This is a genomic window from Micromonospora sp. WMMD1102 (genome assembly GCF_029626265.1).
Classification (GTDB): domain Bacteria; phylum Actinomycetota; class Actinomycetes; order Mycobacteriales; family Micromonosporaceae; genus Plantactinospora.
The window spans coordinates 1,259,709-1,317,379 of the sequence record NZ_JARUBN010000001.1 but is presented as its reverse complement, the minus strand read 5'-3'; the positions used below and the strand labels follow the sequence as shown (position 1 = coordinate 1,317,379).

Sequence of the window (57,671 nt, the reverse complement as noted above, 5' to 3'; positions counted from 1 at the left end):
ACCGCTCATCGTGCTGACCTCCAGAGAAGTGACCCGGCGCCCGGAGAAGGGGACGGGCCGGAACATGGGAGTTGTGTCTGAAACTTACCCGAACGGTCGTTCATCCTCGACCCTCGGTGTGGACCGGCGAGCCGCACCACCCGCGCCTTCGCCCAGATCCGGCGGCCCGCCAGGGCCACCGGAGGCGGCTCGGACGAGCGGTCGGACGGGTCGGGCGAACGCCCAGGAGGTGCTCGGCGGCGCCCGGCAGGCCGTGTGGTCGGCGCTCAGGCGGCCGCGTGGGCGGCGAGCCGGTCCCCGATGTCGGCGGTGCGCCGCGGCGAGCCGGTGCCCCGGGAGGCCAGCTCGGCGGCGACCGCCTCGGTTACTCGGCGGGCCGCGTCGGGGTGGCCGAGGTGGTCGAGGAGGAGCGCGGTGGAGAGCACCGCGGCGGCCGGGTCGGCGATCCCCTGGCCGGCAATGTCCGGCGCCGAGCCGTGCACCGGCTCGAACATTGACGGGTATGCCCGCTCGGGGTTGATGCTGCCGCTGGCGGCCAGCCCGATCCCGCCGGTGACCGCGGCGGCGATGTCGGTGAGGATGTCCCCGAAGAGGTTGTCGGTGACCACCACGTCGTAGCGCTGCGGCTGGGTGACCAGGAACATCGCGGCGGCGTCGACGTGCTGGTATTCGGTCTCGACATCCGGGTGCTCGGCGGCGACGGCGGCGAACGCCCGGGCCCAGAGCGAACCGGCGTGGGTCAGCACGTTGGTCTTGTGCACCAGGGTGACCTTGCGGCGCTCGCGGCGGCCGGCGCGGGCGAAGGCGTCCCGGATCACCCGCTCGACGCCGTGCCGGGTGTTCAGGCTCTCCTCGGTCGCGATCTCGGCCGGGCTGTCCCGGTGCAGCGTGCCGCCGGCTCCGGCGTACAGCCCCTCGGTGCCCTCCCGGACGACGACCAGGTCGATCTCGTTCGGCTTGACGCTGGCCAGCGGGCCGGTGGTGCCCGGCCAGAGCCGCGACGGCCGGAGGTTGACGTACTGGTCGAACTCGAAGCGGAGCTTGAGCAGCAGGCCGCGCTCCAGCACCCCCGGCGGGACGCTCGGGTCGCCGACCGCGCCGAGCAGGATCGCGTCGTGCCCGGCCAGCTCGGCGAGCACCGAGTCGGGCAGCACCTCGCCGGTCCGGTGGTAGCGGGCGGCACCAAGGTCGTATTCGGTGGCCTCGACCCCGGGCAGTACGGCGTCGAGGACCTTGCGGGCCTGTCCGAGCACCTCCGGCCCGATGCCGTCGCCAGCCACCACCGCGATCCGCGCCACCGCCACGTCCAGCTCCCTTGCCTCCGTCGTGTCTAGGGAACGTTAAGGGACCGTCCCGGCTCCCGGTACGCCGCTCCCAACATCTGGAAAGTCGACCGCACAGGAGCTTCTCAGCCAGTACTCATGCTCCGGCCATCTTCGCTTCCTATGGTGAGCGCGGAGAACGGTTCGCGGGCCGGGGGGAACGGGCCGCGGGCCAGGTGCAGGAGCGGATCCAGGGGGTCGACGTGCGGATCCAGGGGGCGAACATGCGGATACCGGGCAGCCGGGGCCGGGGACAGCGTAGCCGGGGCCTGCCGCCGGCGCCCGCCGTGGGCCGGGGACGGCCGGACCTGCGGCTGGGCGCCGGCCGGCGCAACGTCCGGCCCGGTGCGACCCTGGCCGACCGGGTGGTCGCCCGGCACACCGTGCAGACCTCGATCGCCGAGTACACCCTGGTGCTCAACGGCGTGGGTGCGCTCGGCTGGCGCGGGGTCGGCGACGCACTGCGGGACGCGGTCGCCGAACTGCGGGCGATCGACCTCACCTACAGCCCGGCCCGGCCGACCAGCCTGGTGTCGCGGCTGCGCCGGGGCGAGATCGCCGCCGACGCGTACCCGCCGCTGGCCGACATCGTGGCCCGGTGCGCCGCGATGCGGGCCGCCACCGACGGCTGGTTCGACGCCTGGGCGGTCCCCGGCGGCTTCGACCCCGGCGGCCTGCTGGTCGGCTGGGCGGTGGAGCGGGCCGCCGCCCGACTGCGCGCCGCCGGCATCGAGGACTACGCCGTGGTCAGCGGCGCCGACCTGGTGGTACGCGGCCACGCGCCGCACGGCGGCCCCTGGCGGATCGCGGTGCACCACCCGACCCAGGCCGACCGGCAGCCGACGATGCTGGAACTGACCTCCGGGGCCGTCGGCACCTCCGGTGTCGCCGGGCGGCGCGACCACGTGGTCGACCCGCACACCGGGCAGCCGGCCGACAAGCTGGTCGCGGCCACGGTCACCGGCCCGGACCTGACGATCGCCGACGGCTACGCCACCGCGCTGTTCGCCGCCGGCCACGCCGGCCTGGACTGGTTTCCCACCCGGGACGGCTACCGGGTCCTCTTCGCCACCTCCCGCTGAGCACCCTCCCGACAGGACACCCGCCGGGATCCGCTGGAGCGCGGTGCAACCGGCTGTCCGGCCGGGAAACGCGATCGGCCCCCGCGATCTCGGCAACGATCGCGGGGGCCGATCAGCGACGAGTGCGCGTGGCTCGCGCACACGGGGGTGCTGGCTACCCGGCCGGCGCGCGCCTCATCACCCGAAGACGAGTCCACGCCTAGGAACTCGCCGGGTATCCGCGTCAATACGCTATCGACCCGGCGCGAGTCCCCGCAAGAGCGTCCGTCCCGCGTGTCGCCGGGGTATCCGAGAAAAGGTCACCGGGTCAGTGGCACCCTGTACCCCCGTGAGTTCTGATCTGTCAACCCTGATGGGACACGGGAGCCCGGTGTGAGTTTCGATCTGATCGTCTGGGCGCTCGGGCCCGGCGCCGCCGCCGAGGACGTACGCGCGGCCCATGCCCGCTGCCGACAGGGTGCCCACCGCGAGGGAAACCCGGACCCGCGAGTCGTCGCGTTCTACCGGGCCATCACCGCCGGCTATCCCGACCGGCCGGGTCCGGACACGCCGTGGGCGGTGAGCCCGCTGCACGCCGCCGCCGACCACATCGAGATGAACCTCGACGAGTCCTGTCCGGACCAGGTGCTGCTCGACATCGAACGGCTGGCCGCGCAACACGGCCTGATGCTGCTCGACCCGCAGGACGGCTCGGTCTATCCGCCGCCGGCCCCGGTGCGCGGCTGACCCGGGCGGGGCGGCGGGCAGCGCCCCGCCCCGTCCGGGCAACCGGGTCAGATCCCGGTCACGCCTCCTCGTCGCGCAGGTCGGCGGCGCTCGCCGCGACCGCACCGATCGAGTCGGCCGCCGAGCTGAGCAGTTCCGCCGCGGTCGCCGAGTCCACGGTCAGGGTCATCAGCGCCTCGCCGCCGGCTTCCCGCCGGGCCACCTGCATCGCCGCGATGTTGACCCCGGCCTCGCCGAGGATCGACCCGATGGTGCCGACCACGCCGGGCTTGTCGACGTAGCGGAAGAAGAGCAGGATGCCGTCCGCGCCGAGCTCCAGGTCGAAACCGTCCACTTCGGTCAGCTTGAGCACGTCGCGGGTGCCGGCGTGCACGGCCGTGCCGGAGACCGAGACGGTACGCCCGTCCGGCAGCGCACCGCGCACGGTGACCAGGTTCGGGTGGTCGATGGTCTCGGCGTGCGTGGTCAGGGCGACCGTGACGCCCCGGTCGGCGGCGAGCAGCGGCGCGTTGACGTAGCTCACCTGCTCCTCGACGACCGAGGTGAACAGGCCCTTGGTGGCGGCCAGCTTCAGCACCGAGACGTCGTTGGCGGCGATCTCGCCGCGTACCTCGACGGTGACGCTGGCGGCGACCCCGCCGGCCACCGCGGTGAAGACCTTGCCGAGCTTCTCGGCGAGCGGCAGCAGCGGCCGGACGTCCTCGGCGACCACGCCGCCGGCCTGCACGTTCACCGCGTCCGGCACGAACTCGCCCTGCAGGGCCAGCTTGACGCTGCGGGCCACCGCCAGCCCCGCCTTGTCCTGCGCCTCGGCGGTGGAGGCGCCCAGGTGCGGGGTGGCCACCACGTTGTCGAAGGCGAACAGCGGCGAGGCGGTGCAGGGCTCCTTCGAGTACACGTCGATGCCGGCCCCGCCGACCCGGCCCTCGGCGATCGCGTCGGCCAGCGCCTGCTCGTCGATCAGACCGCCCCGGGCCGCGTTGACGATCCGGACGCCCGGCTTGACCAGGGCGAGTTCCTTCTCGCCGATCAGGCCGACCGTCTCCGGGGTCTTCGGCAGGTGGATCGAGATGAAGTCGCTCTCCCGGAGCAGCTCCTCCAGCCCCACCAGGCGTACGCCGAGCTGCGCCGCCCGGGCCGGCTGCACGTACGGGTCGTACGCGATCAGCCGGGTGCCGAAGGCGGCGATCCGCTGCGCGAAGAGCACCCCGATCCGGCCGAGCCCGACCACCCCGACGGTCTTGCCCTGCACCTCGACGCCGGTGTACTTGGACCGCTTCCACTCCCCCGCCTTCAGCGCCGAGCTGGCGCTGGCGGTGTTCCGGGCGACGGCCAGCAGCAGCGCGACCGCCTGCTCGGCGGCGGAGACGATGTTCGAGGTCGGCGCGTTGACCACCATCACACCCCGGGCCGTCGCGGCGGGCACCTCGACGTTGTCCAGCCCGACACCCGCCCGGGCCACCACCTTCAGCCGGGGTGCGGCGGCGATCGCCTCGGCGTCGATCTGGGTGGCGCTGCGTACGATGACCGCGTCGGCCTCGGCGAGCGCGCCGAGCAGGGCAGGACGGTCGGTGCCGTCGACGTGGCGTACGTCGAAGTCGTGCGCGAGCACGTCGATTGCGGCGGGAGCGAGCTCTTCTGCGATCAGTACGACGGGAGTCATTGGTCCTCGTATATGTCGGCCGGGCGAGGTCTGTGGCCACGTGGGCGCCGCACTGCGTCCCGCGCTTGCGCCAAAACCGGTGCTTCCCTCCGGTGCGGACGCACCTGTTCTGCCGATGGTAGGCGTCCTGCTGCGCACGGTGCGCCGCCGAACCGCGTGAGTGCCCTCACAGGCCCCACCGACCTGCGTCGGCACGCGCGTCGGCCGGATGCCAGACCGGCCGGATGCCGGATCGGCGGCGGCTCAGGCGGAGGTGAAGACCCCGGGCTCGGGCAGCGCGGGCCGGGGCCGCACCTGGCTGGCCAGCGACCGGGTGCCGAGCTGCCGGAAGGTCCCCGCCTCGGTCTCCAGTACGTCGCGCAGCAGGTCCAGGTCGAGCGAACCGACCGGCGGGTAGATCCGCTCCCGGGGCGGCTCCTCGCCCGGCGCGAGCGCCCCCTGGGCGATCATGAAGTCGAGGATCGCCTGCCGGACGGCGGGCAGCGCGACGGGTGAGTGGTAGAGCACGTTCAGCGCCTGCATCCGCATGCCCTGCACGTGGTCCTCGCCCTTGTTGTCGTGGAAGTGCGGGTTACGGGTCTCGATCTGGAGCACCGGCACGGAACTCGCCATCACGTCCGGATGCGCGGTGTCGAGTAGCCCGCCGAACTGCTCGAAGAGCTCGACGAACTCGAACGGCTCCACGGCGAAACCGCCGGCCAGCCGCATCCGCAGCCCGAGGTCGAGACTGAGCGCGTGTTCGCCGGCATTGCCGGTGGCGATCACCTCGGTGCCGAACCCGGAATACTCGGCGACCAGCCGGTTCAGGAAGTCGTTGGTGATCTCGGAACTGCGGCCGCGGCGGCTGAAGAAGAGCCGGCCGTCGCGCAGTTTCGGCTTCGAGTGCCAGGAGATCCGCACCATCGCGTACGGGTTGGCGGCCAGGTGCAGGCCGGCGGCGTAGACCTTGACGTACTCGTGCACGGCACCCGGCACGTAGTTGTCGGCGTCGATATAGCCGAGGTATTTCCGTCCGGTCAGCGCGGCGACGGCCATGCCGATCAGCATCGCCTCGCCCTTGCCGCCCCGGACCAGCCCGTCGGAGTCGATCAGCTCGGGCATCCCGGCGGCCTTGACCGCGGCGGCCAGCCCGGGATCCCGCTGGTGCACCATGATCGCCGGCCGTTCGGCCGCCCGACAGTGCTGCTCCAGGGTCTGCGCTTCCATCTCGTAGCGGTCCACCGGCTGTCGGGCGCTGTTCGAGACCAGCACGATCAGACAGTCGTGCGGAATCCCCGAGAGCACGCCTTCGATTACTCTGCGTGTTTCATTCATGCAGGGAATGACGATGACCATCTGCCGCTCGATCGCGCGCAACGCCGCATGCGGAACGATCCCCTCGCCGGTGGTCCCCGTGGCGTCTCCCGAGTCCAGCTGTATGACACGCTGGAGTTCGTGGATACGGACGGCGCCGAAACGCTCGGTGCGGTGCGATTGCTCCAGACGCATGCGGCGACAGTACCCGAGCCGACGCATTAACCGCCCGTAACCGCCGACCATTTCCTGCCGCCGCCGGCCGGGGTACCGACCGGACGTCGAATGGCAATGATCCGGTAACTCGCCGGTGGAAGATCCGGTAACGAGGAGGATCTCCAGCGGAGGAGACGACGACGCCCCGGGCCGGAGCGCGAGGCACCGGCCCGGGGCGGGAAACAGCGTCAGGCGGTCTCGGTGATCGACCGGTCGATCAAGCGGTCTCGGTGATCGACCGGTCGATCAAGCGGTCTCGGTGATCGGCCGGTCGATCAAGCGGTCTCGGTGATCGGCCGGTCGACCCAGCTCATCATGCCGCGCAGCTTCTTGCCGGTCTCCTCGATCGGGTGCGCCGCGCCCTCGGCCCGCCACTTGGTGAAGTTCGGCCGCCCCGCGTCGTCCTCGGCGATCCACTCCCGGGCGAACTCGCCGGACTGCACCTCGGCGAGGATCTTCCGCATCTCGTCCTTGACCCGGGCGTCGACCACCCGCGGGCCCCGCGAGTAGTCGCCGTACTCGGCGGTGTCGGAGACGCTGTAGCGCATCCGGGCGACGCCGCCCTCGTACATCAGGTCGACGATCAGCTTCAGCTCGTGCAGGCACTCGAAGTACGCCACCTCGGGGGCGTACCCGGCCTCGGTGAGCACCTCGAAACCGGTCTGCACCAGCGCGGAGGCGCCGCCGCAGAGCACCGCCTGCTCGCCGAAGAGGTCGGTCTCGGTCTCCTCCTTGAAGGTGGTGCGGATCGCACCGGCCCGGGTGCCACCGATCGCCTTGCAGTACGCCAGGGCGAGCGGGAAGGCGGTGCCGGTGGCGTCCTGCTCCACCGCGACCAGGCAGGGCACGCCCTTGCCGTCGACGTACTGCCGGCGGACCAGGTGACCCGGGCCCTTCGGGGCGACCATCGCCACGTCGACGTCGGCCGGCGGCGTGATGAAGCCGTACCGGATGTTCAGGCCGTGGCCGAACAGCAGCGCCTTGCCGGCGGTCAGGTGCGGCGCGATGGCGTCGGCGTAGAGCGACCGCTGCGCGGTGTCCGGCGCCAGCACCATGATCACGTCGGCCTCGGCCGACGCCTCGGCCGGGGTCAGTACCCGAAGGCCCTGCTCCTGGGCCTTGGCCCGGCTCTTCGAGCCCTCCGGCAGACCGATCACCACGTCGACGCCGGAGTCGCGCAGCGACAGCGCGTGGGCGTGGCCCTGGCTGCCGTAGCCGAGCACCGCGACCTTCTTGCTCTGGATGAGCCCCAGGTCGGCGTCGTCGTCGTAGAACACCTCAGCGGTCATGACTTTCCTCTCCTGCGGCGCGACCCGGCCGGGCCCGCCGTTGCCAATCGTTGTGCGGGAACGCCGTGCTCAGGCGGCCCGCAGCGCGGAACCGGTGGTGATCGAACGGGAGCCCCGCCCGATGGCCACCAGGCCCGACTGCACCATTTCCTTGATTCCGAACGGTTCGAGATCGCGCAGCAGCGCGTCCAGCTTGTCAGCGGTGCCGGTCGCCTCGATCGTGAGGGTGTCCGGCGCGACGTCCACCACCCTGGCCCGGAACAGGTTCACCGTCTCCAGCACCTGGGCCCGCTGCGAGCGGTCGGCCCGGACCTTGACCAGGACCAGCTCCCGGGCCACCGAGACGCCCGGATCCAGCTCCACGATCTTGAGTACGTTCACCAGCTTGTTGAGCTGCTTGGTGACCTGCTCCAGCGGCGAGGTCTCGGCGTTGACCACGATCGTGATCCGGGAGACGTCCGGGTTCTCCGTCTCGCCGACGGCCAGCGAGTCGATGTTGAAGCCCCGCCGGGAGAAGAGCCCGCTCACCCGGGCCAGGACACCGGGCTTGTTCTCCACGAGAACGGACAGCGTGTGCTTGCTCATGCCGGCACTCCACTTCGCTCCGTGCCGCCATGAGGCACAACCGCACTGAGTTGACTGATTCGCTCACTACGCTCGCTCATCTTCCCCGCCTCACAGGTCGTCGTCGTCGAAGGCGGGGCGGACCCCACGGGCGAACATGATCTCGTCGTTGCTGGTCCCGGCGGGCACCATCGGCCAGACCATCGCGTCCTTGCCGACCACGAAGTCGACGACCACCGGCACGTCGTTGATCTCCATCGCGGCCTTGATGGTCTTGTCCACGTCGGCCTTGCTCTCGCAGCGCAGCCCGACGCAGCCCAGCGCCTCGGCCAGCTTCACGAAATCCGGGATGCGGTGCTTGTGGGTGCCCAGCTCGGTGTTGGAGTAGCGCTCGCCGTAGAAGAGCGTCTGCCACTGCCGGACCATGCCCAGGTTGCCGTTGTTGATCACGGCGATCTTGACCGGGATCCCCTCCAGGGCGCAGGTCGCCAGCTCCTGGTTGGTCATCTGGAAGCAGCCGTCGCCGTCGATCCCCCAGACCACCGTGTCCGGCTTGCCGACCTTGGCGCCCATCGCCGCCGGCACCGCGTACCCCATGGTGCCGAGGCCACCGGAGTTCAGCCAGGTGTACGGCTTCTCGTACGAGACGAACTGCGCCGCCCACATCTGGTGCTGCCCCACCCCGGCCACGTAGACCGCCTCCGGGCCGGCGATCGCGCCCAGCCGCTCGATCACGTACTGCGGGGCCAGGGTGCCGTCGGTCGGCTCGTCGTAGCCGAGCGGGTAACGGTCGCGCAGGTCGTCGAGCTGCGCCCACCACTCGGTCCGGTCGACCGGTGTGGTCTGCCCGGCGGCCGCCGCCCGGACCGCCTCGATCAACTCGTCGATGACGTACTTCGCGTCGCCGACGATCGGCACGTCGGCGGCACGGTTCTTGCCGATCTCCGCCGGGTCGATGTCGGCGTGCACGATCGCCGCCCCGGGGGCGAACGAGTCCAGCTTGCCGGTGACCCGGTCGTCGAACCTGGCCCCCAGCGCCACGATCAGGTCGGACTTCTGCAACGCGTAGACGGCGGCGACCGTACCGTGCATGCCCGGCATGCCCAGCTGCTGCTGGTGCGAGTCCGGGAAGGCGCCCCGGGCCATCAGCGTGGTCACCACCGGAATGCCGGTCAGCTCGGCCAGCCGGAGCAGCCCCTCGGTGGCACCGGCCTTGAGCACCCCGCCGCCGACGTAGAGCACCGGGCGGCGGGCCGTGGTCATCAGCCGGGCCGCCTCGCGGATCTGCTTGCCGTGCGGGTGCAGGGTGGGCCGGTAGCCCGGCAGGTCCAGGGTGGGTGGCCAGGAGAAGGTGGTCTGCGCCTGGAGGACGTCCTTGGGGATGTCGACGAGCACCGGGCCGGGCCGGCCGGTGGCGGCCAGGTGGAACGCCTCGGCCAGGATCCGCGGGATCTCCTCGGCGGTCTGGATCAGGTAGTTGTGCTTGGTGATCGGCAGGGTGATGCCCTGGATGTCCGCCTCCTGGAAGGCGTCGGTGCCGATCGCCGGCTTGGCCACCTGACCGGTGATCGCCACCATCGGCACCGAGTCCATGTAGGCGTCCGCGATCGGGGTGACGAGGTTGGTCGCGCCGGGCCCCGAGGTGGCGACGCAGACCCCGACCCGGCCGGTGGCCTGGGCGTACCCGGTGGCGGCGTGCCCGGCGCCCTGCTCGTGCCGGACCAGGATGTGCCGGACGGTCGAGTCGTAGAGCGGGTCGTACGCCGGCAGGATCGCCCCGCCCGGGATGCCGAACGCGACCTCGACGCCGAGCGCCTCCAGCGACTTCACCAGCGAACCGGCCCCGGAGACCTGTACCGGCGCCACCACCTGGCCACCGGCCGGCCGGGCCGGCTCGGCGAGCGGACCGGGCTGCTCGCCGGCTGGCTGGGCTCCCGGGCGGAGTCGGCGGGGGAACTGGTCCGCGGGGCTGTTGGCCCCCTCGGCGGCGGGGCGGTGCCGGCGCGCGCTGTTGGCCAGCGTCTCGGGCGTGGGTCTCGTCATGGCTATTCAGGCCTTCGCTCGGAGCAGTTGATCTGTCGAGGTGTGCGGGACGGTGCGGACGGGCCGCCCCGGCCGGACGTCGTGCCGGGCGGGGACCGATCCGCACGAACCGGCAGGGACCGGTACGCCGACGACGGTGACCGCCCTGCCAACACGGATACGTGGCCAATAAAAACGGCCCTCGTGCTGATGCACGGGGCCTGCGCACTCTCGGGGGTCGAGAGTGCGCTCAGATAAGTACTCGGAAGGACCTGGTCGCAGACATGCGGCTAAGCCTGACGCATCTCACGCGATGAGTCAACTGATCCCGCATTTTGGGCACTGTCGGTTTTCTGGTCCGTCGACGCCTCGGCCGGCCGGCGCTGCCGGGGCGCACTCCGGCCGCCGCCACTGCCGCCGCTGTTGCCACTGCCGCCGCTGTTGCCGCCGCCGGGGCTGCCGAGGCTGCCTTGGCTTCCGGGACTTCCGGGACTTCCGGGGCTGCCGGCGGCGGCCGGGTTGCCGGTGGTTCGGGAGGCGGACCTGCCCCGGCTGCCGGCCGGCGGGCGGGACTCCGCACCGCTTCCCTCCGGCGGGCTGGCCGCCTCCAGCATCGCCTCCAGGTGCTCGGCCGGCACCCCCCAGCCGAAGAGCTGGCCCTGCCCGAACCGGCAGCCCGCCTCCACCACGGCGGCGAGTTCGGTCGGGTTCGTCACCCCCTCGGCGATCACCTCCAGCCCCAGCTGGTGGCCGAGCCGCATCACCACGTCCACCATCGGGGCGAAGGCGCGGCCCTGCGGCGGCCGGACCGGCTCGGGGCCGGCGACCAGACTGTGATCGATCTTGAGGATGTCGATCGGCAGCCGGCGGAGCTGGCCCAGCGAGGAGTAGCCGGCGCCGAAGTCGTCCAGCGCGATGCGTACCCCGGTCAGCCGGAGCGCCCGCAGCCGGCGGATCAGCTCGTCCAGGTCGGTCGCCACGGCGTGCTCGGTCACCTCCAGCACCAGCCGCTGCGGCGGCACCCGGTGCGCGCGCAGCGCCTCGGTGACCTGGCCGACGTACTCCGGGGCGTGCAGCTCCCGGGGCGAGACGTTCACCGAGACCCAGACGTCGTGCCCGGCGGCCAGCCAGAGGGAGAGCTGGTGGCAGGCCCGGTGCAGCACCCAGACGCCGAGCTTGGCGATCATCCCGCACTCCTCGGCGAGCGGGATGAACTCGTCCGGGCCGACGTTGCCCAGCTCGGGGTGGTGCCACCGGAGCAGCGCCTCCGCGCCGACCGGCCGGACCGACGGGACCGCCACCACCGGCTGGAAGGCGAGGTGCAGCTCGTCCCGCTCGATCGCCCCGCGCAGCTCGTGCTCCAGGGTGGTGCGCCGGCGCAGCAGGTTGTCGTAGGCGGCGTCGTACCGCTCGATCCGGTTCTTGCCGCGCTGCTTGGCGTAGCGCAGGGCCAGGTCGGCGTTGCGCAGCAGCGTCTCCACGTCGCCCGCGTCGGCGCTGTCCGCCACGCCGATGCTCACCGAGAGGAAGACCGACCCCGCCTCGTGCCGGTACGCCGAACCGACCACCCCGAGCAGCCGCTGGGCGATCCGCTGCGCCTCGGCGGGCCGGGCCCGCATCAGTACGGCGAACTCGTCGCCGCCGAGCCGCGCGGCCAGGTCGCCGGGGCGCAGGTTGGTCTTCAGCCGCCGGCCGACCTCGATCAGCACCGCGTCGCCGACGTCGTGCCCGCGCATGTCGTTGACGTTCTTGAAGCCGTCCAGGTCGAGCCCGAGCAGCACCCAGGGGGTCTCCGGGTCGGCCTGCTGCTGCACCGCCCGGAGCAGCCCGCGGCGGTTGGCCAGCCCGGTCAGCGGGTCGGTGTGCGCCAGCTCCCGGAAGTGCGCCTCCCGCTCGGCCAGCCGAGCCGCATAGGCCCGTACGTCGCCGAGCGCGAGGTACTGCCGGGCGACCAGGCCGAAGCCCTCGACGATGCCGGCCACCACCGCGAAGATCCGGAAGTCGCCGCCGACGAGCAGGTGGTAGACGGCGGAGACGGCCATCGCCACCATCGGCAGCACGGCGTAGGTGCCGCGCCGGATGACGTCGCCGTCCGGCCCGTTGGCCGGGCCGGGCGCCCGGCCGCCCAGCGCGACCGTCAGCAGGCCGACCGGCAGCAGCAGCGCGCCGACCAGCGCGACCAGCGGGCCGGCCTGGCAGATGCCGGCGGAGATGACCAGCCCGGACCCGGTCACCAGGTTGACCCCGACACCGGCCAGCAGCAGTCCGCGCCGGGGCGCCCGGGCCCGGGCCCGGGCCCCGACGATGAAGGTCACCCCGACCGCCACCGCCGCCGTGACGGTGGTCACCAGGATGGCCAGGCAGCCGTTCGGGGTGAGGTCGCCGAGCACCCGGGTCGGCTCGGCGAGCAGCACCCAGCCGACGAACCAGAGCGCCGCCCCGATCACCAGCCCGTCCAGGACCAGCCGGAGCGCGGCGGCACCGGTCTCGGCGACGCCCGGCAGCCGGAGCAGGCCGGCGCAGAGCAGCGCGCCGCTGACCGCCATCCCGACCGCGATCGCGGTGGCCAGGCCGATCCGCTGGGCCTGCTCGTGCTGCCAGTGCTCGACCATGGTGGCCAGGGCGAACAGCCCGAGTCCGGCGCTGGCCGCCGCGAGCGCGCCGCCGACGGCCAGCAGCCAGTGCCCGACCCGGCGGGCACCGCTGTGCCGGTGCGCCGACAGCGCCAGCATGACCGGCCCGCAGCAGGAGGCGAGGCCGGTCGCGACGGCGAGAACCGGCGTACCGGAGGCGAGTTGCACGGAATCACTCTGCCGGATCGACCGCACTCCATGGGGTAGCCCGCGCCGGTTCCTCGATCAGAGGCACAACCCGCCCATTCGGGCATCCGGGTGTAAGGAAGGGCCCCCGCATATCGTTTTCTGTTGTAGCGGGGGCCCTTCCTTACACCCCTCGCGTCTCGGTGGCTGGGCGGGGTGGGAGTCGGGCGCGCGGGGGGCGGGGTGCGGGTGCCACACTTGTCGAATGCCTGACCTGCGGTCGAAGACCTCCACGCACGGCCGGACGATGGCCGGCGCCCGCGCCCTGTGGCGGGCCACCGGGATGACGGACGACGACTTCGGCAAGCCGATCGTCGCCATCGCGAACAGTTTCACCCAGTTCGTACCCGGGCACGTCCACCTCAAGGACCTCGGCGGCCTGGTCGCGGACGCGGTGGCCGACGCCGGCGGGGTCGGCCGGGAGTTCAACACCATCGCCGTCGACGACGGCATCGCGATGGGGCACGGCGGGATGCTCTACTCGCTGCCCAGCCGGGAGCTGATCGCCGACGCCGTCGAATACATGGTCAACGCGCACTGCGCCGACGCCCTGGTCTGCATCTCCAACTGCGACAAGATCACTCCGGGGATGCTGCTCGCCGCGCTCCGGCTGGACATCCCGACCGTCTTCGTCTCCGGCGGCCCGATGGAGGCCGGCAAGACGGTGGCGATCGAGGGGATCGTGCACGACAAGATCGACCTGATCGACGCGATGATCGCCTCATCGAACGACGCGGTCACCGACGACCAGCTCGGCGCGATCGAACGCTCCGCCTGCCCCACCTGCGGCTCCTGCTCCGGCATGTTCACCGCCAACTCGATGAACTGCCTCACCGAGGCGATCGGGCTGGCGCTGCCGGGCAACGGCTCGGTGCTGGCCACCCACGCCGCCCGCAAGGCGCTCTTCGAGCGGGCCGGCCGGCTCGTCGTGGAGATCGCCAACCGCTGGTACTCCGGGAACGACGCCTCGGTGCTGCCCCGCGCGATCGCCTCCCGGGCCGCGTTCGAGAACGCGGTCGCCCTCGACGTGGCGATGGGCGGCTCCACGAACACCGTGCTGCACCTGCTCGCCGCGGCCCGCGAGGCGGAACTCGACTTCGGTGTCGCCGACATCGACGAGATCTCCCGCCGGGTGCCCTGCCTGGCCAAGGTCGCCCCGAACTCCCCGAAATACCACATGGAGGACGTGCACCGGGCCGGCGGCATCCCGGCGATCCTCGGCGAACTGGACCGGGCCGGCCTGCTGCGCCGGGACGTGCACGCGGTGCACTCGACCGACCTGGACGGCTGGCTGGCCGACTGGGACATCCGGGGCGGCAAGGCCAGCCCGGAGGCGATCGAGCTGTTCCACGCCGCCCCGGGCGGGGTACGCACCACCGAGCCGTTCTCCACCGACAACCGCTGGTCCAAACTGGACACCGACGCGGCCGAGGGGTGCATCCGGGACCGGGAGCACGCGTACACCGCAGATGGCGGGCTGGCGATCCTGCACGGCAACCTCGCCCCGGACGGCGCGGTGGTGAAGACCGCCGGGGTGCCGGCCGAGTGCCTCACCTTCCGGGGCCCGGCCAAGGTCTTCGAGTCGCAGGAGGCCGCCGTCGACGCCATCCTCGGCAAGCAGGTCGTCGCCGGTGACGTGGTGGTGATCCGCTACGAGGGCCCGAAGGGCGGGCCCGGGATGCAGGAGATGCTCTATCCCACCTCGTTCCTCAAGGGACGCGGCCTGGGCCGGGAGTGTGCCCTGATCACCGACGGCCGGTTCTCCGGCGGCACCTCCGGGCTCTCCATCGGGCACGTCTCCCCCGAGGCGGCCGGCGGCGGGCTGATCGCGCTCGTCGAGCCCGGCGACGAGATCGTCATCGACATCCCGAACCGGAACATCGAGCTGGCGGTGTCGGCCGAGGTGCTCCAAGCCCGCCGGATCGCGCAGGAGAAGCGGGAACGGCCCTACACGCCGATCGACCGGGAGCGGCCGGTCTCCGCGGCGCTGCGCGCGTACGCCTTGATGGCGACCTCGGCCAGCGACGGCGCCTACCGGCGCGTTCCGGAGTGAGCGACGCGGTGCGCGCGGGTCGCCCCGGTCGTCGGGTGACCCGCGCGCACCGTTCCGTCAGGCGCGCCGGGCCCGCAGGGTGTTCACCATCGCCACCGCGGTCGGCACGTCCCGGCAGGTGACCAGCCGGTGGCTGCCGTCGGTCAGCCGCAGTGCCAGCGCCGGGCCCGGCAGCAGCGGCAACTCCGGGGCGGAAGCGCCCTGCAACATCCCCCGGAGCAGCCAGTCCTCCGTCGCCAGGTGCCCGGGCTCGGCGGCGGCGATCGCGGCGATCGGCACCCGCCGTCGCAGCGGGCCGATCGCCACCCGGACCGCCTCACCGTCGATGACCAGCCGGTAGCGGGTGAAGGGCAGCACGGCCAGGGCGGACACCGCCGGGGCCAGCCCGGACCAGCCGACGACCCCGACCAGCGGCACCAGCACGGCGACCATCAGCGCACCGGTCAGCGCGAGCGCACCGGCCAGCCAGAACATCGGGCGCAGCTCCCGCTGCTCCCACCAGAGCAGCCGCTCCTCATCGGCTGCGGCCGACATCGCGGCGGCCGGCATCGCGGCGGCCGGCATCGCGGCGGCCGGCATCGCGGCGGCCGGCATCGCGGCGGCCGGCATCGCGACGTTCGAATCGCTGGGCGCGACCGCCGGGTGCGCCGGCTCCCGGCCGGCCACGGTGCGGACCCGGGTCGCGGATCCGCTGCCGGTCGCGGTCGGGGGCGCACCGGCCAGCAGGTACGCCAGCAGCCCGGCGGCCGCCGCCGCCACCATCGGCAGCGCCAGCAGCGCGGCGAAGTAGCCCCAGCCGAGGCGTACGTCGGCGGCGGTCGGCGCGTCCAGTGCGGCGCCGAGCATCATCAGCAGTACCGTGCCGGCCGCCGCGGCGGTGCCGTTCACCGCGACCTGGGCGCCGAGCCGCAGCCAGTAGCCGCCGATGCCGGAGATCCGGCGACTCAGCGCCAGCGCCAGCAGCCCGGCCATCCAGACGGTGAGCGCGGCGCCGAGCAGCAGCCCGGCCAGGGCGCCGACCCCGATCGTCGACTCCATCGGCCGGTCACCGACACCGCCGGAGTTGGGCAGGCTTGCCGGAAGCCGGTCCCACCAGGCCAGGGTCACCGCCACCGGGCCGCCGACCAGGGCAGCGGGCAGCAGTGCGCTGCCGACCGCCCACCGGACACCGCTCCTCATGCGCTCACCTCTCTCGAATACTGCTGTCGCACCAGGCCGAGGGCCTCGTCCAGCCCCACTCCGGCCCGGCGGGCAACGGTCACCAGCTCCCGTACCGACTCGATCACCCGGGCCCGCTCGTGCGGGACCGTACCGGTCACCACCGCGCCCCGGCCCCGACGCAGCTCGATCAGCCCCTCCTCGCGGAGCGCCGCGTACGCCCGGAGCACGGTGTGCATGTTCACGTCGAGCGTGCCGGCGAGCTCCCGTGCCGCCGGTAGCCGGTCTCCCCGGCTCAGTGCGCCGTCCGCCAGCGCCCGGCGCACACTGCCGGCAATCTGCTCGGCCAGCGGTACGCCGCTGGCTGGCACCACCCGAAACAACATGTTCGTATTCTACTAGAACAAGTGGCACTCAGCGCAAGGGGGCGGTCGGGTGGGACGGGACGTCCTACCCGGACGGGAGCGTCCTAGCTGGACGGCGCGGTCCTCCTGGACAGGAACGTCCGGATCAGCTCGGCCAGCTCGCGCGGGCGCTCGACCACCATGGCGTGGCTGGCGCCGTCGAGTGGGACCACGTCCAACCACGGGTTGTCCCGTACCGTCGCCAACCGCTCCAGGTTCCGGCGCCGGTGTGCGGCGTAGAGGTCGTGGAACGGGCGCTGTTCCGGCAGGTCCTCGGTGGCCAGCACCAGCAGCAGCGGGCAGCGGACGTCCCGGTAGACCGGGATCAGGTCCACCGACGCGATGGTCGCGCGCAGCTCCCCGACCAGCGCCGGCAGCAGACGCGACCGGCTCGTCCCGGCCTCGGCCGGCACCATGTTACGCCGGAAGCCCTCCTCCCAGAGCTCCTCGTCGGCGCCGTACCGCCGGGCCTCGGCGCGCTGTCCGGCGACCGCCGCCGCCACCTGTTCCGGGGTCAGCGGCTGGGCCATCCCGGCGGACATCCGGTCGAAGACCTGGGCCAGCCGGTCGAGTTCGGCGGCGGCCCGCTCCGGCTCCAGCCCGGCGAGGTCGTCGGGGCGGCTCGGCGGCGTGTTGCCGTCCAGGCTGACCGCCCCGGGGCAGTCCGGGTGCCGGGCCGCCCAGAGGCTGGCCAGCATCCCGCCGAGAGAGACGCCGACCACCGCCGGTCGGTCCAGCCCCAGGCCGTCGGCGACGGCGGCGAGGTCGTCGAGCACCTCGTCCCACTTCCACGGGCCGTCGCCGGAACGCCCGTGTCCGCGCAGGTCCACCGTCACCACCCGGTATGTCGAGCGCAGTTCCCCGGCCAGTCCGGCCAGCTGCACGAGGTTGCCGCCCGCGCCGTGCAGCAGCAACATCGGGTGGCCGGAGCCGCCGTGGTCCCGGGCGACGATCGGCACCGGGCCGGACTCGATCGTCGTCTCGCGGCTTCCGATGGTCGTCTCGCGGCTCTCGATGGTGCTCTCGCGGCTTCCGATCGTTCTCTCGCGGTCTCGGGTGGTCGCCTCGCGGTCGTGGGTGGTCGCCTCGCGGTCGTGGGGCAGGTCAGTCACGGCGGGGTCGCCCTTCGCTCAGTAGTCGGTCTCGGACCGAGGAGGGCAGCACACCACCTTCCGGATGACGGACCAGCTTGCCCCGGTTGACCAGGTCGTGGACCCCCTGCCGGGTGATCCCGAGCATCGCGCCGGCCACCGCGTACGTCACCGCGTCGGCGGTCGGATGACCGACCCGCCGCGCGACGATCTGACCCAGCGGGCTGCGCCACCAGTCGAGCGGCGGCTCGAACGGATTGTCACCGGGATAGAGCGTCGAGACGATCCGCATCGCGGTGCCGACCGCCTCCCGGTCGGCACCGTCGAGCAGCCGGTGCGCCCAGTCCTCGGCCCGGACCCGCACCACCGTGCGCAGCGCGTCGACCACGTCGTCCCCGTCGAGCAGGATCTCCAGGGGATCGAGTAACCGGATGTCCATCGTCCGGAGCAGTTGCCCGACCAGTTCGTCACGCGTCGGTGGCACGCCACCCTCCTCACTTGACATCAATCGTCAAGCACTTGACGGTCGCTGTCAAGCATCGACCGGACGGGCCGGTGGACCGGTCAGTAGCCGGGAAAGACCTGACGCAGGTCGGCCAGGCCGAGCCGGCCGGTCACGGTCATCGTGTCGGGGGTGTGCTCCGGCGCCAGCCGGCCGGCGGCCAGCCGCAGGAACGCCTCGGCCGGACCCGAGATCTCCCCGGCCGGCTCCTCCGGCAGCTCCACCAGCTCGACCCGGTCGGTCAGCCGCAACCCCAGGGACCGGTCCGGGTCGGTCAGCCGCAGCGCCAGCTCCACCGGCCGCTCGCCGACCGCCTCCGGCCGGCCGATCCAGCCGAGCAGGCCGTCGAGCCGGTCGAGCAGCAACGGAACCGCCGCTGGCGCCACCGTCGCGTACCGGTTGAAGGCGACCTCCACGTCCCACTCGTGCAGGGCGAACTCGCTGAGCCGCATCGCGGCCGCGGTCGCCAGGTCGACCGGCTCGGGCAGGAAACCGAGATCGATGCGCAGGCTGCTCCGGGTCGCCGCGTCCAGCGACTCGTACCGCTCGACGAGCCGCCGGTTGGCCTCCAGGAACCCTTCGGCGTGCTCGATCGGGCTCATCGCGTCCCAGCGGGCCCAGACCTGCTTGTTGAAGTCGGCGTCCAGCCCGGGGCCGTCGCCCAGCGCCACGTTGAGGGTCGCCTCGTTGATCTCGGCGCCGCTGCCGAGATGACTGAGCACCTGCGACACCTGCCACTCGCTGGCCCCGGAGGGCCGGGTCAGGTCGGTCGGACCGAGGTCGCGGACCAGCGCCGCGAGTTCGTCGTGGCCCGAGCGGAGGGCGGCGATCGGCGTGTCGGCAGAAGTGGCCATGTCTTCCTGTCTCCCAGGTCGTACGTCGCCGGCACCCGATCGGCCGGCGCGACACCCGCCCATCATGCCCGCTCGCCCCGCCCGCCCGCCGTCCCCACGACGAGCTGCCCCCGGCAGGCGGGCGTCACGACGAGCGGGCGTCACGGCAGGCGGGCGTCACGACGAGCGGGCGTCACGGCAGGCGGGCGTCACGACGAGCGGGCGTCACGGCAGGCGGACGTCAGCGACAGACGCCCGTCACGAGCGTCCGGTCAGGCGGTGCACTCCTTGTCGATCTTCGTGCCGACCTTCACGAAGTCGCTCTGGAGGTACTTCACCGGGTCCTTGGCCTTCGCGCCGGACTCGATGTCGGCGACGATCTCCTCGACCAGGGCCTTGACCTCCGGGTCGGTCGCCTTGGCTGCCTCGGCCTCCAACTGGTCGGCCAGGCCGGCGAGCGTGGTCTTGAGCTGCTTCGCCTGCTGCGCCACGCTCAACTGCTTCTCGATCGCCTTCACCGAATCGTCGGCGATCTTGACGCTGCCGTCCACGAAGATGTCGGTGACCGCCGCGCAGACCTCCCTGGTGTTCGGCGCGGCGGCAGTCGGGCTCGGCGCGGCCGTGCTCGGGGCGGCGGTCGGCGTACCGGCCGCCTCGGTGCTCGGCTTCGCCGGCTGGCAGGCGGTGCCGAGTACGGCGACGGCGGCCAGGGAGAGAGTCACGAGCCCGGTACGGACAAATCCAACAGTCATCGGTGAAAACCCCCGTTGTCAGTGATCATCGGCGGGGAGCGTAGCAGTGTCGATCAATCCGGTCGGCGAATTACCCGTCACCAGCTTCCAGGCCCGCGTCCAGCCATGCCTCCAGCAGCAGCCGGTCGATCGAGTCCGGGTTGCCGAGCCGGCCACGCGCCGCCCGCCGCTGGCGCAGGTCCGCCCGGCTGAACCACCGGGTCTCCAGCAACTCCTCGCCGTCGACGGTGGTGGTCGCGTCGTGGGCGGTGGCGAGGAAGCCCACCATCAGGCCGGCCGGGAACGGCCACGGCTGGGAGGCGAAGTACCGCACCGCGTCGACGGCGATCCCGGCCTCCTCGGCCACCTCCCGCCGGACCGCGTCCTCCAGGCTCTCCCCGACCTCCAGAAAGCCGGCCAGCAGCGAGAACGAGTCCTCGTCCGCACCAGCATGCCGGGCCAGCAGGCAGCGGGCCGGCGGTCCGGGCAGCTCCACCAGCATGATCACCGCTGGGCTGATCCGGGGGAAGTGGAGCACACCGCAGCCGCCGCACCGCCGGGCCGCACCGCCGTCGACGGGTCGGGCCGGGCTGCCGCACGCCCCGCAGAACCGCTGGTTGCGGTGCCAGTGGCAGAGAGCCCGGGCGTACCCGAGCAGCGCGGCCTCGGCCGGGTCCAGCCGCTGTACCAGCCGGCGTACGTCCACGGTCCGGTCCGCGCCGACCGTGCCGAGCGCCTCCTCCTCGGCAAGCTCGCTGAGGTCCACCGCGAAGACCGGCCGGTCGCCGTCGAGCCCGAGGAAGACCGGCTCGTCGAGCCCGGCCGGCAGCCGGCGCCGACCGCCGCCGGTCAGCCGGGGCACCACGTCACGCACCACCAGGCAGCGGTCCCGCCACAGCGGCAGCACCTCGGCCCGGTCGCTGTCGAACAACCGGCGCAGACTCTCGGGGTCCCGGCGCAGCCCGGCCGCGCGGTCGAGCGCCCCGCCCGCGTACGCCGCGACGACGCCCCCGCCGAACCGTCCGGCACCGGCCCCGGTCCCACCGGCGAAGCGTCCGACACCGGCCCCGCCGCCGAAGCGTCCGACACCCTCGGCGGCCTCGCCGGCTCCGCCCGCGGAGCGTCCGACACCGGCAGCCTCGGCGGTCTCGTCGGTGGGCGGAACGGGCCGACCTCGCGGCACAGCAGACATGATCAGCATCGTAGGCCCGTCGGTCCGGCGCCGGCGGCCTCCGGCGGCGCAAATGGCTGGACAGCGGCAGCATCATGAACTCGTGACGGTGCGGCTCGCGGGCGGGGTGGTCGCCGGGACGGGCCAGCGGGTCTGGGTTCTCGACCCGGCGGGCCGGGCCGTCGGTCTCGGCGCGGAGCCGGATCCCGGCAGCCCGGTCGCGCTCGGCCCGCGTTCCGCCGGCACGGACGCCGTCGAGCAGGCGGTCCGGGAACTGGCCCGGCTGGTCGCCGCCGGTGGCCCGCTGGTCGCCGGGGCCGGCGTCGGCCTCGGGTACGGCTTCCGGTCGGCCCGCACCGAGGGAGCCGCCGGAGACCGCCGGGACGCCGTACTCGCCGCCCTGATGGTGCCGGGGGTGGCCGGCCGGCTCGGCGACCGGCGGGCCGTACTCGTCGCGCTCTTCGGTCCGGACGCGACGAAGCCGCTCGGCGCCGCCGCACAGGCGGTGATCGACGAGGGCCGCTGGCCGGCGCTGCGCCTCGCCGTCGCCGCCAGCGACGTACTCGGGCCGGAACAGCTGGTCCGGCTGCTCGAACTGCGGGCGCCGGAGGCGGTCGACCCGTTCCCGAACGGGTTGCCCTCGGTGCTGGGCGGGCAGTTGTCCCGGCTGCTCCGGGACGTCCCACGGCCGCGCCGGGTGGCGCTGCTGACCGACCTCTGGCAGCAGGTCTGCGCGCACGGCACGACCCGGCTGCGCCGCGAGCGGCTGCGCGCCTCGCAGGCGCGGCAGGAGCGCACCGCGGACCTGGCCGCCCGCTACCGGCAATACGAGGACGACGAGCTGGCCGGACAGTTGCGCTGGGAGCTGGGCCCGGAGCCGACGGTGCTGCGGGCCGCCCGCTGGCAGCCGTCGGCCGGTTACTGGCTGACGGCGGCGGACCGGGTGCTCCGGGACGCGCTGGCGGCGACCGTGCTGGCCCGGGTCGCGGTGAGCGTGGTCGACAGTGGCCTCGACGCCGCCCTGGCGGCACACCGGCACGAAATCGAGGCGGCTCTCGCCGAATGGTCCCGGCAGGAGGCGTCGTTGTCGGCTCGGCGGATCCCCGGCCTCGCGGGCCTGCCGGCCCGCCCGGGCTCGTACCTGCGGGACATCCTCGCCCGGAGCCGGCCCGGTGCGCCGCTGGACGCCGCCGGGGCGAGCCACGTCCGGCAGCGGTTGGCGCGGGCCGGTGACTACTGCCGGGTCACGCTGGCGGCAGCCGACCGACTCGTCAGCACGCTCGGCTGGCAGGACTCGGTGTCGCTGCGCGGACAACTCGCGGCCTGGGCTCGCGGATCGCTGGCCGACTGGCGCAACCGGGTCGGCTATCTGTCGCCGGACCGGGTCGACAGCTGGGACCAGCAGCCGTTCCTCGGCGTCGCCAACCACGACGCGACGACGAGCGCGGAACCGCCCTTCCCGCCGCTGGCCGAACGGCTGCGGGCCGCGGCGGGCACTCCGGCGGCCGAGGTCGAGGCCATCGGCGACCTGCTCTGGTGCGCCGAACTCGCCGACGCGCTGGCCCGGCTCAACGGCCACCGGCAGGCGGTACTCTCCGCATACCGGCACGCCGCCCCGGACGTCGACGCCGATCCGGCACCGCCGGACGAGCCACTGGTGCCCCGGCCGGAGTCGATCCCGCTCGCCGTGGCCGCCGCCGCGCAGTTGGTGGACTTCGGCGCGAAGGTCCCGCCCCGGTGTCGGAGCTGGCCGGACCTCGTCGCGGGGCTGGTCGACGGCGCCACCATCGCCACCGCGCTGACCGGTACCTTCGCCGTGCCGGCGCCGGTCGAGCGGTACGACGGTACGGTGCTGCCCGGCACCGACGCCCGGATCGAGGTGGCCCGGACTGCCCGGCAGCTGGCGGACTGGTCGCATTACATGGGCAACTGCATCGCCGGCCCGCACTACGCCGAGGACGCCACCCGGGGGCGCAGTGTGCTGATCGCCCTGCGCGCACCGGACGGTCGGATGCTGGTCAACGCGGAGCTGCGGCCGACGGCCCGTGGCTGGCGGCTGGCGGAGATCAAGGCCCGGTTCAACGAGGACCCGGAGCCCGAACTGCTCCGCCGGACCGGGCGGTGGCTGGCCACCCTCGCCCCACCCGAAGGCGCCGTCGCCCGGCCGCGCCGGTCGGTCCGGCACGACGAGAGCGCCCCGGACCGGCCGGCCCGGACCACCCGGCGCCGCCCCGCCGTGCGGGTGCTGCGCGACCTCGGGCGCCCGCTCGACGAACTGGCGGCGGCGACGCTCGCCGAGCCGGCGGCGGTACGGGCGGCCGAAGTGCTGGCGGTCCTGGCGACCCGACTGGCCGGTGCGCCGCCCGGTCCGGCGGCGGATCCGCACGACGCGCTCACCGCGCTGCGCCGGGCCACCCCGGCCGGCGTCGCCCGAGCCTGCCGGCTCACTCTGGCCGACCCCGGCGGGCCCGGCCTGGTCGCGCTCTGGGAGGCGAGCGGGGAGCGGCCACTGGCCCGCGCGGTGCGGACGCTGACCGCACCGCCCACCGGCGGACCGCCGCCCAGCACAGTGGACTGTGCCCGAGCCGCACCGGCCGGCGTGCCGGCACCGCAGCTGGCCACCGCCCCGCTCATCGAGCAGGCGGCGGCCGGCGGTGACGAGTCGGCGGACGGGACCGCCGGCCCGCCCCGGCGACCCGGCGGGCCGCCCGGGGAGCTGGGGAACGGTCCGCCGGACCGGCTCGCCCCGCTGCTGGTCGACGCTCCCCTACCCGGGGCGCTCCGGCCGCTGGCCCGGCTCGGGCAGGTCAGCGTCGCCCGGACCACGGACCTGGTCGCGCTGCGGGTGCGCGCCGCGCTGGGTACGCTGCTCCGTCAGGACGCCGCCGAGCTGGCCGAAGCGGTACGGGCCCGACCGCACCTCGGACTGATCCGGGCCGCCGCGCTGGCGGTGACCTCCTGGGGCGGCCTCCGGACCGGGCCTCCCGACGACCGGCCGTGCACCGCCGACGTCGCCGTCGTGGTGCCACGCCGCCGGGTTCGGGTGCCCGGCTTTCCGCAGTCGTCGCTCAAGGACGGGAGCTGGCAGTCCGGCTGGCCCGACGCGATCGAGCTGGGTGGCGTACCCGACGGGTTCTGGGACCGGATCGCCGCGCACGGGCTGCTGCTGCCGTCGTCGTGGCTGCCCGACGGCGGCTGGGGTTCGCTCTGGTCCCGGGCACACGGCCGGCACCGCCAGCCGGCGGGCTGATTCAGCCGGCGTCCCGTCCGAAGTGGATCGTCCTTGCTACGGGCGGACGAAGCCGACGCCGGTGCTCTCCAACTCCTGCTCCGGCGGCGAGGTGAACCGCTGCCGCCGCTCGTCCAGGACCAGCAGCAGGCCGGTCGGGATGTCGAAGAAGAGACCCTGCACCGACACCCGCCCCGGCTCCACACCCCGGGCGGCGAGGAACTCCCGGAGCACCGCCACCTGGCGGGCGACGTTCACCATCGCCAGCTGGTCGACCTCGGCCCGACCGTCCTCGGCGGCGGCCACCCCGACGGCGTCCCCGGCCCGCCACGCCGAGAGGCTCGGCCGCCCCCAGCGCAGCCACCGCCCGAGATGGCTCTCCTCCTCGGCGCGACCGCCGAGCAGCCCCTGCATGGCCCCGCAGCCCGAGTGCCCGCAGACCAGCAGCGCCGGCACCCGGAGCACCTCGACGGCGTACGACACGGCCGCCGCCACCGAGGACTCCGCCGAGTGGTCGGCGGGCATCAGGTTGCCGATGTTGCGGACCGTGAAGAGGTCCCCCGGTCCGCTGCTGGTGATCACGTTGGGCAGGATCCGGGCGTCGGCACAGGTGAGGAAGAGACTGTGCGGGGCGTGCCGGCCGTCCAGCTCGGTCAGGAAGGGCCGCAGCCGGGCCGCCGAGCGACGGTGGTATTCGCGTACTCCGACGTGCAACGGCCGGAGTGCGGCGTGCGGCGCACCGGCCTGGTCGGTGTGGTTCGGCTCGCCGGACCCGTCCGGATGCCGGGCCTGCCAACTGGACCACGGCGAGAACCAGCGCGGCGGCACCAGGGCGTGGATCCGCCGGGACGGCCGGGGCTGGTCGCCGCGCAGGGCCGCCGGGCCGACCTCGTCGAGCCGCACCCGCCCGCCGGTGGTCTCGTGCTGGCGTACCCACCCGTCGAGGTGGTCGAAGGCCGCGTGGTCCAGGAAGTCGGTGACCAGTTCCAGGTCGACGGTGCTGCCCGGCGGCACCCGTCCGAGGACCATGGCCAGCCTCGGGACGGCCAGGAAGCTGAGCGTCCCCTCGACGTGTACGGACCAGTGCTCCCGACCGGCCGGACCGGCCCGTACCCGCTCGGCGTGCACCCTGGCCCAGACCACCCGGCGGAGGATCAGCACCACCGCCAGGACGAGCCCGACGAGTACTCCCTCCAGCAGGTTGGTGACCACCACGCCGAGGGCGGTCGCGACGTAGACGGCGAGTTCGCGGTGCCGGCGTACCCGCTTGATGTCGGAGATCTTCACCAGTTGCAGGCCCACCACGACGAGCAGACCGGCGAGCGCCGCCATCGGGATCCGCTCGACGAGCACCACAAGCAGTACGGCGAAGAGCAGCACCCAGACCCCGTGCAGTACCGCCGAGCCCCGGGTCCGGGCGCCCGCACCGACGTTGGTGGAGCTGCGCACGATGACGCCGGTGACCGGCAGCCCGCCGAGCAGCCCGGAGACGCTGTTCGCCAGCCCCTGCCCGATCATCTCCCGGTCCAGGTTCGTCGGGGTGGTCGGGCGCTCGCCCCGGGCGGCCCGGTCGGCGGCCAGCCGGTCGACGGCGGTGGCCGAGAGCAGGCTCTCCACGCTGGCGATCACGGCGACGGTCAGCACCGCCGCGGCCACCGCCGGCCAGTCCCGGTCGGGCAGCTCCGGCAGGTGTACGGCGTTCAGCAGCGAGCCGGGCATCTGCACCCGGGCCAGATCGACGTCGTTCCAGACCACGGCGGCGAGGGTGGCCAGGGTGACGGCGACGAGCGGGCCGGGAATCCGGCGGACCGGGCCCGGCAGCCGGGGCCAGAGCACCAGCAACCCGATCACGGTCAGCCCGATCAGGGTCGCGTGGTCGTGCCGGGTCGCCAGCTGGGCGGGCAGGTCGAGCAGGTTGCGGATCGGCGTGCTGCCGGGCTCGCCACCGAGTAGTACGTGCAGTTGGCCGAGCACGATCGTGACGCCGATGCCGGCCAGCATCCCGTGCACGATCGCGGGTGAGAGGGCGAGCGCGGTCCGGGCGATCCGGCACAGCCCGAAGGCGACCTGCAACAACCCGGCCGCCACGGTGATCGCGCAGGTGGCCGCCCAGCCGAACCGGCCGACCAGTTCCGCGACCACCACGGTCAGGCCGGCGGCCGGACCGGTGACCTGGAGTGCCGATCCGCCGAACAGCCCGGCGAGGATTCCACCGACCACTGCCGCGATCAGGCCGGCGGCGACCGGGGCGTCGGAGGCGGCGGCGATGCCGAGCGACAGCGGCACGGCGACCAGGAAGACGACGAGCGAGGCCGGCAGGTCGTACCGCAGGTCGCCACGGACCCACGAGCGGAGCCGGTGCGCCGCGTCGGCCGGGCGCCGGTACGCCGCGTCGGCCGGACGGATCGAGGTGGGCGACATGCTGCCTCCTCCGGCTCCGCCGGCTCGATGGCGGCGAAGGCGTGGTTGCCGGGCCGGCGCAGGTCCGATTCCGGGCTCCGCTGATCGGGCTGTGGAGGGGGAACGTCGCTGTTCGTCGAAATTGTAGCGTTGGGTGGTGCTCAGCTCCTATATCGACGATTTATCACTTTCGTCGGTGAACGCGGCGATCGCCTGCCTGACACCGATCCGTCGGCGCCCCCGGCGATGATCACCCGCTGGTACTCCAGACCCGTGGACCGGTGCATGGTGCCGACGTGCAGATCGTCGGGACGGATCGCCCGTCCGGGCCGATCTCCACTGCCGGACTGCCGTCCGCCTCCAGCCGGATCGCGACCTCGGCCGCGAACTCCCGGGTGGGTACGGCGATCGCCGCCGACCCGTCGGTTGAGCCTCCCACGTGGCCAACTGCCCCACAATCAGCTCACGTTCCTGATGCCCGGACGCCGCACCCGGGAAATCGGCCGGCCGCCCGGAGCAGTGACCGTACCCAACCAGATCCGCCGCGCCGCCGTCCGCTTCAACCCGGACCCAGTGCAGCCAGCCGACGTGGACAATTTTCGACAATTCCGGGACCTGATCCGCAGCTAACCAGGTGACGCGGACGGCTTCCGGCGCGGGCGGTCAGCCGACCGGTGCGCGCTCGGCGGCGATTCGAGCCAGTATCTCGATGGCTTCCCGCGCGGAGTAGTTCGACAGCCAGGTGCTCACCGCGAACGTCGCCCGGTCAGCCCTCTGCTGGTCGGGCAGGCGCAGCGTGGCAGGCAGGTGCTTCACCCGGACCACAAGCGTCCAGGGTCCGCCCGAGATGCCCGTACGACTGGTCTGGATCGCGAAAATCGACTCGACGTGGTCCCACGGCACCCGGACCGCGAAGGCGTCCGTACCGGCACGACTCCGCGCCCGCACCCAGACCCCGCCAGGGTCGGCGGCGAGCCAGATGCCGGTCACCCTGGAGATGACGCGCAGGATTGCGAACAGCACCACGATCAGGAAGGGCAGGACCAGGACCAGCAGCGTCCACGGCACCCCGGACGGACTGACGGCCGGGATGCACAGCGGCGACAGAATGCCCAGCCAGACGACGGGTTGCAGAGCCAGCACCCACACGAGCGCCCTGCGACGCAGGGCGAACGGCTGGTCCTCGTCCGGGATGCTCGGTGCGCTCCGGAAGACCTGGTCGTCAGCCACCGAACAACTCGCGGGAGAGCCGGCCGAGCACGGCCGGGCCGTCCCGGCCGTCCAGGGCGCCGGGGTCGCTTCGTTGTCGCTGCATGAAGACGGGGCCCCGCCGGTCAGCCGGTCCCGGGCGCCGGCTGGACGAGCACCCGGACGTCGAGTGCGTCGGCCGGGTAGCCGGCCAGCCGTCGCGCCACCGCCGCCGGGAGGTGCAGCAGGGTCATCGCCAAACGTAGTTGGTGAATCTTTCCCACCGAATTGCCGAAGGCCAGCAGGATCTCGTCCGGCACCTGCGATCGGATACCGTCGAGATATCGCAGGTCCCACCGGCTGGGGACCACCTCGATCGAATTCGGATAGTGTGGCTGCAACGCGTCCCGGACCGGTTCGGGATCCGTGGCCAGTGCGATCCGCCGTCCCGTAGCCTCCTCGGTCCACGCGTCGACCAGGAGCCCTCGCTCGATCAACAGTGTCTCGGCCGGGAGCCGCCGGTCCAGCTGAAACTCACGCTCGGCCGGCGCCTTCTGCTCAACAGACCGGCTCTGCCGAGCCGAATTGTCACCACGACCAGTCATCTCTGCCGCTGCCGGGGAGGCCGATCCGGCACCCCCAAGGGCAAGGGTGCTGACATGCAGGCGCTGGTCCCGCAGGACGCCCGTCACGGTGACCCATCGATTTCCGACTTCTGCGATGTCGGGGCGGGCGCCGTCGAATATGAGCGGGACTCCCACCGAACCGTCCGCGTCTTCGTCAGTTGGCGCCAGAAACGGCTGGCCACTGGCGTGGACGAAACGGCCTGCCGCCCACCCCGGTTTCCCCTCTTCCAGGACGAGGGACAACCAGGGCGAGTATTCGTCAGACTCGGTGGGCACGGCTCAGCATAGCGCTGCGGCCGGAGCGGCGACCGTCACCGGATCGTGCGGGCGAGCGAGCGAGTCCACCGACCTGACCTGGAGAATCCAACGCCAGAGCGTGCAGGGCGGCAGACCGACATTCCGCCTCTGGCATCGCAGATTGCTCAAGCTGATGTTGTATGTCCTGGCGATATATTGGCGGCGCGCCTCACAGTTCGCCGCCGAGGTGATGTGGTTGCCGTCCCAGTCGGTCCACACCGCGAGCGGTGCCACTTCCGCTGCGGGGCCGAGGTTAGCCGATAGGCCGGCTCCAGTGGCCGCCAATGCGGTTGCCGGCACAGATGATCGATCAGAGACCGAGGGCGCCGATGGCGGCGGGGAGGGTGGGCGCGGTGGCGAGCTGGCGTACGTCGTCGCGTTCGCGGAGCCAGATGTGGCAGGTTGTGCCGTCGTAGTGGACGGCTACCGACTGCCCGGGGTGATGGCGGGCGAGCCGGCGGAGTAGTGGAATCGGGTCGTCGACCGCGATCGGGGTCGGGGTCTGCGGCACCGGGATCTGCTGGTCGGGGTTGTCGGGGACGTTGCCGGCGATGGCGAGTTCGAGATATTCGAGGCAGTGCGCGGTCGCGGCTTCCGGGGTGGAATAGGTGGGCGGGTCGGCCGGTGTGGGCAGCCGGCCGAGGGGGTCGATTGTGACGTCCCAGCTCTCGCCCTGGATGAGGCGCAGGTCGCCGGCATTGCGGATGTGGTCGACGAGGGTGATCGTGACCGTCAGGCGCAGCCCGAGGACGAGCCGGACCAGGTCGGCCAGCGGCGGCACGTCGGGCCGGCGGGCCAGCACGAGGAGCCGGCCGCCGGGTCGGCCCCGGGCGGCCCAGCGCAGATATTCGGTGAGCGGGTCGGCGTCGGGCCGGTGCAGGGTGACGGTGCCGTCCCGGAGACTGTGGTCGAGGCTGCCGCCGCCGTCGAGTTCGACCAGGTCCTCCGGGCGTACGCCGAAGTGGTCGGCCCAGCCGGCGAGCCGGAAGTGGTCGGGAAGCTGGTGCAGCGGCTTGCCGCCGGGGTGGGTTGCCACCTGCGGTGCCGGCACCTGATTGCCGGTCCGCCAGGTCTCCTCCCCCACCGGCCGGACCCGGCCGTCGCCGCCGGATCCGGCGCGATCGGACTGGTGGTCGGCGGGGTCGTCCCGCCAGGCGAATTCACCGGTACGCCAGCCGGCCGCGTCGCTGCGCCAACTGAGGTGTACGACCCGGCCGGCGAGGTCGGTGATCGTGATCGCCGCCTCGGAGTGGAGCCGGCGGGTGCCCCGGCAGGTGTAGCAGCGCAGCAGTGACGGGCTGCGCCCGGAGCCGGCACACTTCGGGCAGTCAGGATCGGCCCGGTCGGTGCCGAGTCGACAGTCGCAGCGGCGGAGTCGACTGTGCGGGTCGCAGTCGGAGCAGTCGACGTACGGGATGGGCGAGTCCTGCCACGACGGTGCCGGCGGCTGCCAGCCCCGGCGCAGCTTCGTCGCACGCCGGCTGTAGATCTGCCCGGTCGACCACTCGGTGAGGGTTTCCGAGGTCCCGGCGGTACGCAGGCTGGTGTGCCACCAGCGGCCGTCCCGCCAGATCGCCTGCGCCCCGGCGGTCGGGTCGCCGGTGGCCAGGTCGAGACAGTCGGCGAGGATCCGCCGTTCGAGCTGGTCCAGGTCGATCGTGGGTGGGTCGGGTGGCGGCTGTCCGAGGGTCACATGGTGGGCGGGGGCGGTCTGGCCGCGCTCCTCCAGCCCGTCGCAGGCGTCGAGGACTGTCGTGGTGCCGATCGCGGTGGTCAGGTCGTCGGCATAGCCCCGGGCCTCGGACGGCACCGGCCCGCCCGGCACCTCGAAGCGGATCGCCCAGGTCAGCCCGGCCGTGGCGATCAGGCGGCGGGCCTCGACCACCAGATCCAGGCAGAGCAGGTCGGCCAGCCGGCAGAGCCGGCCCAGCTCGGCCGGCGCCTCCCGCGGCGGCGCGACCGTTGACCGGCCGAGATAGAGCCGCCACGCGTCGGTGCTCTCCCCGGCGATCGCCTCGGCCTCCAGCACCTCCCGGACCGTCGCCGAGTGCTCCGGACGCCAGGCGCGGGGCAGGAAGACGAGCGGGCCGTCCGGGTCACCGGGCTGGCGGACGTCCGTCCACGAGCCGGCGCCGACACCGACGGCGGCGGCCAGGTCGCGGAGCAGCGGGGCGAGCGGCAGATGCCAGCTCCCACCGCCGTCGCCGGGCCAGGGCGCGGGTTCCACCACCCCGGGTACGACGTTCGCCGAGGCCACCGCCCCGGTGTCCAGGTTTGCCATCGTGAGGACGAGTTGGGCTCGGCGCCGCCCGGTCTGCCCGCAGTCATGGCAGGGCCGGCCGACCGTGCCGACGCCCTGACACTCCAGGCAGTCCTGGTACGCCTCCCCCGCCGACCGTCGGGCCGACTCGCTGTCGCTTTCGGCGACCAGGAGGCGGTTGCCGCCGTAGGTGCAGCGGCACGGGTCGAGGGTGAAGGAGAGGCCGTCACACGACCGGCACTGCACCACCGAGGGTCCGGCCATCAGCGCCGGGCCAACCCGTGCGCCGTCGACACCTGCCGGGACTGCCACCGCCGCAACGCGTCCTTGATCCGGGCGTTCTGCTCCCGGGCGCTGGCCAATTCGGCGTACGCCCTGGCCAGGTCACCGGCGACCTGGTCAAGGAACTCCGACACCTCGGCCGGATCGACTCCCCGCCGACCGAAGCCGACCGGGGTGAACCGGCGCAGCCGCACCTGCGATGGCCACAACGGCCGGTACGCCACCGACCGGTACGCCGAGCTGAGCCGCCGTAGCGGCTGCCCCTCCCGGGCCTTCTGCCGGAACAACCATCGAAGCAGAGCACGCATGACCTCTCACCAGCCTCTCGGAAACAGGACGTGGGTGGGTGGCCCCAGCCCGACCTTCGGGTTGCCCTACCCCAGACCGCGGCCACCCCGCCCCACCGCCGCAGGCGCGGCTACACATACGGCAGCAGGGCGTGACTCAGAAGCCGGGACGGACAACTCGTTTGAGCTGGCCGCCCCGCCCAGGTGAAGCGACTCCAGAATCGACAAGCAATCTCAGGGACAGTTGCGTTACCAAGTGGTCACTGACCTGTAGTGACTAGCATTGAGGATGATCGCGTTTATATCAAGAGGATGAGTTGGCGGGTTTCCCGTACTATCTTCCTCAGCGTTCTCGAAGGAGGAGTCATGGTGAGCGCCAAGTCGTCGGGGGCGTCGAAGTCCCGTCGGGCGAAGCCAAGCCCGCTGGAGTCGCCGACCGTGCAGGCGTGGGAGCTCGGACTCCGGTTGCGCGAGCGCCGCGAGGAACTGGGCATGACGGCCGTGGCTGCGGGTCGGGCCACGGGCATCGCCCAGGCGTACGTGTCGGGTGTGGAGGCAGGCAAGGTCAAGCTGCCCGCCGACCGCCTGGCCCAGCTCGTGCAGGTCTACGAGATCGAGCCCGACGACGCGGCAGAGCTTGAGCAGCTACGGGAATCGTCGACCAAGCGTGCCTGGTGGCACCAGTATTCTCAGCTCTTCCCCGCCGAGTTCCTCCGGTTCCTCGGCTACGAAGCCGGCGCTGACCATGTCCGCAGCTACCAGAGCGACGTAATCGACGGCCTGTTGCAGACCGAGGCGTACGCCCGCGCGATCATGCGTGGCGGCAACACCTACGTTCGGCTCACCGAGGTCAACCGGCGGATTGCGGTCCGGATGGCTCGGCAGACGCGACTGACCGGGGATAACCCGCTCACCCTCATCGCCGTGCTCGGCGAGGGTGTGCTTCGGCAGCAAGTCGGCGGACCGGCTGTGATGCGGGACCAGCTCCAACATCTCGCCACGCTGGTCACCAAGCGGCCGGAGCAGATCCAGATCAGGATCGTGCCGTTCACCGCAGGCGCCTATCCCGCGCTCGGTGGACCGTTCCAGATCCTCTCCTTCCCCTCGCCTCGGCTGCCCGAGCTGGTCTGGCAGGAGATCCTGACCTCCAGTGACATCATCGACCAGTCGGGCCGGGTGGCCGACTACGTGGTCACCTTCGAGGAGACGCTGGAGCGCGCGTTAAGCTCGGACGAGTCGCTGGCGTTGATCCGGCGGATCGCCAAGGAGATGACGTGACCCCCATCGAGCACACTCCTGAACAGGACTGGTTCAAGTCGTCCCGCAGTGCGAACAACGCCGCCTGCGTCGAGGTGCGGTACGCGGGCGGGGCTGTGGCCGTACGCGACTCGAAGGACCTCGGCGGACCGATCCTCGCCTTCACCGGCCCAGCCTGGTCCGGCTTCGTCGCCACCCTCCTGCCCGGCCAGCGCTGACCAACAGCGGCCCGGAATCCTGGCCAGGGGACTGCGTCCGTCGTCTTTCAGGCAATGAGACCTCCGTTTCCGGGGCTGCTCTCGCCGGTCCCTTCGGTTAGTGTTCGATCGACCACGCGGCGGTAACCCGACACCTCCCGCGTGTCTGCGCGCACCGCCGTCGTCTGGCGACCGGGGAGGACACCGAATGCCCAGGGCCGAGGGAGCCGAAAGCATACACGCACAGCCCATCGCCCTTGTCCGGGGCAGCGCGAGCGCCGCCCGTGCGTGTGCAAGCGTGCTGGCCTGATCAGGGGCGATGCTGTGAACATCGACGAGGTCAAGCGGACGATCCGCCAGGGATCTCTGGCTGCAGAGGAAGCCAAGAAAATCCTGGTCACGGTGGGCACAGAGGCCGCTGAGGCAGAACAGCTCGCCCGTCTCACCGTGCACGACAGCCAGGATGACGACGCCCAGGCCGGCTTGAAGATTCTGGAGGACTTCGGCCGAGAGGTCGACCTGACTGTACGCCGCATCGACGCGGCAGTTGAGCACGCCGATGCCTACCTCGCGACGCTCGGATGACCAGCTCCATCGCCGACATCGTGGCCGAACTGCAAGCGGTGCGGGAACGACTCGCCGCCACGGCGGTCACCGCGATGCGCGCCGAAGCCGACGCCAAACAGGCTCGCCAGCGGTACTCCGAGCATCGGGCTGTGACCATCCCCAGATGCATGAAGCGATCACCGACATCCGGACGGCCAGCGAGAAGGCTGCCAGGACAGCCCGCCTGTTGACGGAGGCCAGAGCACGCTTCGCCGCATATTCGAACCGAATTGCCCCTGGCTCAGCGTCGGACGACGAGGTGCAGGACACCGAGATGCCCTCGGATGAACGTCTCCTGGACGAAGCTGGACGACGGGGACGCAAAGCAGACATCATCTGGCGCAAGCAGATGCAGAAGGCCGAGGACCACGAGTCCACTTTGAAGCAGGTCGAGGATGGCGGGAAGGCGGTCCTGAAGTACTTTCGGCAGCAGCACGGCCCCTCGGGGACGACATCTGCCGGCACGGCTCCCCCGAAACCGCCTCAGTCGCAGGAACGCCCACAGATCGACAACCCCGTGACAGCAGCCATCATGGCCACTGGCGCGGTTGCCGTCGCGGCCAAGTCGGTTTGGAACAGCGTCAGGAAGCAGCGAGAGAAAACGAGAGATGACGACCAAACCTGAGCTTGCAGCCTACATCCGGACCCTGGTCAGGGGTGACAACGAGGCCAACGAGAGGATCGAAGCGCAACTGGACGCTGAGGGTTGGGACGGGTTTCCTCGGTTCCTGGCTGCGCTCTTCTTCCTTGCCGTCGATCGACGCTTCGGGGAGAACGCAACGTCAGCAGAGGTGATCAGGTTCGTCGCAGACCTCCGGGCCGGTCTGGCAGACGATGCCCCCACTATCGATGCTCAGGACGCGGAGGCGCTCATCAGAGCCAACATCGACCCGGACGCCGACTACAACATCGAGCCGAGTTCGATCGGAAAGATCCAGGCTGCGGTCACCTACAAGGTGCTGACCGACGGAAAGATCACAGACGACGAACTTGACGCGCTGCTCGCCGAGGCAAATGCGATCGCGAGTCGTTCCTAGGTCCGCCCCCAGGAGTTTGAACTGGCTCACACCGAACGGTGACGGTAGTGCTCCAGCAGTTTCATCCCTAGGCTTAGACGGAACAGTTCGGTCAGCTCTCGAGCTTCTTCGAAACTATGGATCTCAGGTGCCGGGAGCGAATTCGGCGTGACCCCAAGTCGGACGAGTTGCGGATACCCGACATATACCCTTCGATAGCTTCATCAACCTGCTCGACCGCCATTTCGAGCGTGCCCGAAAGCGATGCAGAGAGGCTGACACTCTCTTCGTCCTCGCCCTTGCGCTTCCTGGCTGAAACTGCGCGCTGAAACAGATCCAGAAGTTCCCGAATCTGCTCGGCCCGGACCGAGTCAGCACTACAGAGCTTCTCGCGTAGCTCCCAAGAAACATGCAGCAGCGTAAACATATCGACGATGTTCGACCATCTGGTTCGGCCGCCCCACTTGAGCGTATTTCTAAGGAACGTCAGTAACGCAAGGAACTCTACTGAACGATCCTGGTAATCTTCGAAATCTTCGGAAATTTTATCATAGCGTTCGTCGAGTTCGGTCTTTTTGTTGGACAGCCCGAAGATGCAGGTGCCAAAGACCTCAGCATAGAACTCTAGGTCACCGCCTCGTTTACGTCGTTCACCACTGAAAACTCCGGAAACCACACTTATTGGGTGGGCTACACAATCCTTGAGGAATTCGTTGAAGGGGCCAGGCAACAGGGCATTCCGGAGCTCTTGATCTGTCAGCACCATATTTACCCTGTTGACTCGGGCGAAGACTGCGCGCACAAACTGATCGGCAAGGTTCGATAGGCGCCGAATCGGAAAGCGATATTGAAAGAACTCTTGACGCACATCGTCGGGAAGTTCCTTGAAAAGCTTTCCCTCGAACTTCTGGATCAGCTTTTCGTCCTCTAGCCCATCCAGCGGAAATTTGTTGTTTATAAACTCAAGCAAGGCGGTGAGGCGCTGCTGGCCGTCAACGACGGAAGCTGTTTGTTCCCCTTCGGGCGACGTTTCGTAAGCGAGGTAGATCTCCGGGATCGGATATCCGAGGAGGATGGTCTCCATCAAAGAAACCTTGGCACGTTCCGGCCAGACGGCCTTACGCTGGTATTCAGGCCGGAGGATCAGCTCGCCGGACTTGTCCAGCGACCGGAACTCCGCTACCGTTTTTGACTCAATCTCGAACTTCAGCCCGTGATCAGCCACGATGCACGCCCTCCTCAATCGCGCGATCTCGCGCGATTCCTACACTTTTCACCTGATAGATTCTGAGCGACTTGTGATTGCGGTATAGTCGATAATTGACTTCACAGTTTATAAAGGTCTCCCCGAGGTCTTGGACGAAGCTGTCTCTCGACCGCGACCACCGCTCACCGAAGGACAGCCGAGGCAGTACTACGTCAAGGGCGATGCATTCTTCGAACACCAGCTTCCGGAGATAGGTTTTATTCTTGGCGAAGATTTCGTCATCAATTATTTCTCGAAGCTCGCTCCACGCTCGATCGAATAGTTCCGGTGAGATCACCGCGATATCCAAGTCCGAGCTTGCATGGAACTTCCTGAAATTCTTCCTCGGGTTTAGCGAATAGCCCAGACGGGCGCTTCCGACTAGCTGGACCGCCATCGGGTCGACGCCGAGTTCGCTTGCAACGAGATGCCGCCATTTGATGTAGTTGAGTTCAAGAGGCCACGCCGCAGGCGTCCCGTCAAACAGCCGGGCGGTCACAAAGTAGTCAACTTCCTGCCCTAGAGAACAAAACTCCTCCCAGAATTCGGGTAGGCCTGAATTCTCGTTCATGCTCCCTCCAGCGAATCTCGAGCTGAGTACAGGATCTGGGGCCGCAACCCAGCCAACGCCAGCTCCGCCGGCCGCTGCTGATAGGTCAACGGGTCGAGCAGGAACCGGTCGGCCAGCGCCAGACCGCGCTCCGACTGCGCCAACGGGGTACGCCGGAGCACCGCCTCCAGGAACAGTCGGCTGCGCCGGAACCGTGCCGAGGTGTCCTGGACCAGCCTGGTCTCCTCCGGCACCATCGCCTGGACCGTCTCCAGCTCGGTGGAGAACGTCGCCTCGACGTCCTGGACGAACTCGGAAACCCCGACGGCCTTCACCATCATCACGCCGTCCCGGACCGGTCTGGCGGTCCGGACCAGCCATTCCTCGTCCCGGACCAGGATGCGCGAGCCGGGCGCGTACTGGGAATCGGCTGCCGGAAAGGCGGGCGGAGGCGTCATGGGGTGGGGGCGTCCTTCGCGGGAGGGGTCTTCGGTTGTCGAGGGATTGCAGCGACTCCGGTCGAGCCAGGCAGGTCACAGGGTGCCGCGTCGGGCGTACTGCCGGCGCAGTTGGTCGGTCAGCCAGCCCACCTCTGCCCGTTGCCGGTCCGGCGGGTCTGGGTCCACCAGCGTCGTCGGTAGTCGCCCGGGCGGGTTCGGGTCGACCCGGGTCTCCGGCCCGCCCCCGCCATCCGCACGGCTGCCGGCGTCGCCGTCGACCACTACGCGATCGTCGACATCACCGTCATCGCTGCCGCCGCCCGCGGTGCTGTCCTCCGGGTCCTGGATCGGGTCGGTGAACTCCGGTGGCACCATGATCTCGTTGCTGCCGTCGAAGGTCAGCTCCCCCACCCGGCGCCGCATCTCGATCACGGGTATCCCACCGGAGGTGGCGATCGCCAGCAACCGGGTGCGTACCACTGACAGGCTGGGCCGGGCGGACGGATCGTGCGCCAGCATCGCGCCGAGCAACGGCACCACCTCGACCGGGACCCCGGAGAAATCCGGCAGCACGTCCGGGTCGGTGATCTGGAGAATCAACCCGTGCATCCCACCGGCGGCGGAATAGAGGTTGCGCCCGGTGAGCGCGAAGACCAGGGTCGCGGCGAGTCCGTAGATGTCCGGACCGACTGCCTGGTCCCGTTCGCCCCTGATCCGCTCCGGCGACATGTAGTGCGGAGTACCGACGATCGCGCCCGGGTCGGTCAGATAATCGCCCCGTTCGGTGAGCACCGCCAAGCCGAAGTCGATCAGCACCGGCCCGTCCCGACCGAGAATGATGTTGTGCGGCTTCAGATCCCGGTGCAGCAGACCGGCCTGGTGCACCCGGTCCAGCCCGTCGGCGAGCATCGCTCCGATCATCGCCACCAGCGGCAGCGGCAGCGGCTCGCGCTGCTCGACGTACTGCGACAAGGTCGAACCGGGCACGTACTCGACCGCCAGCCAGGCCGGGTCGCCGAGCGGGTCAGCGGCCTCGAGGCGGGCGACCCGCGATCCCCAGACGACCCGCAGGCTCTCCACCTCGGCCGCGAACCGCTTCCGGATCGTCGAATCGGCGAGCAGATGCTGTTTGATCACCTTCACCGCGACACGGTCCGCGGTCGGCGAGACACCAAAGTAGACATCACCCATTCCACCCGCCCCGAGGAGGCGGATGAGCCGGTAGTCGCCGAGCTGCTGGATCGAAGGTGCCACACTCACTCGCCGGATCGCCTCCCCTAACGACGGGCTCACCGAACATTACCGGCGATCACTTCCCCGATGGCCCGTCTCGGCTCCCCCGTTGCGGCGTAATGTTCCGACCTGGACGGTGTGGCGGAGGCGGCAGATCATCCGATGGGGGTGGCCCGATCGCCTCGACGAGCGCGCCGGAGCCGGTGGTGGCCTACTGCGGGTTCGGCGTGCCGTTCTGCCAGATGCAGGGTGAGCCCACGGTGAGATAGAAGTCGTAGGAGCTGCCCCGGTCGAAGCCTTCGATGGTGGCGCGATAGCCGTCCGAATTCTCCACTGTGTACCGGGGGTCTGGCTGGTCCCGCAGGTCGTGTCTGACCCGGAAGCCCTGCTGCTGCCAGTACGCGACCAGTGGCGGTATCACCAGGTCACTCTTCCAGCGGCCGTGGTTGTCCGACGAGACGATCGAGTAGCGGTGCTCGACGAAGATCCGTCCGGCGGGGCCGTTGTCGGTGGGATCGTCGCAGGCGGCCTCGTTGCTGCGGTACTCGTCGTCGAGGGTGGTGCCGGCGGGCAGTTGCGCCTTCGCGTCCTGGATGAGCTTCTCCACCCGTTCGACGGCGGTGGCCTGGGTCTCGGTGGGCTGCACGTCGTTTCCCTCTCCCATGCACGCGGCGAGAACCATGCTCGTCGCCGTGAGCAGCACGGTCGCTGTCGCTCGCCTCATGATCACGTCAGCTTCTCGGGCTGGCCGGTGGCAACGTACGCGATGTTTCTGCGCGAAATGTTCCCATGGTCCCAGTATTTCGAGTGGGTCGCGCCCTCGTCCTCGGGGTCGCCGGGGTCGCTGGCGAAGACGTTGGCGCCGAAGTCGTCCCGGGTCGGATCGTTTCCGTGGATGATGTCCCAGTCGGGGATGCGGGCGATCATGTCGTGCTCGGCCCGGGTGGCGTACACCTGGCTGGGATGCACGCCGGTCAGCTCGTCGGCGTTGTTGACGTCGACTCCGGGCGAGCCCACGAAGACCAGCGCGTCCGCGCTGATGCTGCTGCTCATCGCACCGTGTCCGATCACCGTGGAGCCGTAGCTGTGTCCGAGCACGGTGTTGCGGGACGGGCTGTCGCCCTCGTGGGTGGCGCGCAGCCCGGTCTGGAAGCTGCCGAGGTCTCTGCCACCGTCCTCGGCGAACCCGCTCTGCCCGGCCTGCGGGATGCTGTCCGGCGCGTCGTAGCCGAGCCAGAAGACCGCCGCGGTCGTCGCCGAGCGGTCGGCGGCGTTCGCGTCGCTGGCCATCCGGTTGGCCCGCTCGATGTCGCCGCCGACCTTGGACAGGTCGCTGCCGGTGCCGGGCACGTAGGTCAGGACGTTGTCGGCGAGGTCGGGATTGCCTACCGACACGATCGCCCTGCCGTCACCCTCGGTGGAGACCCCCAGGAGGTACGCCCGGGGCAGGTTGGTGTCCTCGAGCCGGTTGTCGATCGCGGTCAGGCCCTTGAGTTTGCCCTCCAGGTCGGACCGCTGACCGTCCAGACGCATCAGCTCGGTCTCGGCGGCGGTCATCGGGTCGCTGGCGTCGGGATACAGCTCCCAGATGCGCCCCTGCTCGATCATGCCGCGGATCTGGTCCTGCCGGGCCTTCGTCTGGTCGAGGCTGGCCTGGCTGGTCTCCTGCGCATGGTCGAGCGCGAGCCGGTTGGCGATGTCGCGACTGGCGGCCGGAACCCCGTCGAGCCAGCCGATCTGCTCGAAGTTGTTCATAATCAGATAACGCTGTTGTTCCGGTGTGAGTGAGTCCCACCAACGCTTGACGTCGACCGGGTCGGTGCCGCGGGCCGGGATGGTCTTCGGGTCGACGAACGCCGCCGGCGTGCCCGCGGCTGTCGCGGTGTTCTGCGCGAGGACGCCGGCCAGCCGGCCGTCCAGCTCCGCCGCGCGTTGCAGGATGCCGTCGCGGACGTGCACGACCGAGTTCATGCTCTGCGCGGTGGACGCGTTGGCGGAGCCCTCGTTCATGCTGATCGTGCCGTCGGCGGCGATCGTGATGTTCAGCCGTTCCGCGTCGTCGATCAGGGCCCGGGCCTGACCCTTCAGCTCCGAGATGCCGTCGGCCCACTCGGCCAGCGCCTGCGCGATGCTCGACATCGGCACGTACGCGTTGTCCAGCTCGCCGCGCATCCCGTCCAGGTGCTTCGCCGCGGACTCCGACGCCGGCCCGGACGGCCACACCTCCGGCAGCGTCCTGGCGTTGGCGGCCATCCCGTCGGCCTGGTCCTCGAGGGTGGCGGCGAGCTTGTCCCAGACCGGCGCCGCCTGCCGGACCGGCCCGACGTCGACGGCGAGCAGCGCCTGCCAGGTGACGCTCACCGAGGACCGAGCCGACCCGCGGCCCGCTCGTCCGAGGCCGCGTAAAGGCTGGCCGCCTCGACCAGCGACCGCCCCGTCTCGTTGACCCGCTTGGCCAGGCCCCGCAGGTAGTCCGACCATCCGGTGGCGGTCCGGTCCGCCTGGGCCAGCAACGCCCACGGCGAGCCTTTCGCCCCGGCCGGGACCAACTGCGATCCCGAATCGGCCACCGCGCGCGTCAACGTGTCACCCTGCTGCCCGACCCGGGTCCCCAGATTCCGCAGCTCAGGCGGGTTGACCTCAAGTTGGCTCATGTCACTCCATGCGCCGATCCCCGAAAGCACGAATGCTATCAATCTAACGCCACGCCGGGTGTCTCTTCCGTAACGTGTCGTGATCAAGGTCGCCGCGTACAAGGTGCCCACCGACGAGGTGACGACAGACGAGGACCTCGACGCGCTACTCGCCGAGGCAACTGAGATCGTCAGTCGCTCCTGGCTGTCTTTGCAGGTTGATCGGGTGACCCGGTGCTTCCAGGCAGTTCCGAGCCGGTGATCTGACGCCGGGTCGGGTGCGGGGGGATTGTCGCCGGGGAGACTGTCGAGCTGCCCCGCCTGTGCACCCAGCTCGACAGTCTCCGCACCGACCATCCCCACCCCGCCGCCGGGCCGCTAATCTGTTCAGCCGGGCCGTCCACCCAGCGACGCCGATGCCACGCCACACGGCTTCGCCGCTGTGACCGTAGTGGGATCATCGGCTGGTGCTCTCCCAGGTGGCCGATGCGCTGTCCCGGTGGCGCGACCGGGGGCCGAGCCGGCTTACCCGCATCTGCTGGTCTCTCGCTCTGTGGGTCGGCTACGCGGTATGGGCCTGGGCCGTGCACGACTGGGCCGTCAGCCACGGGTACGACGGTCTCGTCGAAGGATGGCGACCCTGGTATTTCGCGATCGCCGGGCTCACCTACTGGCCACCGGCGTGCCTGCTCTGGTGGGCCTGTTCCGGAGAGGCGGATTGGCGCCCTGGCAGCGGAGCGGAAGCGTCTGACGTCCGGGTCGCCGGTCACAGTGGGCCCAGCACCACGTCGGGATCGGCGTCCAGCGCCAGGCTCTCCAGCACCGTCAGAAGCTGGCGTTCCTCGTACCTGAAGTGCGACTCCATGATCGCCGCCACGCCCTCCAGGTGCCGCTCCAATTCTGCCTGCGGGGCGGCCCGGTCGACTGCGGCCCGGAGGCCGGCCAGCAGGTGCCCGATCATCGAATGGTCCTGCCGCAGTTGGCGAAGCGTCTCCCGCAACTCGGGATGCCGCTCCGCGATCGCCGGAAACAGGTCCCGGTCCTCGCCCTCGTGATGCGCGTCCAGGGCGGCGCAGAACCCGTGGCAGAACAGCAACAGCTCTCTGGTCGCCGGTTCGGCCGGCTCGCCGTCGGCCAGGGCCTGCTGGGTGACGCGCAGCGCTTCGCGAAGTCGTCCGTGAACGCGGCGCAACTCATGACTCCAGGCCACCAGCCTGGTCTGCTCGCCCTCACCCACAGGTGGAGGGCGAAGGGACGACAGTCATCGTCGTGTTCCCTTCGGTCCGGCGCCTCCATGCCTGACACGGTCTGCCACCGGCACGCGACGCTGGAAGCGAAGCAACCACGCCCACCCCGAACGGATCCGCCGAGGCAGGTCGCGTCCCGCGACGCCTTACCGGGCCATCCGGGCACCGGTCGGCGTCGCGGACCGGCACCCCGACCGGCTCAGGAACCCGGCACCATGTCGTTTACACAACGGAGTACCGGACGGGTGGTGAGCGCCGTTGGGTCCAGCGGCACCCCGGACCGCACGGTGAACGTCGTCGACTCCCCCGGCAGCAGCGTGACAAGTGCCTCGTCCACCTCGGCCGCCGGATCGAGCCGGTCCGGGGCGAGCACCAGGTCGCGCAGGATCGTCCGGGCGGTCACCCGGACCCGTACCCCGTCCGGGGTGGGTTCGACGGTGGCGTCGTAACCGGCCGGCGGGTACGCCAACTCGTGGTCCTCGGCGAAGAACCAGAAGCTCCGTCCGCCGCCCCCGCCGCCCCCGCCGCCCCCTCCGGGATCGGCGACCAGCAGCTCGGCGCGCGGATCGTCGGAGCTGGCGACGTCCGCCGGCAGCGTCCAGCGCATCTGCGAGTACGGCGGCACCGACAACTCGACCGACGCCTTGCCCCTCGGCTCGCCGGCCAGGGTCAGCCGGGTCACGTCCACCCGACCGGTCCAGGGTGCACCGCCGTCGTTGACGGCCACCAGGGCCAGCCCGCCCTGCCTCGGCTGGATCGTCAGCAGCCGGTCGGCGTAGGCGCGGCGCAGCGCGTACCAGAGGGGTTTGCGGCGGCCGTCGCCGTCGACGGCGGCCCACGAGGTGACCGGCCAGCAGTCGTTGAGCTGCCAGACGACGCTGCCCATGCAGATCGGCCGGTACGACCGCAGGTGCTCCACCCCGACGCTCATCGCCCGCGCCTGGTTGAGCTGGGTCAGGTAGTGCCAGTCGTCGAAGTCGCGCGGTGCCGGCAGGTGTGCCGCCAGCCCCCGGGCCAGTTTGAGCTGGCCGTCGCCGGCCTTCTGCCGGTGCGCCATCGCGGCCGAGTCCACGGCCAGCCCGGCCGGATCGGAGATCGCCCGGCGCAGCGTGGCGTAGCTGGCCGGGCCCTGCCAGCCGAACTCGGCGACGAACCGGGGCAGGTAGTCCCGGTAGTGCGTGTAGTCGATCTGGTTCCACACCGTCCAGATGTGCATGCTGCCGTGTGCCGGGTCGTTCGGGTGGATCTCCGGCCGCCCCGACCACGGGCTGCCCGGCCAGTACGGGCGGGTCGGGTCCAGCTCGGCCAGCAGGCCGGGCAGCAGCTCGAAGTAGTAGCCGGCCCCCCAGCTCCGGTCGGCCAGCTCCTGCTGCCAACCCCAGTCGTGCCAGCCCCAGATGTTCTCGTTGTTGCCGAACCAGAGCACCAGGCTCGGATGGCTGGCCAGCCGGACGATCTGCTCGGCCGCCTCGGCGCGTACCTCGGTGCGGAACGGCTCCTCCTCCGGATAGGCGGCACAGGAGAAGAGGAAGTCCTGCCCGACCAGCAGGCCCAGCTCGTCGGCGAGGTCGTAGAAGTCCTCGGACTCGTACCGGCCGCCGCCCCAGACACGCAGGAAGTTGACGCCCGCGTCGCTGGCCTGGCGGAGGCGTTCGGCGTAGCGCTGCCGGGTCACCCGGTGCGGGAAGCAGTCGTCCGGGATCCAGTTGACACCCCGGGCGAAGATCGGCAGGTCGTTGACGACGACGGTGAACGCCGAGCCGTGCTCGTCGGTGCCGGTCTCCAGGCGTACCGAGCGGAAGCCGATCTGCCGCTGCCAGGTGTCCAGCTCGCCGTCGGCGGCGTGCAGGGTGACGGTGAGCGGATAGCGCGGTTGGTCGCCGTACCCCCGGGGCCACCACAGTTCGGGGTCGGCGACGGTGACGGTCAGCTCGGCGGTGCGCTGCCCGGGTGCCAGCACGACCTCGGCGACCTCGCCGGCCACGGCCGCCCGGACGGTGAGCGGTCCGGCGGCGGCGGTCCGGTCGTCGGCGAGGTCGACGTCGACGCGTACCCTGACCCGGCCCTCGGTGCCGGCGACGGTGACCTGCGGGCGGACCTCGGCCAGCCGCGCGGTCCGCCAGGTGCGCAGCCCGATCTCCTGCCAGATCCCGGCGGTGACCAGCTCCGGTCCCCAGTCCCAGCCGAAGTTGCAGGCCATCTTGCGGATGAAGTTGAACGGCGTCGGGTACGCCTTCGGGCGCGCGCCGAGCCGCCGCTGCTCCGCCTCGGCATACCGGTACGCCGAGTCGAACCGCACCCGCAGCACGTTCGCACCGACCCGCAGCACCGGCCGGACGTCGAAGGAGTAGCCGCGGTGCATGTTGGCGGTGCGCCCCAGCTCGACGCCGTTGAGGGTGACCGTCGCCACCGTGTCGAGGCCGGCACAGACCAGCTCGACCCGCTCACCGCCGTCTTTTCCCTCCCGCTTCCCCTCTCCCGCCCCCTCACCGTCGCCGGGCCAGTGGAACGTGGTTTCGTAGCACCAGTCGGTGTGGCCGATCCAGCCCAGTTCGAGTTCGTGCTGGTCGAGATAGGGGTCCGGGATCAGTCCGGCGGCGAGCAGGTCGGTGTGCACGCAGCCGGGCACGGTGGCCGGAATCCGGGCCGACGCGACCGCCGCCGGGATCTCCGGGTCGCCGACCGCGGTCAGCGACCAACCGTCGTGCAGGCTCTGCCAGGACGTCACGGGCACCTCAAATTCCTCGGGTCACGACCGGATTTCTCGGCTCGCGACCGACCACGACCGGATTTCGTCAGGTCGCGACCGACCACGACCTCGGCGTGAACTCCCTGGTGGAGAGCGTCGCCGCCGCACCGGGAAGCCCATCGGAGACATCGAGAGATATCAACTGAACCGGATAAGTAAAGTCACCGTACGGGCGCCTCTCGGCGCTGTCAACGACCGCCAAATCGGCTCGAATGCCCGACGGTCGATCTCCGGGCGGCAACCCCGGATCGCTATGCTTAACCGGAAAAGTTCCTCCCGTGACCTGCACGAGCCTCCCCGGCCCGCGCGACGGCACGACACAGCGCGCAGGTAACCCGACCGGCCCACCCGAGCTCGGGTCGTCGCAGACGAAGGAGCGCCGGTGAAACGGCCGACAATCGCGGACGTGGCCCGCCGGGCAGGCGTTTCCAAGGGAGCGGTCTCCTACGCCCTGAACGGACAGCCCGGCGTCTCGGACGCCACCCGGCAACGCATTCTCGCCATCGCCCGGGAGATCGGCTTCAACCCGAACAGCGCCGCACGGGCGCTCTCCGGAGCCACCGCCAACGCGGTCGGGCTGGCGCTCTGCCGGCCGGCCCGGATCCTCGGCGTCGAACCGTTCTTCATGGAGCTGATCAGCGGGGTGGAGGCGGAACTCTCCGCCCGGTCGTACGCGCTGACCCTCCAGGTGGTGGCCAGCCCGGAGGCCGAGATCGCGGTCTACCGACGCTGGTGGGGCGAGCGGCGGGTGGACGGCGTCTTCGTCTGCGACCTGCGGGTCGACGACCGCCGGGTGCCGGTGCTCGAGGAGCTGCGCCTGCCGGCGGTGGTGATCGGCGGACCGGGCGGCGGCGGGCTCGACCACGTCTGGTCCGACGAGTCGGCGGCCCTGACCGAGGTGCTCGAATACCTCGTCGCACTCGGCCACCGGCAGATCGCCCGGATCGGCGGCCTGCCCGGCCTGCGGCACACCGAGATCCGCACCGAGACGTTCGGCGCCGTCTCCCGCCGGCTCGGTCTGAAGCGTACGGTCACCGTCTCGTCCGACTACAGCGGCGAAGAGGGCGCCCGGGCCACCCGACGCCTGCTCAGCTCCGCCGACCGGCCGACCGCGATCGTGTACGACAACGACGTGATGGCCATCGCCGGTCTCGCCGTGGCCCAGGAGATGGGGCTGGCCGTCCCCGTCGACGTCTCCATCGTGGCCTGGGACGACTCGCCGCTCTGCCAACTCGTCCACCCGTCGCTGACCGCGCTGCACCGGGACATCCCGGCGTACGGGGCGCACGCCGCGAGTCGACTGTTGGCCGCGATCGCCGGGCAGCCGCTCGGCGACTTCCAGGACGAGACCGCGCACCTGATCCCGCGCGGCAGCACCGCGCCACCGCGGATGTAAGGAAGGGGCCCTTCCTATCGGATTCTGTATAGGAAGGGCCCCTTCCTTGCAGGTGTGGCGCCGGGCTAGCGATAGCATCGGCCGCGCAGGCATGGACCAGCCAGGAGGACAACCACCGTGCACGTACCAGCGATTCCCAGCCTGACCGCCGCCGACCCGGAGTTGGCGACGCTGATCGAGTCCGAGGCGACCCGGCAGCACGACAAACTGCGGATGATCGCCTCCGAGAACTACGTCTCGACCGCGGTACTCGAAGCCAGCGGCACGGTGCTGACGAACAAATACTCGGAGGGTTACCCCGGCCGCCGCTACTACGAGGGCCAGCAGTTCGTCGACCCGATCGAGACGCTCGCGGTGACCCGGGCCCGGGAACTCTTCGGGGTCGCGCACGCCAACGTGCAGCCGTACTCCGGCTCCCCGGCCAACCTCGCCGTCTACCTGGCGTTCCTCTCCCCCGGCGACACCGTGCTGGGGATGGCGCTGCCGATGGGCGGCCACCTGACGCACGGTTGGTCGGTCTCGGCCACCGGCAAGTGGTTCAACCCGGTCCGCTACGGCGTCTCGGCGCAGACCGGCAGGATCGACCTGGACGAGGTCCGCGACCTGGCCCGGCGGGAGCGCCCCAAGCTGATCTTCTGCGGCGGTACCGCCGTGCCGCGCACCATCGACTTCGCCGGCTTCGCCGAGATCGCCCGCGAGGTCGGCGCGGTGCTGGTCGCCGACATCGCGCACATCGCCGGCCTGGTCGCCGGTGGTGCCCACCCGTCGCCGGTCGGGCACGCCGACGTGATCACCACCACCACGCACAAGACCCTGCGCGGCCCGCGCGGCGCCATGATCATGACAACCGCCGAGCACGCCGCCGCGGTCGACAAGGCCGTCTTCCCCGGCCTCCAGGGAGGCCCGCACAACCACACCACCGCCGGGATCGCGGTCGCGCTGCGGGAGGCCGGCACCGAGGATTTCCGCCGGTACGCCCACCAGGTCGTCGCGAACGCCAGGGCGCTGGCGGCGGCACTCGTCGAGCGGGACTTCACGCTCTCCTCCGGCGGCACCGACAACCACCTGATCCTGGCCGACCTGACCGGCAAGGGCATCGCCGGCAAGCCGGCAGCACAGGCGCTGGACCGGGCCGGCATCGAGCTGAACTACAACACCGTGCCGTACGACCCGCGCAAGCCGTTCGACCCCTCCGGCATCCGGCTCGGCACCCCCGCGCTGACCACCCGGGGGCTGACCGAGGAGCAGATGCCGCAGGTGGCGGCCTGGATGGACGAGGCGGTGAGCGCGGCGGTCAAGGACGACGAGGCGACGCTGGACCGGATCGCCGGTGAGGTCCGGGACCTGCTGGCGGCGTACCCGATGCCGGGCTACACGGCCGGCTGACGCCCGACGGGGCCCGACGCGCTACCCGACGGGGCCCGACGCGCTAGGCCGGGCCGGTCGCGGACGGGGGGGTCAACGGGACACGGGCTGGGGTCAGCGGGACGGGCTGGGAAACTCTTCCAGGTACGCCTCGACCCGCTCCGCCGGGGCGGGTCGGGACAACGCGTACCCCTGGCCGAGTTTGCAGCCCGCCCGGCGGGCCTGCTCCACCTGCTCCGCCGTCTCCAGCCCCTCGGCGATGATCTCCAGACCGAACCGCTTGCCGAGACTGACGAGTACGTCGATGAAGGGCTTGTGCTCGCCCTCCCGGGTGCCGCCCTCGGTGACCAGGGTCCGGTCCACCTTGAGGAAGTCGACCGGCAGCCGGCGGAGCTGGGCCAGCGACGCCTGACCGCTGCCGAAGTCGTCAAGCGCGGTCCGTACGCCGAGCGCCCGCAGCCCGGCGAGCTGGGTCACCACCGCCGGCACGTCGACGGCGCCCCGAGGCTCGACGATCTCCACCACCAGCCGGTCCGGCTCGACCCGGTGCTCGGCCAGCGAGGTGCCCACCCAGCTGACGAAGTCGGGCGCGATCAGCTCCCGGGACGAGATGTTGATCGACATCCAGAGCGGGCGGGGCCGCTGCGACCAGGCGGCGAGCTGTCGGCATGCGCTGTCCAACACCCAGCGGGCCAGCTCCTCCAGCAGCATCAGGTCCTCGGCCACCGGCAGGAGTTCGGCCGGCAGCACGGTGCCGAGTGCCGGGTTCCGCCAGCGCAGCAGCGCCTCGGTGCCGACCGGCTGCTGGTCGTCGAGGTCGAGCACCGGCTGGAAGACCAGGTCCAGCTCGCCCCGGCGTACCGCACCGGGCAGTTCGCGTTCCAGGTCGAGCCGGCGGGTGAACTGCTCCTCCAACTCGTCGTCGTACCACTCGACGCGGTTGCGGCCGAGCTGCCGGGCGCGCAGCCGGGCCAGGTCGGCCCGGCGGAGTACGTCGTCGACACCGTCGCCACCCGAGAGGTCGGCCAGCCCGATGCTGGTGCCGAGATGCAGCACCGCACCGGGCATCGGGTACGGCGCGGTCAGTGCGGTCAGCAGCCGGGTCCCCGTCGCGTACGCCAGTACCGGCCGGTCCACGGTCACCACCGCGAACTCGTCCCCGCCCAGCCGGGCCACCACGTCGGCACTGCCCACCCCGGACCTCAGCCGCCGCCCCGCCTCGGCGAGTACGGCGTCGCCCATCTGCCGCCCGTGCGCGTCGTTGATCCCGGACATCCCGTGCAGGTCGATGACCAGCAGCGCGCCGGTGTGCCCCGGCACCGCCCGCTGGGTGACGATGGTCCGCATCAGTTCCCGGCGGTTGGCCAGCCCGGTGAGTTCGTCGGTGAAGGCCAGCTCGTTGAGCTTGCGTTCCAGCCGCTGCCGTTCGCTGACGTCCCGGACGTGCACCACGAGCGCGGCGACCTCGGGCACCGCCCGCTGGTCGCTGACCGTGGACTCGGTGTCCCGCCAGCTGCCGTGCCCGTCACGCAGCCGGGCGGTGACAAGTTGCGGACGCCCGCTCGGCACCTCGCGGCCGGCGAGCACGTCGGTGAGCACCCGGGTGACGTCGGCGGCGTCGTCCGGGTGCATCAGGTTCGGGAACGCCCGGCCCAGCACGTCGGCGTCGGAGAGCCCGAAGAGCCGGGCGGCGGTCGGCGACTGCCAGCGGATCAGCAGGTCCGCACCGACGATCATGGTCAGGTCGTTGGCGCCGGAGACCAGCGAACGGAAGTGCGCCTCCTGGGTCGCCAGCCGCTTGGCGTACCGGCGGATGTCCAGCATCACCAGCACCTCCCGGACCACGAGCGTCGGGATCACCGCCAGGCCGAGCAGGATGGAGGTGGCGTCGAAGGCGCCGACGGTGACCAGGTGCCAGAGCGCCGAGAGCGTCGCCAGGATCGCCGGGATGGTCAGCAGCGGATAGGCGCTGAGAGTGGTCTGCGGCTCGCCCGGGACGGCAGGCGGCTGACCCGGCGGCCTGGCTCGGCGGGCACCGGCGGCGATCAGGGCCGGGCCGGCGACCAGCGAGACGGCGAGCAGCGGCAGCGCCCCGGCCGACGCGCCGGAGCCGAGCAGCACGGTGATCAGCGAGTGCCCGAAGAGCGCCAGTCCGGCGCCGGTGCCGCAGAGCGCGGCGGACCGCCGGTACTGGTACGCCCGCAGCGTGGTGATGGTGACCACCGGCAGGCCGACGACGGCGAGCAACGCCGCGATCAGGGCGAGCGGCGGCAGCGGGGCCGGCGGGATCACCCAGGCGGAGAAGGCGAGACTGATGCCGAGGCTCAGCCCGTCGAACGCCCGGCGCAGCCGTACCCGCACCGCGCTGGCGGCACCGGGCAGCATCATCATGCCGAACAGATAGAGGGCGAACGCCAGCACCAGACCACCGAGCGCCACCATCGACCTGGCGCCGGCCGGCGCCAGGAGGAGGGCGAGCGAGGAGAGCGCGCTGGTGACCAGGCCGAAGCCGAGGAAGCCGGCGCCCCGGCACGGGCCGAAGCCGGTGCCGCCGGTGTGCAGGCGGACCGCCAGCCGGACCAGCCGGGCGGCAGCCAGCGCGGCGGCCGTGCCGACGGCGACCGCCATGGCGGGATAGGGCGACAGCGCGCCGAGGTGAGCCGCGAGGAGGACGCCCACGGCGAGCAGCGGGACGCCGATCTCGATGCTCCGGACTACCAGCCGGCGGGCTCGGCCATCCGGGATGTGCGCCACGAACATGGCGGGGATGCCTTTGCAGAGGGGGCACGGACGTGGTGCGGGTCAGGCTGGGCCCGCTCCGGCGCAACCGCCGAAACGAGTCCTATCAACCCCCAACGATCGGCCGGGGGCATGGTTACGTGACGGACTCTGTCCACCTCCCCGCCACGGCCCGTGGTCCCGACGACGGATGACCGGGACACACGCCCGCGCCGGGCAGGTCGAGAGGGTCCACCGGTAGGGATCTCCCACCTCGGTTGCTCGCCGAATCTTCCCCCAACCGGTCAAGGCCGCTCCACCCCGGCCCGGTTGGCGGTTCCGACCGGCCGGACGACCCCACTCCGCCCGGCCGGTCCGAGGCCCCCGGCCGGGCGGACCGGCCGAGGTGCGAAAATCGCCGGGTGGGTAAGACCGGCACACTGCGCTTCCGGCACAGCCAGGCGATCTGGGTGGCCGCCGTCCTCGGGCTCCTCGGCGCCCTTCCGCTGGCCACCGCCCGCTGGTATCTCCTCCCGCTGCTCCTGGTGCCGTTGGCGATCGGCGTCTGGGCGTGGCGGGCCGGCACCGACGCCAGCCCGGCCGGGATACGGATCCGGGCCCTGCTCGGACAGCGGTGGATCCCCTGGTCGGAGGTTGCGGAACTGGCGCCCGACCCGCGCGGTCAGGCGGTGGTCCGACTCCGCGACGGCCGTACGGCGACCCTGCCGGCGGTCCGGGCCGCGGACCTGCCCGGTCTGGTCGCCGCCAGCGGCCAGCCGCTCGACGAGCCCCGCCGCACCCCGGACCCGACCGTCGACTGACGAACGGGCGTCGGCCGGCTGGCGGCCCGGAGCCGTCGGCTGCCGACCCGGCCGGCCCGGCTGCCGGTCAGTAGCCGTCGACCACCACGTTGACCAGCGGCTCGCCGGCCACGAAACGGCGCAACTGCTGGCCGGCCAGCCGGTAGCCCCGGGGCAGCAGGCCGCGTACCGAGCCGCCGACGTGCGGGGTGAGCAGCACGTTGGGCAGGTCCCAGAGCGGGTGCCCGGCCGGCAGCGGCTCCGGCTCGGTGACGTCCAGCGCCGCCGAGAGCCGGCCGGTCACCAGCTCGGCGACAAGCGCCTCGGTTTCCACCACCGGCCCCCGGGCGGCGTTGACCAGCAGCGCGCCGTCCCGCATCGCGGCGAGGAACCCGGCGTCGACCAGTCCCCGGGTAGCGTCGGTGAGCGGCACCAGCAGCACCACCACGTCCGCCTCGGGCAGCAGCGCCGGCAGGTCGTCGACCGCGTACACCCCCTCGGCGGGACGGGCGGTCCGGGCGACCATGGTCAGCTCGACCTCGAACGGCGCCAGCCGGGCCCGGGTGGCCGCTCCGATCGATCCGGCGCCGACGACGAGTACCCGCTTGCCGGCCAGTTCGTCGGTGGGGTTGACCCGGTCGTACGACCACTCGTGGCGGGCCTGGGCGAGCGCGAAGACCGGGAACGACCGCAGGTACGCCAGGGTCGCCGCGACCACCCACTCCGCGGTGGAGGAGTCGTGCACCCCGCGCCCGTCGCAGAGGGTGACGTGCTCGGGCAGCCGGCCGACCCAGACGTCCGCCCCGGCCGAGAGGAGCTGCACCACCCGCAGGTCGGGCAGCTTGGCGGCCATCGGCACGGCGGCGGTCTGGGCGAGGAACGGCGGCACCCAGAACCGGACGCCGGCCGGGTCGGACGGAAACTGCTCCGGCGTCGGGGCGACCTCGACGGTGACCCCGGCCGGGATCTCGCCGAGCAGCTCCAGTCCGACGGGATGGGGTATCCACACCTTCACGGACGCCGACGATAGTCCCCGGCGACGCAACCCGACCGGCCGGCCGGCTGGTGGACGGCTGGCGGGCGCGGGCGGCGGGCGGCGGGCGGCGGGCGGCGGGCGGGCGGGCGGAACCGGCCCCGGGTGTCGGGACTCGTCCCGCTGACGGATCGGCCGGTACGACGAGGCGGTGTCGAGTCCGGCGGTGTCGACCCGCCGGCACGGTCAGCTCGTCCGGCGCGACGGCCAGCGAGGACTGTGGGAGAAGCGGCGAAATGATCGAGCGAACCGACGGTACGGGACGAGATCGGACTACCCTGGTCCGGGTGAGCGCTCGTCCGTACCCCAGACCCGGCCGTCGGCGCGCGGCGGTCGCGCTCTGCGCGGCGGCCGTCCTCCTCACCGGCGGTTGTGCCCTCGGCGAGCCGGAACCGGACCCGGCCGGCGAGCCGCCACGGTTCCCGACCCCGTCCACCACGCCCAGCCAGAGGGGCGCGGAGCAGCAGGTAGCGGCAACCGTGCTGGCCAGCGGGCTGCGGGTGCCCTGGGGCATCGCGTTCCTGCCCGACGGCGGCGCGCTGGTGACCGAGCGGGACAGCGCCAAGATCCTCAAGGTCGGGCCGGAGTCCGACACGAAGGGGCTCAAGGTCAGCACGGTGCAGACCCTCGCCGAGGTCGACGCGGCCGGCGAGGGCGGCCTGCTGGGCATCGCCGTCTCCCCGGACTACCAGCGGGACGAGACGGTCTTCGTCTACTACTCGACGTCCGGGGACAACCGGATCGCCAAGCTGACCCTGGGCTCCAGGCCGACGCCGATCGTCACCGGCATCCCGCTCTCCGGCATCCACAACGGCGGCCGGCTCGGCTTCGGCCCGGACGGCTTCCTCTACGCCACCACCGGGGACGCCTCGGAGCGCGGCCTCTCCCAGGACCTCAAGAGCCTCGGTGGCAAGATCCTCCGGATGACGCCGGCCGGCAAGCCGGCCCCGGGCAACCCGTACCCGAACTCCCTGGTCTGGTCCTACGGACACCGCAACGTGCAGGGCATCGCCTGGGACGCCGACAAGCGGCTCTACGCCACCGAGTTCGGCCAGACCCGGTGGGACGAGATCAACCTGATCACACCGGGCAAGAACTACGGCTGGCCCGAGGTCGAGGGACGCGGCACGGACACCGACGCGGAGAAGTACGTCGACCCGCTGGTCACCTGGACCACCGCCGAGGCGTCCTGCTCCGGCGCGGCCATGATCGACCGGGTGTTCGTGGCGGCCTGCCTGCGGGGGATGCGGCTCTGGCTTGTCGAACTCACCGCCAACGGCACCGTACTCGGGCAGCCCCGTCCCCTGCTGGTCGGCGAGTACGGCCGGCTCAGGACCGCGGTCGCCGCGCCGGACGGCTCGTTGTGGATCTCCACCTCCAACCACGACGGCAAGCGCGATCCGGCGCCCGAGGACGACCGGATCTTCCGGCTGGTCTTCTCCGGCGGCGCGGCCGGCAAGAGCTGAGCCTCCCGGCGAAGCCGGCGGGTGTCGGACGTCCCGGCGGACGTCCGGTGCCCACCCGCTTGACCTCGGACGGGGGGCACCGGGATCGCCGCGGGCGGGAGAGCGGACTCATACCCACGGTGGAAATGGGCGGGACCTGCGGCGGGTTTTGAAGATGACACTTCGGGCAGGTGATGATTGAGCATGGACAGGCGGAGGAACGACACCGGAGCCGCCGGGGGCACACCGCCCCCGGCGGCTCGGCGTGTGCCGTTCCCGGCGGCGCTGTGGCGCTTCGGGCGGATCGCCGTACGGGGCGGCCGGGCTGTCCTGACATCGCGACCGAGCCGCCGGGCCGGGCTGGCCGTGTCGGTGATCGGCGTCACGGTGCTCGGGATCGTGCTCGGCGTCCTGCTCGGCGGGCGGATGCAGACCGACATCGGCCCGTTCCGGGCCGAGATGGCGATCACACCCTCCGTGGACGGCGGCACCACGGTCACCATCCCGCCGCTCGGCGCGCTCCAGCTCAGCAGCCACGCCGGCCCGGCACACCTCTCGGTTCGGCTCGGCTCGCTCGACCAGCGCCGCACCGAGGCACTGATCGACGATCCGGCCAGCATCAGCCGGGCCAGCCAGTCCGCCGTCGGCGACGTCGCCAACGGGGTGATCCGGGTCGGGGTACGCACGGTCGCGGTCTCCGTACTGGCCAGCATGATCCTGGCTGCGCTGGTCTTCCGGCGTACCCGCCGGGTGGCCTGGGCCGGCGGCCTGGCGCTGGTGATCACCGGCGGCAGCCTCGGCATCGCCGCGCTGACCTTCCGGCCGGACTCGATCGAGGAGCCCCGCTACGAGGGGCTGCTGGTGAACGCCCCGGCGATCGTCGGTGACGCCCGGCGGATCGCCGACGACTACGGCCGGTACGCCGACCAGCTCCAGCGGATGGTCGGCAACGTCAGCCAGCTCTACACCACCGTCTCCACCCTGCCGATCTTCGAGCAGGAGCAGGGCACCGTACGGGTGCTGCACGTCTCCGACCTGCACCTGAACCCGACCGCCTGGCAGGTGGTCCGCACCGTGGTCGAGCAGTTCAACATCAACGTGGTGATCGACACCGGGGACATGACCGACTGGGGCAGCGAGCCGGAGGCGTCCTTCGTCGGCTCCATCGGCCTGCTCAAGGTGCCGTACGTCTTCATCCGCGGCAACCACGACTCGCCGGCCACCGCCACCGCCGTCAGCCGGCAGCCGAACGCGATCGTGCTGGACAACGCGATCGTCAACGTCGCCGGACTGACCATCGCCGGGATCAGCGACCCCCGGTTCACCCCGGACAAGGAGACCTCGCCGGCCGGTTCCGGCAGCCTGCCGCAGACCGTCGACCAGGTGGCCGGGGCCGGCAAGCAGCTCGCCGCGACGGTCCGGGCCTACAACAGGCCGGTCGACATCGCCCTGGTACACGATCCGGCGTCTGCGGACGGGCTCTCCGGCGTCGTACCGCTGGTGCTCAGCGGGCACACCCACCACCGCGAGGTGCGCGAGCTGCCGGAGGTGCCGGGCGCGATGCGGACCCAGCTCCAGGTGCAGGGCTCCACCGGCGGGGCGGGGCTGCGCGGGCTGGAGGGCGACAAGCCGACCCCGCTGGCGATGTCGGTGCTCTACTTCGACCAGCAGCGGGCACTCCAGGCGTACGACGACATCATGCTCGGCGGCACCGGCGAGGCCCAGGTCAACCTGGAGCGGCACGTCGTCAAGGAGCCGGAGCCGCCGGTCCCGGCCACCCCGAGCCCGGGTACGCCGACCCCGGCGTCTCCCGGCGCGCCGACTCCGGCCAGCCCGACACCCACCGGCTGACCCGCTCCGTCGCCCGGGGCGGGGGTGTAAGGAAGGGCCCCCGCTTATCGTTTTCTGTTGTAGCGGGGGCCCTTCCTCACACCTCAGCCCTCGACGCCGAGCCGGGACAGGATCAGCGAGCGGACGGTCTTGGCGTCCGCGCCCCGGGTGCTCTTCATGACCGCCCCGACCAGGGCGCCGGCCGCGGCCACCTTGCCGTCCCGGACCTTGGCCGCGATGTCCGGGTTGGCGGCGATCGCCTCGTCCACGGCGGCGGTCAGCGCACCGGTGTCGGAGACCACCTCCAGGCCCCGGGCAGCCATGATCTCGCTCGGCGAGCCCTCGCCGGCCACCACAGCCTCGAGCACGGTACGGGCCAGCTTGTCGTTGAGCTTGCCCGCGTCGACAAGCTTCTGCAGCTCGGCCACCTGGGCCGGGGTGGCACCCACGGCGGCCAGCTCGACACCGGCCTCGTTGGCCCGCCGGGACAGCTCGCCCAGCCACCACTTCCGGGCGCCGGCCGGGGTGGTGCCGGCGGCCACCGTCTCCTCGATCAGCTCGACCGCACCGGCGTTCAGCACCGACTGCATGTCGTGGTCGTTCAGCCCCCACTCCTGCTGCAACCGGCGCCGGTGCAACCGGGGCAGCTCCGGCAGCGCCGCCTTCAGCTCGGCGACCCAGGCCGCGTCCGGGGCCAGCGGCACCAGGTCGGGCTCCGGGAAGTAACGGTAGTCGGTGGCGGTCTCCTTGGACCGGCCCGGCGTGGTGTCCCCGGTGTCCTCGTGGAAGTGCCGGGTCTCCTGGACGATCCGGCCACCCGAGTCGAGTACGGCGGCCTGGCGCAGCATCTCGGAACGGACCGCCCGCTCCACCGAGCGCAGCGAGTTGACGTTCTTGGTCTCCGTCCGGGTGCCCCATTCGGCGGAGCCGGCCGGCGACAGCGACGTGTTCACGTCGCAGCGCAGCGAGCCCTCCTCCATCCGCACGTCGGAGACGCCCAGCGAGCGGATCACGTCGCGCAGCTCGGTGACGTACGCCCGGGCCACGATCGGGGCCGCGGCGCCGGTACCCGGGATCGGCTTGGTGACGATCTCGACAAGCGGGATGCCGGCCCGGTTGTAGTCGACAAGCGACTCGGTCGCACCGTGGATCCGCCCGGTGGCGCCACCGACGTGCAGCGTCTTGCCGGTGTCCTCCTCCAGGTGCACCCGCTCGATGCCGATCCGGAACAGCTCGGGCTGGCCATCCTCGCCGACAATTTCCACATCCAGCCAGCCGTCCACGCAGAGCGGCTCGTCGTACTGGCTGATCTGGTAGTTCTTCGGCATGTCCGGATAGAAGTAGTTCTTCCGGGCGAACCGGCTCCACGGCGCGATCGAGCAGTTCAGCGCGAGGCCGATCCGGATGGTCGCCTCGATCGCGGCCTTGTTGGCCACCGGCAGCGACCCCGGCAGGCCGAGGCAGACCGGGCAGACCCGGGTGTTCGGCTCGCCGCCGAAGTCGGTCGGGCAACCGCAGAACATCTTGGTGTTCGTGCCCAGCTCGACGTGGGTCTCCAGGCCGATCACCGGGGCGTAGCGCTCGACGACGTCGTCGTACGAGGGCAGGACGGTCGTGCTCATCAAGACTCCAGCTCTCGGGCGGCAGCCGGCCCCCCGGCGGCATCCGGACAGAACCCTGCAAGCCTAGTCGTTGCACCGACCCGGGCTCTTCCGGGTTTCGCCGCCGGGGCGGACCAGGCCGGTCTCGTACGCCACGATCACCAACTGGACCCGGTCCCGGACGCCGAGCTTGGTGATCGCCCGGCTGATGTGGGTCTTGACGGTCAGCGGGCTGATGAAGAGGCGCCCGGCGATCTGCTCGTTGGACAGCCCGGTGGCGACCAGCCGGAGCACCTCGCGCTCCCGTTCGGTGAGCACCGCCAGCCGGGCCGCGGTGTCGGTCGCCGCCACCGGCCGGTGCGCGAACTGCTCAATGACCCGGCGGGTGACGCTCGGCGCGAGCAGTGCCTCCCCGGCGGCGACGATCCCGACCGCCTGGCGGAGCTGGGCCGGCTCGATCTCCTTGGTGAGGAAGCCGCTGGCTCCGGCCCGCAGCGCGGCGAAGACGTACTCGTCGGTCTCGAAGGTGGTCAGGATGACGACCCGGCAGCCGGCCGTCGCCGGGTCCGTGACGATCCGCTCGGTGGCGGCGAGGCCGTCCAGTCCCGGCATCCGGATGTCCATCAGCACCACGTCCGGCCGCAGGCTCCGGGCCAGCCGCACCGCCTCGTCCCCGCTGGCCGCCTCGCCCACCACCTCGATCTCCCGGCCCCGGCGCAGCAGACTGCGGAATCCGGCCCGCACCAGAGCCTGGTCGTCGGCGAGCAGCACGCTGATGGTCACGGCCGGAAGCCTGGCACA

50 protein-coding genes (2 of these 50 cut by a window edge) are annotated in these 57,671 nt (G+C 71.6%); 15 read left to right on the top strand and 35 right to left on the bottom strand.

Features of this window, described 5'->3' with window-relative positions; all coding sequences use genetic code 11:
- Together O7626_RS06000 and O7626_RS05995 are read right to left on the bottom strand one after the other, a co-directional pair.
- A protein-coding gene (locus O7626_RS06000; RefSeq protein WP_278060054.1) for a branched-chain amino acid aminotransferase crosses the window boundary here: on the bottom strand, positions 1-9 show its beginning. It extends 1,089 nt beyond the left edge of the window; 9 of the gene's 1,098 nt are visible here — the first part of the coding sequence; its start codon is at positions 7-9; its stop codon lies beyond the left edge, outside the window.
- A gap of 257 nt (positions 10-266) precedes the next feature.
- On the bottom strand, positions 267-1,298 hold the full coding sequence (locus O7626_RS05995) for a 3-isopropylmalate dehydrogenase (RefSeq protein WP_278066068.1): 1,032 nt from the start codon (positions 1,296-1,298) through the stop codon (positions 267-269).
- Positions 1,299-1,546: 248 nt separating this feature from the next.
- Between O7626_RS05995 and O7626_RS05990 the strand changes: the two genes are divergently transcribed.
- Together O7626_RS05990 and O7626_RS05985 are read left to right on the top strand one after the other, a co-directional pair.
- Positions 1,547-2,404, top strand: a complete 858-nt coding sequence (locus tag O7626_RS05990; protein ID WP_278066067.1) for an FAD:protein FMN transferase — start codon at positions 1,547-1,549, stop codon at positions 2,402-2,404.
- A 372-nt stretch (positions 2,405-2,776) separates the two neighbouring features.
- On the top strand, positions 2,777-3,130 hold the full coding sequence (locus O7626_RS05985) for a hypothetical protein (RefSeq protein WP_278060052.1): 354 nt from the start codon (positions 2,777-2,779) through the stop codon (positions 3,128-3,130).
- A gap of 58 nt (positions 3,131-3,188) precedes the next feature.
- On the opposite strand, the gene serA is transcribed toward O7626_RS05985, so the two are convergent.
- The 6 genes from serA to O7626_RS05955 all read right to left on the bottom strand — a co-directional run bounded on the left by serA (position 3,189) and on the right by O7626_RS05955 (position 12,909).
- A complete protein-coding gene (gene serA, locus O7626_RS05980; protein ID WP_278060050.1) occupies positions 3,189-4,793 on the bottom strand; it encodes a phosphoglycerate dehydrogenase in 1,605 nt (534 codons plus the stop codon).
- A 243-nt stretch (positions 4,794-5,036) separates the two neighbouring features.
- Positions 5,037-6,281 (bottom strand): mannosyl-3-phosphoglycerate synthase, encoded by a 1,245-nt coding sequence (gene mpgS / locus O7626_RS05975; RefSeq protein WP_278060049.1) that lies wholly within the window; start codon positions 6,279-6,281, stop codon positions 5,037-5,039.
- A 296-nt stretch (positions 6,282-6,577) separates the two neighbouring features.
- On the bottom strand, positions 6,578-7,591 hold the full coding sequence (ilvC, locus tag O7626_RS05970; RefSeq protein ID WP_278060047.1) for a ketol-acid reductoisomerase: 1,014 nt from the start codon (positions 7,589-7,591) through the stop codon (positions 6,578-6,580).
- A gap of 69 nt (positions 7,592-7,660) precedes the next feature.
- Positions 7,661-8,176, bottom strand: a complete 516-nt coding sequence (gene ilvN, locus O7626_RS05965) for an acetolactate synthase small subunit (RefSeq protein WP_101370234.1) — start codon at positions 8,174-8,176, stop codon at positions 7,661-7,663.
- A 90-nt stretch (positions 8,177-8,266) separates the two neighbouring features.
- Complete coding sequence (locus tag O7626_RS05960) at positions 8,267-10,198, bottom strand: acetolactate synthase large subunit (RefSeq protein ID WP_278060043.1); 1,932 nt, start codon at positions 10,196-10,198, stop codon at positions 8,267-8,269.
- A gap of 269 nt (positions 10,199-10,467) precedes the next feature.
- Complete coding sequence (locus O7626_RS05955) at positions 10,468-12,909, bottom strand: EAL domain-containing protein (protein ID WP_278066066.1); 2,442 nt, start codon at positions 12,907-12,909, stop codon at positions 10,468-10,470.
- 292 nt (positions 12,910-13,201) lie between these two features.
- Here O7626_RS05955 and ilvD point away from each other — a divergent pair, with 292 nt between their 5' ends.
- Positions 13,202-15,049, top strand: coding sequence for a dihydroxy-acid dehydratase (gene ilvD / locus O7626_RS05950; RefSeq protein WP_278060041.1), 1,848 nt, complete (start codon positions 13,202-13,204; stop codon positions 15,047-15,049).
- Positions 15,050-15,106: 57 nt separating this feature from the next.
- Here ilvD and O7626_RS05945 read toward each other — a convergent pair whose 3' ends face one another.
- The 7 genes from O7626_RS05945 to nudC all read right to left on the bottom strand — a co-directional run bounded on the left by O7626_RS05945 (position 15,107) and on the right by nudC (position 20,960).
- On the bottom strand, positions 15,107-16,228 hold the full coding sequence (locus tag O7626_RS05945; protein ID WP_278060040.1) for a hypothetical protein: 1,122 nt from the start codon (positions 16,226-16,228) through the stop codon (positions 15,107-15,109).
- Positions 16,225-16,593: a GntR family transcriptional regulator gene (locus tag O7626_RS05940; protein WP_278060038.1), complete on the bottom strand. Its 369-nt coding sequence runs from the start codon at positions 16,591-16,593 to the stop codon at positions 16,225-16,227. Before O7626_RS05940 ends, O7626_RS05945 begins: the two co-directional genes overlap by 4 nt.
- Positions 16,594-16,676: 83 nt before the next feature.
- Positions 16,677-17,723 (bottom strand): alpha/beta hydrolase, encoded by a 1,047-nt coding sequence (locus O7626_RS05935; RefSeq protein ID WP_278060036.1) that lies wholly within the window; start codon positions 17,721-17,723, stop codon positions 16,677-16,679.
- On the bottom strand, positions 17,716-18,186 hold the full coding sequence (locus tag O7626_RS05930) for a hypothetical protein (protein ID WP_278060034.1): 471 nt from the start codon (positions 18,184-18,186) through the stop codon (positions 17,716-17,718). Before O7626_RS05930 ends, O7626_RS05935 begins: the two co-directional genes overlap by 8 nt.
- 80 nt (positions 18,187-18,266) lie before the next feature.
- On the bottom strand, positions 18,267-19,058 hold the full coding sequence (locus O7626_RS05925) for a maleylpyruvate isomerase family mycothiol-dependent enzyme (RefSeq protein ID WP_278060031.1): 792 nt from the start codon (positions 19,056-19,058) through the stop codon (positions 18,267-18,269).
- A gap of 251 nt (positions 19,059-19,309) precedes the next feature.
- Entirely contained in the window at positions 19,310-19,789 is a 480-nt protein-coding gene (locus tag O7626_RS05920) for a hypothetical protein (protein WP_278060029.1), read from the bottom strand.
- Between the two features lie 70 nt (positions 19,790-19,859).
- The gene (gene nudC / locus O7626_RS05915) at positions 19,860-20,960 is read right to left on the bottom strand and encodes an NAD(+) diphosphatase (protein ID WP_278060027.1); all 1,101 of its coding nucleotides are present in this window, start codon (positions 20,958-20,960) and stop codon (positions 19,860-19,862) included.
- Positions 20,961-21,042: 82 nt separating this feature from the next.
- Here nudC and O7626_RS05910 point away from each other — a divergent pair, with 82 nt between their 5' ends.
- On the top strand, positions 21,043-24,189 hold the full coding sequence (locus O7626_RS05910; RefSeq protein ID WP_278060025.1) for a hypothetical protein: 3,147 nt from the start codon (positions 21,043-21,045) through the stop codon (positions 24,187-24,189).
- Positions 24,190-24,225: 36 nt separating this feature from the next.
- Here O7626_RS05910 and O7626_RS05905 read toward each other — a convergent pair whose 3' ends face one another.
- The 6 genes from O7626_RS05905 to O7626_RS05880 form a co-directional block, all read right to left on the bottom strand.
- On the bottom strand, positions 24,226-26,589 hold the full coding sequence (locus O7626_RS05905; RefSeq protein ID WP_278060023.1) for a SulP family inorganic anion transporter: 2,364 nt from the start codon (positions 26,587-26,589) through the stop codon (positions 24,226-24,228).
- A 229-nt stretch (positions 26,590-26,818) separates the two neighbouring features.
- Entirely contained in the window at positions 26,819-27,007 is a 189-nt protein-coding gene (locus O7626_RS05900) for a hypothetical protein (RefSeq protein WP_278060021.1), read from the bottom strand.
- Between the two features lie 224 nt (positions 27,008-27,231).
- On the bottom strand, positions 27,232-27,798 hold the full coding sequence (locus O7626_RS05895; protein ID WP_278060020.1) for a hypothetical protein: 567 nt from the start codon (positions 27,796-27,798) through the stop codon (positions 27,232-27,234).
- A 104-nt stretch (positions 27,799-27,902) separates the two neighbouring features.
- On the bottom strand, positions 27,903-28,625 hold the full coding sequence (locus O7626_RS05890) for a hypothetical protein (protein WP_278060018.1): 723 nt from the start codon (positions 28,623-28,625) through the stop codon (positions 27,903-27,905).
- A 364-nt stretch (positions 28,626-28,989) separates the two neighbouring features.
- Complete coding sequence (locus tag O7626_RS05885; protein ID WP_278060016.1) at positions 28,990-31,251, bottom strand: hypothetical protein; 2,262 nt, start codon at positions 31,249-31,251, stop codon at positions 28,990-28,992.
- On the bottom strand, positions 31,203-31,529 hold the full coding sequence (locus tag O7626_RS05880) for a DivIVA domain-containing protein (protein ID WP_278060014.1): 327 nt from the start codon (positions 31,527-31,529) through the stop codon (positions 31,203-31,205). Before O7626_RS05880 ends, O7626_RS05885 begins: the two co-directional genes overlap by 49 nt.
- A 252-nt stretch (positions 31,530-31,781) precedes the next feature.
- Between O7626_RS05880 and O7626_RS05875 the strand changes: the two genes are divergently transcribed.
- The 5 genes from O7626_RS05875 (at position 31,782) to O7626_RS05855 (ending at position 34,605) form a co-directional block, all read left to right on the top strand.
- Positions 31,782-32,786, top strand: coding sequence for a helix-turn-helix transcriptional regulator (locus tag O7626_RS05875; RefSeq protein ID WP_278060012.1), 1,005 nt, complete (start codon positions 31,782-31,784; stop codon positions 32,784-32,786).
- A complete protein-coding gene (locus tag O7626_RS05870) occupies positions 32,783-32,983 on the top strand; it encodes a DUF397 domain-containing protein (protein ID WP_278060010.1) in 201 nt (66 codons plus the stop codon). Before O7626_RS05875 ends, O7626_RS05870 begins: the two co-directional genes overlap by 4 nt.
- A 303-nt stretch (positions 32,984-33,286) precedes the next feature.
- On the top strand, positions 33,287-33,547 hold the full coding sequence (locus O7626_RS05865) for a hypothetical protein (RefSeq protein WP_278060008.1): 261 nt from the start codon (positions 33,287-33,289) through the stop codon (positions 33,545-33,547).
- 145 nt (positions 33,548-33,692) lie between these two features.
- Positions 33,693-34,193: a hypothetical protein gene (locus O7626_RS05860; RefSeq protein WP_278060006.1), complete on the top strand. Its 501-nt coding sequence runs from the start codon at positions 33,693-33,695 to the stop codon at positions 34,191-34,193.
- A complete protein-coding gene (locus O7626_RS05855) occupies positions 34,177-34,605 on the top strand; it encodes a hypothetical protein (protein ID WP_278060004.1) in 429 nt (142 codons plus the stop codon). The genes O7626_RS05860 and O7626_RS05855 overlap by 17 nt, the downstream gene beginning before the upstream one ends.
- 91 nt (positions 34,606-34,696) lie before the next feature.
- On the opposite strand, the gene O7626_RS05850 is transcribed toward O7626_RS05855, so the two are convergent.
- The 7 genes from O7626_RS05850 to O7626_RS05820 all read right to left on the bottom strand — a co-directional run bounded on the left by O7626_RS05850 (position 34,697) and on the right by O7626_RS05820 (position 40,707).
- Positions 34,697-35,809: a DUF262 domain-containing protein gene (locus O7626_RS05850; RefSeq protein ID WP_278060003.1), complete on the bottom strand. Its 1,113-nt coding sequence runs from the start codon at positions 35,807-35,809 to the stop codon at positions 34,697-34,699.
- A complete protein-coding gene (locus O7626_RS05845) occupies positions 35,802-36,401 on the bottom strand; it encodes a hypothetical protein (protein WP_278060001.1) in 600 nt (199 codons plus the stop codon). Before O7626_RS05845 ends, O7626_RS05850 begins: the two co-directional genes overlap by 8 nt.
- Positions 36,398-36,838: a hypothetical protein gene (locus O7626_RS05840; RefSeq protein WP_278059999.1), complete on the bottom strand. Its 441-nt coding sequence runs from the start codon at positions 36,836-36,838 to the stop codon at positions 36,398-36,400. The genes O7626_RS05845 and O7626_RS05840 overlap by 4 nt, the downstream gene beginning before the upstream one ends.
- A gap of 75 nt (positions 36,839-36,913) precedes the next feature.
- Positions 36,914-38,080: a serine/threonine-protein kinase gene (locus O7626_RS05835; protein WP_278059997.1), complete on the bottom strand. Its 1,167-nt coding sequence runs from the start codon at positions 38,078-38,080 to the stop codon at positions 36,914-36,916.
- Positions 38,081-38,264: 184 nt separating this feature from the next.
- Positions 38,265-38,777: a hypothetical protein gene (locus tag O7626_RS05830; RefSeq protein WP_278059994.1), complete on the bottom strand. Its 513-nt coding sequence runs from the start codon at positions 38,775-38,777 to the stop codon at positions 38,265-38,267.
- A 2-nt stretch (positions 38,778-38,779) separates the two neighbouring features.
- Entirely contained in the window at positions 38,780-40,414 is a 1,635-nt protein-coding gene (locus tag O7626_RS05825; protein ID WP_278059992.1) for an alpha/beta hydrolase, read from the bottom strand.
- Positions 40,411-40,707: a type VII secretion target gene (locus O7626_RS05820; RefSeq protein ID WP_278059989.1), complete on the bottom strand. Its 297-nt coding sequence runs from the start codon at positions 40,705-40,707 to the stop codon at positions 40,411-40,413. The genes O7626_RS05825 and O7626_RS05820 overlap by 4 nt, the downstream gene beginning before the upstream one ends.
- A 79-nt stretch (positions 40,708-40,786) precedes the next feature.
- Between O7626_RS05820 and O7626_RS05815 the strand changes: the two genes are divergently transcribed.
- Entirely contained in the window at positions 40,787-40,948 is a 162-nt protein-coding gene (locus O7626_RS05815; protein WP_278059987.1) for a hypothetical protein, read from the top strand.
- Between the two features lie 504 nt (positions 40,949-41,452).
- Here O7626_RS05815 and O7626_RS05810 read toward each other — a convergent pair.
- Together O7626_RS05810 and O7626_RS05805 are read right to left on the bottom strand one after the other, a co-directional pair.
- Entirely contained in the window at positions 41,453-41,923 is a 471-nt protein-coding gene (locus O7626_RS05810) for a hemerythrin domain-containing protein (RefSeq protein ID WP_278059985.1), read from the bottom strand.
- Positions 41,924-42,132: 209 nt separating this feature from the next.
- Positions 42,133-44,661: a glycoside hydrolase family 2 protein gene (locus O7626_RS05805; RefSeq protein ID WP_278066065.1), complete on the bottom strand. Its 2,529-nt coding sequence runs from the start codon at positions 44,659-44,661 to the stop codon at positions 42,133-42,135.
- 403 nt (positions 44,662-45,064) lie between these two features.
- On the opposite strand from O7626_RS05805, the gene O7626_RS05800 reads away from it, so the two are divergent.
- On the top strand, positions 45,065-46,078 hold the full coding sequence (locus tag O7626_RS05800) for a LacI family DNA-binding transcriptional regulator (protein ID WP_278059983.1): 1,014 nt from the start codon (positions 45,065-45,067) through the stop codon (positions 46,076-46,078).
- Between the two features lie 117 nt (positions 46,079-46,195).
- Positions 46,196-47,464: a serine hydroxymethyltransferase gene (gene glyA / locus O7626_RS05795; protein WP_278059981.1), complete on the top strand. Its 1,269-nt coding sequence runs from the start codon at positions 46,196-46,198 to the stop codon at positions 47,462-47,464.
- Between the two features lie 93 nt (positions 47,465-47,557).
- Here glyA and O7626_RS05790 read toward each other — a convergent pair whose 3' ends face one another.
- Positions 47,558-50,203: a GGDEF domain-containing phosphodiesterase gene (locus O7626_RS05790; protein ID WP_278059979.1), complete on the bottom strand. Its 2,646-nt coding sequence runs from the start codon at positions 50,201-50,203 to the stop codon at positions 47,558-47,560.
- A 380-nt stretch (positions 50,204-50,583) separates the two neighbouring features.
- Here O7626_RS05790 and O7626_RS05785 point away from each other — a divergent pair, with 380 nt between their 5' ends.
- On the top strand, positions 50,584-50,982 hold the full coding sequence (locus O7626_RS05785; RefSeq protein WP_278059977.1) for a PH domain-containing protein: 399 nt from the start codon (positions 50,584-50,586) through the stop codon (positions 50,980-50,982).
- A gap of 67 nt (positions 50,983-51,049) precedes the next feature.
- Here the strand turns inward: O7626_RS05785 and O7626_RS05780 are convergent, their stop codons facing one another.
- On the bottom strand, positions 51,050-51,976 hold the full coding sequence (locus tag O7626_RS05780) for a 2-hydroxyacid dehydrogenase (protein ID WP_278059975.1): 927 nt from the start codon (positions 51,974-51,976) through the stop codon (positions 51,050-51,052).
- Positions 51,977-52,281: 305 nt separating this feature from the next.
- Here O7626_RS05780 and O7626_RS05775 point away from each other — a divergent pair, with 305 nt between their 5' ends.
- On the top strand, positions 52,282-53,460 hold the full coding sequence (locus tag O7626_RS05775) for a PQQ-dependent sugar dehydrogenase (protein WP_278059973.1): 1,179 nt from the start codon (positions 52,282-52,284) through the stop codon (positions 53,458-53,460).
- A gap of 183 nt (positions 53,461-53,643) precedes the next feature.
- Entirely contained in the window at positions 53,644-55,290 is a 1,647-nt protein-coding gene (locus O7626_RS05770) for a metallophosphoesterase (protein ID WP_278059971.1), read from the top strand.
- Between the two features lie 83 nt (positions 55,291-55,373).
- Here the strand turns inward: O7626_RS05770 and gatB are convergent, their stop codons facing one another.
- From gatB to O7626_RS05755, 3 genes are all read right to left on the bottom strand, one after another.
- A complete protein-coding gene (gene gatB, locus O7626_RS05765; RefSeq protein WP_278059970.1) occupies positions 55,374-56,891 on the bottom strand; it encodes an Asp-tRNA(Asn)/Glu-tRNA(Gln) amidotransferase subunit GatB in 1,518 nt (505 codons plus the stop codon).
- A gap of 63 nt (positions 56,892-56,954) precedes the next feature.
- Complete coding sequence (locus tag O7626_RS05760) at positions 56,955-57,653, bottom strand: response regulator transcription factor (RefSeq protein WP_278059968.1); 699 nt, start codon at positions 57,651-57,653, stop codon at positions 56,955-56,957.
- A protein-coding gene (locus tag O7626_RS05755) for a histidine kinase (RefSeq protein ID WP_278059966.1) crosses the window boundary here: on the bottom strand, positions 57,650-57,671 show its 3' end. Its footprint extends 1,214 nt past the window's final position; the window shows 22 of its 1,236 coding nt (coding positions 1,215-1,236); the start codon falls outside the window, past its right edge — the gene reads right to left on this strand; the stop codon is at positions 57,650-57,652. Before O7626_RS05755 ends, O7626_RS05760 begins: the two co-directional genes overlap by 4 nt.

Coding starts and splice junctions, on each gene's coding strand:
- O7626_RS05860 (WP_278060006.1), top strand. CDS start 33,693: ATGCATGAAGCGATCACCGACATCCGGACGGCCAGCGAGAAGGCTGCC.
- O7626_RS05770 (WP_278059971.1), top strand. CDS start 53,644: ATGGACAGGCGGAGGAACGACACCGGAGCCGCCGGGGGCACACCGCCC.
- nudC (WP_278060027.1), bottom strand. CDS start 20,960: ATGTCTGCTGTGCCGCGAGGTCGGCCCGTTCCGCCCACCGACGAGACC.
- mpgS (WP_278060049.1), bottom strand. CDS start 6,281: ATGCGTCTGGAGCAATCGCACCGCACCGAGCGTTTCGGCGCCGTCCGT.
- O7626_RS05820 (WP_278059989.1), bottom strand. CDS start 40,707: ATGAGCCAACTTGAGGTCAACCCGCCTGAGCTGCGGAATCTGGGGACC.
- O7626_RS05990 (WP_278066067.1), top strand. CDS start 1,547: ATGCGGATACCGGGCAGCCGGGGCCGGGGACAGCGTAGCCGGGGCCTG.
- O7626_RS05955 (WP_278066066.1), bottom strand. CDS start 12,909: ATGCTGGCGCTGTCGGCGCACCGGCACAGCGGTGCCCGCCGGGTCGGG.
- serA (WP_278060050.1), bottom strand. CDS start 4,793: ATGACTCCCGTCGTACTGATCGCAGAAGAGCTCGCTCCCGCCGCAATC.
- O7626_RS05845 (WP_278060001.1), bottom strand. CDS start 36,401: ATGAACGAGAATTCAGGCCTACCCGAATTCTGGGAGGAGTTTTGTTCT.
- gatB (WP_278059970.1), bottom strand. CDS start 56,891: ATGAGCACGACCGTCCTGCCCTCGTACGACGACGTCGTCGAGCGCTAC.
- O7626_RS05830 (WP_278059994.1), bottom strand. CDS start 38,777: ATGAGGCGAGCGACAGCGACCGTGCTGCTCACGGCGACGAGCATGGTT.
- ilvC (WP_278060047.1), bottom strand. CDS start 7,591: ATGACCGCTGAGGTGTTCTACGACGACGACGCCGACCTGGGGCTCATC.
- ilvD (WP_278060041.1), top strand. CDS start 13,202: ATGCCTGACCTGCGGTCGAAGACCTCCACGCACGGCCGGACGATGGCC.
- O7626_RS05945 (WP_278060040.1), bottom strand. CDS start 16,228: ATGAGGAGCGGTGTCCGGTGGGCGGTCGGCAGCGCACTGCTGCCCGCT.
- O7626_RS05905 (WP_278060023.1), bottom strand. CDS start 26,589: ATGTCGCCCACCTCGATCCGTCCGGCCGACGCGGCGTACCGGCGCCCG.
- O7626_RS05925 (WP_278060031.1), bottom strand. CDS start 19,058: ATGGCCACTTCTGCCGACACGCCGATCGCCGCCCTCCGCTCGGGCCAC.
- O7626_RS05960 (WP_278060043.1), bottom strand. CDS start 10,198: ATGACGAGACCCACGCCCGAGACGCTGGCCAACAGCGCGCGCCGGCAC.
- O7626_RS05880 (WP_278060014.1), bottom strand. CDS start 31,529: ATGCGTGCTCTGCTTCGATGGTTGTTCCGGCAGAAGGCCCGGGAGGGG.
- O7626_RS05790 (WP_278059979.1), bottom strand. CDS start 50,203: ATGTTCGTGGCGCACATCCCGGATGGCCGAGCCCGCCGGCTGGTAGTC.
- O7626_RS05940 (WP_278060038.1), bottom strand. CDS start 16,593: ATGTTGTTTCGGGTGGTGCCAGCCAGCGGCGTACCGCTGGCCGAGCAG.
- O7626_RS05920 (WP_278060029.1), bottom strand. CDS start 19,789: ATGACTGTTGGATTTGTCCGTACCGGGCTCGTGACTCTCTCCCTGGCC.
- ilvN (WP_101370234.1), bottom strand. CDS start 8,176: ATGAGCAAGCACACGCTGTCCGTTCTCGTGGAGAACAAGCCCGGTGTC.
- O7626_RS05840 (WP_278059999.1), bottom strand. CDS start 36,838: ATGACGCCTCCGCCCGCCTTTCCGGCAGCCGATTCCCAGTACGCGCCC.
- O7626_RS05855 (WP_278060004.1), top strand. CDS start 34,177: ATGACGACCAAACCTGAGCTTGCAGCCTACATCCGGACCCTGGTCAGG.